Origin of the sequence: Flavobacterium sp. LHD-80 (assembly GCF_030929605.1) — a bacterium.
GTDB lineage: Bacteria > Bacteroidota > Bacteroidia > Flavobacteriales > Flavobacteriaceae > Flavobacterium.
Map to the genome: position 1 here is coordinate 173,015 of NZ_JAVFVS010000012.1, position 57,671 is coordinate 230,685.

Below are 57,671 nucleotides of genomic sequence, written 5' to 3' on the forward strand. Positions count from 1 at the left end.
GTTTATTGGTAAAACCATCTCCAAATTTGCCAAACGATCAATCTATAAACCTATACGCGAGTTTATGCCTTTTTGAAGGAACCAATGTTAGCGTAGGACGCGGAACTGAAACACAATTTCAAATTTATGGTTCTCCTTACTTAACAAAAACCAATTTCAGCTTTACGCCAAAGCCAAATTTTGGAGCCAAAGATCCGCTTTATAACGGAAAAGAATGTTTTGGTGAAGATTTAACTTCTTATCCTAAACTAACCAAATTAGAATTAAAATGGCTTATAAAAGCCTATCAAAATACCAGCGACAAAACGAAGTTTTTTAATGCTTTTTTCACCAAACTTGCCGGAACAAAAAAACTGCAACAACAAATTGAATCTGGAGTTTCGGAAAAAGACATTCGAGAAAGCTGGAAAAAAGATTTAGAGGCTTTTAAAATCAAGAGAAAGCCCTATTTACTCTACTAAATAAAACTGTTTTTCAACCCCCAAATTGACTATTTTTTATCAAAATAGAGACCCCTTATACAAATAATCGAAAGCAAAAAATATCAAAATCTGCTGTTTCAACAACCAAAAAAAGAAAAGAAAAATGAACAATAAAAATCCTGAAACTGAACAAGAATCTTTGTACAAAGATTTGGATCAAATGAGCGTGAAACAACTTCTTATCAACATCAATACAGAAGATAAAAAGGTACCACAGATTATCGAAGAACAGATTCCTAAAATTGAGAAACTGGTTAAAGCAATCGTAAAAAAAATGCAGTTGGGTGGACGATTATTTTATATTGGAGCGGGAACTTCTGGAAGAATCGGAATTTTAGATGCTTCAGAATGCCCTCCTACTTTTGGCGTACCGCATGATATGATTATCGGAATTATTGCTGGAGGCGATACTGCCATTAGAAAAGCAGTTGAAAATGCTGAAGATGACACGGAACAAGCTTGGAAAGATCTAGCCAAATTTGAAATTTCAAGTTTAGACATGATAATCGGAATTGCTGCTTCTGGAAACACACCTTATGTTTTGGGCGCTTTGAAAAAAGCTAAAGAACACAATATCAAAACGGGAAGTATTTCCTGCATCAGCAACGGTCTTATTGCTCAAGAAGCAGATTATCCAATTGAACTTATTGTAGGGCCAGAATTCTTAACAGGAAGTACGAGAATGAAAGCAGGAACGGCTCAAAAACTAACTTTAAACATGATCTCTACTTCGGTAATGATTAAGCTTGGAAAAGTAAAGGGCAACAAAATGGTCGACATGCAACTGTCTAACGAAAAACTAGTAAAACGAGCAATCAAAATGATTATCGAAGAACTTGGAATTGAATATGATTTAGCCGAAGAATTACTTCATAAACACAAAAGCGTAAGAGCGGTTTTACAGGCTCAAAACAAAAATCTGTAAATCTAAAAACCACACATTAAAATCTTTTTATAGATTTATACAAATCAAAAACTGCATTTTTTCAATTTTTGAGTTTTAACGGCGGCCTAACAAGCTTTAAAATTTGTTAGGCCTATTAAAATGAAATGCATTTTGCTTGAGTAATTTACAAAAAGACAAACCATCAAAACTATAAAATGACACCAAGTACCATCCTTCTCCTTATTATTGTTTATTTCGGAACATTATTTTATATCTCGCATAGAGTGAGCAGAAAAGACAGCGGAAATGATGCTTTTTTTACTGCCAATAAAAACTCAAAATGGTATTTAGTTGCTTTTGGTATGATTGGAACTGCTCTTTCTGGAGTAACTTTTATATCTGTTCCTGGAGAAGTTGGCGCACCAAGCGGTGAACAATTTAAATATTTTCAGTTTGTATTAGGGAATGCACTGGGATTTATCGTAATCACAAAACTTTTACTTCCGTTATATTACCGAATGAATCTGACCTCAATTTATGGTTATATTGAGCAAAGAATGGGGCTCTACAGCTACAAAACTGCCGCTTCGATTTTCTTAATCAGCAGAACCATAAGTTCGGCATTCAGGCTTTATTTAGTGGTGATTGTATTGCAGCGTTTTGTGTTCGATTTCTTTCATATTCCATTTGCCTTGACGGTATTAATCTCATTGCTTCTTATCTTCTCTTATACGTATAGAGGCGGACTAAAAACGATTATTATTACAGATACTTTACAAACTTTCTTTCTTGTAACATCGGTTTTTCTTACTATTTATTTCATTTGCGACCGTATGGATTTAAGTGCCGTTAGCGCATTCGAAGAAGTAAAAAACAGCAACTATTCTAAGATATTTTTCTTTGATGATTTCTTTGGAAGTAAATTCCATTTCATCAAACAAATTTTAGGGGGAATGTTCGTTACCATTGCTATGACAGGACTTGATCAGGATTTAATGCAAAAAAACCTGAGCTGTAAAAACATTGGCGAAGCACAAAAAAACATGTTCACTTTTACAGGAATCTTCGTTGTGATCAATATTTTCTTTTTAAGCGTTGGAGCCTTATTATACATCTATGCAAATAAAAACGGAATCGCAATTCCAACTGATTTCGTTACAGGCAAACCAAGAACCGATTTACTTTTCCCCGAAATTGCCCTAAATCATTTAGCCGTAGTTCCTGCCATTGTATTTTTACTTGGAATTATCGCAGCTACTTTTGCCACTACAGATTCGGCTTTAACAGCTTTAACCACTTCTTTCTGCGTTGATTTTTTAGGCATGGACAAAAGTGAAAATACAAGAAAAAATACGGTTAGAACGAGACATTTAGTACACATCAGTTTTTCGGTATTAATTTTCTTTGTGATTATAATTTTCAATACCATTAACGATAGCTCTGTTGTGGGAATGATTTTCAAAGTCGCTTCTTATACTTACGGACCATTGTTAGGATTATATGCTTTTGGATTGTTCCAAAAATCAAGAAATGTCAATGATAAATTGGTACCGCTAATGTGTTTGGTCGCTCCTTTCGTAACCTATTTGATAAATGAAAATTCGAAATTGTTATTTGCTGGATATGTTTTCGATAATGAGTTAATCGTTTTAAACGGATTAATTACCTATTTAGGATTATACCTTACAAGTTCACGCACAAGCGAAAAAATAAGTTTTTAAGCATCTTAAAAACACAAATAATCTACTAATCAATTGAAGGTTAAAAACTAATCTTCAATTGATTCAAAAAACAATATTATGAAAGATTACATCATAAAGATCAGCCTTTGCGCTTCATTTTTATTTTTAATCACCAATTGCGCTGTCAAAAAAAACAATGCAGTTACAGATTCAAAAAAAGACATTCCGTTAAAAGATACTGTTGTTTACAAAACTGATAAAGCAACGAAAAAAACTTTTTTCAAAGATTCAGATAAAGAAACCGCTTGGGTTGACAGCATTTACAGCAAAATGTCGATTCGTGAAAAAGTAGGACAGCTTTTTATGGTTTCGGCTTATTCAAATAAAGATTCGGTTCACGTTAATCAAATCAAAAATTTAATTGAAGAATATGAAGTAGGAAGCGTTATCTTTTTTCAGGGCGGTCCAGTTCGTCAAGCAAAATTAACCAACTTGTATCAGTCAAAAGCAAAAGTGCCTTTGTTCATCGGAATTGATGCTGAATGGGGATTAGCCATGCGTTTAGATTCTACGTATCGTTATCCTTGGAACATGACTTTGGGCGCGATTCAGGATTTAAATTTAATTGAAAAAGTAGGGCAAAATATGGCCAATGAAAACAAGCGAATTGGAATTCATTTCAACTTTGCTCCTGTTTTGGACATCAATACCAATCCTAAAAATCCAATTATCGGAAATCGTTCTTTTGGCGAAGATAAAGTTAATGTAGCCAACAAAGCAACTGCTTTAATGAAAGGTGTACAGAGTCAAGGCGTTTTCAGTACAGGAAAACATTTTCCTGGACATGGAGACACCTCAACCGATTCGCATCATGCATTGCCTTTAGTAAATTTTTCAAAAGAAAGAATCGACTTAGTTGAATTGTATCCTTATAAAAAATTATTTGACGAAGGCTTAGTTTCGGTTATGGTTGGGCATCTTAATATTCCGAGTTTAGAGCCAACTCCAAATTTGCCTTCTTCGGCTTCGTATAATGTAGTCACCAATCTTCTTCAAAAAGAATTAGGCTTTGAAGGTTTGATTTTTACAGATGGTCTAGCGATGAAAGGCGCCAGCAATTTTAAAGGCCCCGGAGAATTAGAAATTGCTGTTCTTTTGGCCGGAAATGACATTTTATTGTGTCCAGAAAATGTACCAGTAGCAGTTGTAAAATTAGAAGAAGCTTATGCAAATAATATCATAACTGAAGAACGTTTAGCGCATTCGGTTAAAAAAATTCTGCATTATAAATTCAAAGCAGGATTAAATCATTACAAGCCTATCGATATGGCGAATATTTACAATGATCTTAATCCGTCGCAAAATGATGCTTTGCATTATAAATTATATGAAAATGCGGTTACCGTTTTAAAAAATGAAAAGGAAATACTTCCGATAAAAGAACTGAATCAGAAAATTGCTTACATAAAATTGGGCGATGATACCAATAGTGCTTTTGTTTCTACTTTAAAAAAATACACGGAAATTACAGAAGTGAAAGACAACAATCTTGACAGTTTAAATCAAGAATTGAAAAAGTTTGACAAGGTTATTATCAGCTTTCATAAAGTAAATAAACCTTGGGAAAAACAAGAATTTACTTTAGCAGAAATGCTTTGGCTGAAAGAAATCGCGAAACACAACAAAGTAATTTTAGATGTTTTTGCAAAACCTTATTCATTATTGTCAATTACAGATTTTGAAGATATTGAAGGATTAGTAGTTTCTTACCAAAATTCAGATATCAGTCAGGTGGTTTCTGCTGAATTGCTTTTTGGAGCTATTGAAGCCAAAGGAAAACTGCCGGTTTCGATCAATAACTTTTTCAAAGTAAACGACGGATTGCCGACTCAAAAATTAAATCGTCTGGCTTTTAATGCTCCGGAAAATGTCAATATGAATCCAGCCATTCTATCAAAAATTGATGCGGTAGCGCAAAAAGCAATTGATGGAAAAATGACTCCGGGAATGCAGGTTTTGGTTGCCAGAAAAGGAAATGTGATTTTTCAGAAATCATACGGATCGCAAACCTACGATAACGGAAAAAAAGTAACTAATACTGATTTGTATGATGTCGCTTCGATTTCAAAAATGATTTCGACATTGCCAAATGTGATGCAATTGTATGATAAAAATAAAGTTACTTTAGACACCAAATTGAAAGATATGGTGCCTTTTTTCGCCAATACGAATAAAGAAAATATCATTTTCAAGGATTTGCTAAATCATTATGCAGGACTTCAGGCTTGGATTCCGTTTTACAAAGCAACTTTAGACAGCAAAACGAATCCTTCTGAAAAATACTATCGAAAAATTGCCGAAGCAGGTTTTACAACAAAAGTTTCAGACAGTCTTTATTTAAGAAATGATTATCATGATACAATTATGAAAATCATTGCTAAAAGCCCGATTTCTCCAAAAATTGAATACAAATACAGCGATTTTACTTTCATCATTCTGAAAGAATATTTAGAAAGAAAAACACATGAAAAATTAGAAGATCTAAGTAAAGAGAATTTCTACAACACGCTGGGAATGAATTATACGCTTTATAATCCGTTAAATAAATTTGAAAAAATCAACATTGCTCCTACTGAAATTGATAATTATTTCAGACATCAAACTATTCAAGGTTATGTTCATGATATGGCGGCGGCAATGGAAGGTGGCGTTGCTGGCCACGCTGGAATTTTTTCGAATGCAATGGATGTTGCCAAAATGATGCAGTTGTTTTTACAAAAAGGAAATTACGGCGGTATTCAATATTTTTCACCTCAAACTTTTGATGCCTTTAATACTTGTTATTACAAAGACAAAGGCGTTCAAAGAGGTTTAGGTTTTGACAAAAGAATTGGTAAAGGCGGACCAACTTGCGGTTGCGTTTCTGAAGCTAGTTTTGGCCACACAGGATTTACCGGAAACATGGCTTGGGTTGATCCTCAAACCGAAATTGTTTATGTTTTTCTATCCAACAGAACCTATCCAGAAGTTATTAATGACGAAAATAAATTAGCAAAAGGAAAAATCAGAGAAGAAATTCAGCAGATTATTCAAGACGCAATCATAAAATAATTTAAGGCAAAAGTCTTGCTTCTTGCCTCTTTCTTCTAAAATCTATTATCTAAAAAAACAAACCAATGACAAAAGAACGTTTAACCTCGCTGGATGTATTTAGAGGATTTACTATTTTATTGATGACGATAGTAAATAATCCGGGAAGCTGGGACTCTATTTATGCTCCATTAGAACACGCCGAATGGCACGGCTGTACGCCAACTGATTTAGTATTTCCATTTTTTGTTTTTATAATGGGAACTGCAATACCTTTTGCAATGCCGGTAAAACATTTTGACGGAGCTGTTTTTAATAAAATCTTGGTTCGTTCACTACGAATTTTCTGTTTAGGATTGTTTTTAAGCGTTTTCAGCAGAATTCATCTATTTGGTTTAGAAGGAATTCCTTTGTTAGCAGTACGATTGGTCATTGCATTTGCAGTAGCTTATGCCCTTTTAGGAAACTTTTCAATGAAAGTCAAAACCATTCTTGCGGTAGGAATTTTTGTAATACTAATTTCTTTAGCATTTAGTGGTCTGGAACATTTTGAAGACACCAGAATCCCAGGTGTTTTACAGCGAATTGCAATTGTTTATTTCTTTACTTCTATTCTGTACCTAAAATCAAATTTAAAAACACAACTTATTGTTTTAGCAACGCTTTTAATTGGGTATTGGCTTTTAATGGCTTTTGTTCCCGTTCCTGGATTTGGCCCAGCCAATTTTGAGAAAGGTACAAATCTTGCCGCTTGGTTAGACGATACGCTTTTAAACGGACATTTATGGATCGCGTCTAAAACTTGGGATCCAGAAGGAATTTTGAGCACATTACCAGCTATTGGAACAGGAATTCTTGGAATGTATATTGGTCAAATACTGAACTCTCAAGCAACTAAAACTGAAATTCTAAAAAAGACTGCAATTTCTGGAGTAGTTTTAGTAATTGGAGGTTTGCTTTGGAATATAATTTTCCCAATAAATAAATCACTTTGGACAAGCTCTTATGTTTTATACACTGCCGGAATAGGTACTTTATGTTTAACGATTTTGTATTACATAATCGACGTTCAAGGATATAAAAAATGGACTAAATTCTTTTTAATTTGGGGCGTAAATCCAATGATTGTGTTTTTCTTTTCGGGTGTAATTCCGAGAGTTCTTAGCGCTATTAAGCTTCAAAATCCAGAAATTGGCGGGGAAGAAATTAGTCTTCAATCTGCAATTTACAAACATGGAATTGTGCCTTGCTTTGAAAATCCCCTGAATTCATCATTGGCTTATGCTTTAGCATATGCGGCTTTCTGGTCAATTATACTTTGGATTTTCTATAAAAAGAAATTGATATTTAAAGTTTAGTTTTACTATTTTTTTCCGCCACAAATTACACGAATTTTCACGAATGTTTTTTTTGTTAGTTATAAAATCAATTAGTACAAATTAGTGTAATTCGTGGCTATTTTTTTAAATACGTTGCGTAGACGCACTGCTGTGTGTCTCTACAGTTACTTCCAGACAAATCATGTTTGAATATTCATTGTTAAAATAAAACGCATGTTTTATCCGTTCTTTAATCATCATTATTCTCGGACAGAAATATGCTGTAATTAAAGATTTTAAAAATTGAGACTTATTTTTAATATGATAATAAAACATCGCTCTAAATTGTTTTTTATTTTGTTACTGACTTTTCAGACTATTTTTTCCCAAGAAAAACTGGATGACGTAATTGTTAATTCAAATTTTAAAAGCAAGCAGGAACTTTCTTTTTTTGAAAAACTCAATAGTTTTGAAACCAACTTTTCTTGGAACAATAAAGCCGCAACTTACATTCCAAAAGGCAGTGAAAACAAAGAAATAAAAAAACTTTTATTTAGCGTTTCTGATTGTCATGGCGTCAAAAATTTAAAATACCTACCTTTCAAAGTAAACTTATATACTGTTGACAGTTTAAAAATGCCCGGTAAACCAATTTTAGAACAAGATATTTTAGTAAAAAAAGATGATAATGAATATTGGACAAAAGTTGATATTTCAAAATTTAAAATAACAATTCCTGAAGAGGGCATTTTTATTGTTTTTATAATTTTAGAAGAAAAAGAATATCCTACAGATTTTATTTATTCGAAAATAGGTTTAATATCTGCCGTTCCGGCTTTAAAAGCATACAAATACAGTAAAACTTATATCAGAAAATCATATCGTTACAGTCAATATCATACCCCAGATAAACGCGATATGTGGTTGCCCACAAAATATCATTATATAATGGATGTTGAATATTAAGTTAAGTTTGTATTTTGAAAAACTAAAAAAAACGCACTTCAGAACAACCTGCAGTGCGTTTTTTTATTTCAATTATCTAAAACTAATTAAACTGTAAAAGTTTATTTAGTCCTTCTTTTTCAAATAAAATTCGGCCGACTTTAATATCTGACCAGCCTTTTTTTAATTTATAAGTAAATGTCGGGATATTGTCAATTAATTCGCAATCCAAATAATACGTTGAAACTGTTTCATTTGTCAAATCTTTTAATTCTTGAATATGTGTCGAAATTAAAAAATAAGAGTTAGAATAGGCTCCTACTCCATTTATAGTTCGGGTACAAATTTCTAAAGCATCTTCAACATTTGTTCCGCTAAAAAGCTCATCAAAAACAACAAAGCATCTTTTTCCGTCGGCTGCTTTTAAAACCACATCTTTAAGATTTACGACTTCGGTCATAAAATGGCTGTAACCGTTCAAAATATCATCACGCTTGTTAATTCCGATGGAAAAATCGGTACAAAAAGGAATTTCTGCTCCACCTGCCGGAATTCCCAATCCAAGATTTCCTAAATAAATACACAAACTAACTGATTTAAGAAAGGTCGATTTTCCTGACATATTCGGCCCATTTAAAACAATTACATTATTAAATGCCGTAAAACTATTTTTGATTGGACTGTCAATTAATGGGTGATAAAAATCATTAATAACCAGACTTTTATCTGTTATATCAGGAAAAATAAATTCGCGATCAATAATGCTTTTGCTGATCGATAAATACGATTCAAACAAAAACAAATCATCCCAAAATGTTCCAATTTTACTTTCCTCTTGCAAAGTCGAAATTTTAGTCACTATTTTCTTTAGATGCTTGCTTTTCAGCTGTTTTTCTCTAATTATATATTCATATTTTCTCAGTTCAAAAACAGAAAGAAAAGACAATATTCTGTTCAAATCTTTTCTATAAGACTCCGGAAAATGCACCAAATTAAGTCTTGAAAAACAAGTCGACTCTAATCGATAAAAAAACATTATAAGCTGATGTATTTTATTGTGTGTCAGAATTTCATCGGCAGTTGGACCAAAAAACAAGAAACGCTTCCAGTTTAGATTTTCTTCCTTAAAATTGTTCAAGAAATAATGAACTTCATTCAAATGTAAAACAGTGTAGGAGTAATTTTTTAAAACTTCATTATTTAAGACAAATCCTTTCAGGATATTTTGTCTTTCACTAATTTGGCTTTTAGTTTTTAAAGGCGTTTCTAATATATTTAGGATTTTTTTCTTCGTGAAGCTATTCAAAGAAAAGTCAAAAATAGGCAACACTTCTTCTTTTATATTTAGATCTTGAATATTGTTCATAGTTACTATTTACGTGTTATCCTTACTATATTTTGGGCCGATATTTAATAATTGTTTAAGCTAAAGTAATAAAATTATATATCAACCTTTACAATTAAAACCTATAAAATTTAAAAAATAATATTATTTTAACAAATAAAACACATCAACTTCATTAAAAATCGATTAAATGCATTTCTAAAAGAATTATAGCGTAAAAACCAATTCAAAAACGCAAAAACAACAAACATTAAACAAAATTCATCAAAACCAACACGTATTTCAAATTGTGAATATCTATTTGCAAATTTGAAGCGTATTTTATCAGTAAAATCTATCTTTGGCATCCTTAAAAATTACAAGAAAATGAGCGCAACTTGGTACGAATGCAAAGTAAAATATAGAAAAACTGATGAAACGGGCGGACAAAAAGTTTTAACCGAACCCTATTTAGTTGATGCTCTGTCTTATACAGAAGCTGAAAAAAGAATGACTGAAGAAATGGCCGCTTACACTAGTGAAGAATTCAAAATCACGGCTATTAAAGTGGCAAATTATGCCGAAATTCATCCTTTTGAAAATGCTGACAGATGGTTTAAATCTAAAATCACTTTAATTGCTTATGATGAAGAAAGTGGCAAGGAAAGAAAAACAAGCATGTATATGCTGGTTCAGGCAAATGATGTTCGCGAAGCTTTTGACAACACACTTCACGTAATGAAAAATACAATGGGTGAATATTCTATTCCGGCTATTACTGAAACAGCAATTATGGATGTTTTTCCATATTTCAGCGGTGAAGAAGGCGAAACAGAAATGCTGGAGCGTTTTAACACACTGAAAGCTTCTAAACCTGTAACTGCTGAAGTTCAGGATACAATGGAATTTGACACTGCCTATTTAGAGGAAAACGCTTAAATTCTAATAAAATTGAAAACAAAAAAAGCAAAATAGAATACTATTTTGCTTTTTTTGTTTTACACCATTTTAATAAAGCATTTTTGCCAATGGTGTCACCGCCGAAGCTGATTTTGGCAATAACGATGTAAGTGCATCAAATTGCGTTGGACTTATATTTTTTTTCATTTTGGCTATAAAAGACTCTCTATTGGCAGTCATTTTAGAGGTATAGCCTGCCTTGTCAGTAGCCATTGTTGGCAAAATATTTTTCTTTTTATTTAGAGTTTCATTTACCAATGTATTTACTGCCGGTTTTTGAGCGTCGGTTAATTTCAATTTTGGAGACAATACACCCATAACCTGATTCGAGAGACTGGCTACATCAAAAGCAGGAACCGCCGCCGTTGACGCCTTACTTGCCGCTTTTGTAAGATCTCCTACACTTTGCGCATTTGCAAATGAAATTGCCCCTAAAAGGACAGCTACAATCAATAATTTCTTTTTCATGGTATTTTCTTTTAAAGTTATTGCTGGATATTAAAGATAATAAAAATATCAATTCAACCAACATCTAAAAAACATAAACACCTAAACAACTGCATTTTACAATATTTATTTTGGTATTTTCAAAATCTTCCAAAATCAAAATAAATCCTATCTTAGCTATAGAATTGCACATTGATTCAAAACCACTTACAGCAAAAATCCAAAAGAACCTAAGAAACCAAGATCTACATGACTAAAAAAACATTTATTCTAATTGGGTTTATCATTTTAAAATTTGCACTTCAATATATTTTGCTGAGTCCGGAATATGATTTGCAACGTGACGAATATTTGCATCTTGATCAGGCACATCATTTGGCTTGGGGATATTTATCAGTTCCTCCCGTAACTTCCTGGTTTTCGTATATTATTTATCTGCTCGGAAATTCGGTATTTTGGGTGAAGTTCTTCCCTGCCCTTTTTGGCGTTTTGACACTTTTAGTGGTCTGGAAAACAATCGAGGTTTTAAAAGGAAGTTTATTTGCATTGGTTTTAGGTGCAACTTGCATTTTACTATCATCGCTTTTACGACTAAACATGCTTTTTCAGCCAAATTCTTTAGATATTTTATGCTGGACAGCTTTTTATTTTACAGTGATTCAATACATCAAAACCGAAAAGACAAAATGGCTTTACTCAGGCGCCATTCTTTTTGCTTTTGGATTTCTGAACAAATACAATATTCTTTTTCTTTTAATCGGACTTTTGCCAGCGCTTTTGCTTTCAAAACAAAGAAAAATTGTTGCTGAAAAAAATCTTTATTTCGCATTGATTTTAGGATTGCTTTTAATTCTTCCAAATTTATTATGGCAATACAACAATCATTTCCCGATTGTGCATCACATGAAAGAATTGGCCGAAACACAACTGGTAAATGTTGATCGAGTTGGATTTTTAAAAGAACAATTGCTGTTTTTTATAGGTGGCTTTATTGTTATTCTTTGTTCTTTTTATGCGTTGCTTTTTTACAAACCTTTTGCAAATTATAGATTCTTTTTTGCTTCAATTGTTTTCACACTTTTTGTTTTTATTTATTTCAAAGCCAAAGCGTATTATGCTATTGGTCTTTACCCAATTTACATTGCTTTTGGTTCGGTTTTTTTAGGCGAAATTTTAAAAACAGGATGGAAACGATTTTTACAGCCCGTGTTAATTTTGATTCCGATTTTGTTTTTTATTCCAATTTACAAAGTAGCGTTTCCGAATAAAACGCCAGAGGAAATAATTGCAAAACCCGAACCATACAAAAAATTGGGAATGCTACGCTGGGAAGACGGAAAAGATCATGAACTCCCGCAGGATTTTGCCGATATGCTGGGATGGAAAGAACTTGCGCGCAAAACTGATTCGGTTTATGCATTGTTTCCAAAATCTGAAAATACATTAGTGCTTTGCGACAACTACGGTCAAGCCGGAGCTATAAATTATTATACAAAAAAAGGCATCAAAGCTGTTTCTTTTAATGCCGATTATGTCAACTGGTTCAATTTAAATATCTATTACAAGAACCTAATTAGAATAAAAGAATTTGAAGAAAACAGCACTGAATTTGCAGAAACAAGTCCGTTTTTTCAAAAGGCGACAATTGGCGGCGAAATAACAAACAAATTTGCTCGTGAATACAAAACCACCATTTTTGTTTTTACCAAAGCCAAAATAAACATCAATCAAAGATTAGCTCAAGAAATTAAAGAAGAGAAAAATTACGACAAATAAAATGTTTGATTTAAGTACAATTGACTATTTAAAATCTGGAAATGAAAGACAAATTCTGGCTTATGAAACTTTGACTAAAAATAAGATTTTAGAAGTTTTAGTGGCATTTGACCCAATTCTTGTTGGCACAATTCCAATAAATATTGACATTGAAAACAGTGATCTCGATATTATTTGTTATTGGCAAAACAAAAGTCATTTTATTGAAAAAGTCACTTCTCTTTTCAAAAACAAACCTGATTTTAAAATCTTGAAAACTATTATAAATCAGCAAGAATCTGTAGTTGGAAGTTTCAAATTAGATGATTTTGAAATTGAAATTTTCGGGCAAAATGTTCCTACTAAAAATCAAAACGGCTACCGACACATGATTATCGAACACCAAATTCTGGAATCACGAGACGAAAGCTTTCGACAAGAAATCATAAAACTCAAGAAAAACGGCTACAAAACCGAACCTGCTTTTGCCAAATTATTAGGTTTGAAAAATGATCCATATTCAGAATTATTGAATTATAAAATTTGATTTCAGAACCACAAACGCACAACTCACTTGACAACAACAAGTTATATATCAATTTATTTAAATAAAAATATTTCACTAATTCCTTTGTAAAACTGTATTTAGTGCTTATCTTTGCACCCGAAACATCGCGGGATAGAGCAGTAGGCAGCTCGTCGGGCTCATAACCCGAAGGTCACAGGTTCGAGTCCTGTTCCCGCTACTAAGAGAAAAGCTTCAGAGAAATCTGAAGCTTTTTTTATTTACATACCTTTGTGATTCTCTTTGCGGGCACAGATTGCAAATCTGCGCTATCGTTGTCTACATATCGGAGCAATCGGGACAAATACCAGAAGAACAACCTTGCAATTAAAGATTATGAAAAAACTATTATTTATATTCGGTGTATCACAATTTCTTTTTGGCTGTTCAATAAATAAAGACAAAAACTCCCCTATTAATGATTATATTCTAAGTTTGAATTTAAAAGGTTCAGACAAAATTATGATTATCCAAGAAAAAATCAATAACAATACAACAATTGACATCTTTAAAGGGAAAACATTTTATTATAGTGGCGTTAATAAATATGTGAAAATTGAAGGAGTTGAAGAACCTTTATATGAGGAAGAAAGCTGGCAAAAAATGAAAAATAAATATGCTAATAAAGATACAATAGACCAATGGGTAAAAGATGATTATTGGTCTTTAAAAAATTTTAAGCATCAAAATATTGTTTTTATAAAACTGAAAGACTTTCCTAATCCTGGCAAATATGAAAAATTTGATTTTGAGGAGAACTACAAGGTTTTTTCATTCTCAGATCCAATATACTACAAACACAATAAGTACGCAGTATTTACTATAAAATCAACAACAACGGATTATAAAGATATGGATACAACTTCCATACTAATTTTAACAAAAATTAAAGGCAAGTGGACTCTTACTGAAAAAGTGGGAGACGGAATATACAGATAATGAAATACTCAGAAAGCATTAGAATTCAATATTAAAGTGATTACTTTTTAAATTTGTCTTGATACCAAATAAATCTTTTCTCATTGCTAAAGCTAAATCATTTAATCTTTCTGTATTATGGCTGTGGATGAATCTTTTTAATTCTATCAAAACTTTGTCAGAAGCAAATAACGACATATTTATGAACTCTGCATAAAGTTCATTTTTTAATCTTTCAAATGAATTTATATCAGGACGATTAATAACAAGAGTTGTTTTTTCCTTATCATAATTAACCAAAGCATAACAAAGTAAGATTATAGCTTTGTATCTGATTTCTTTCATTGTCTGCTTAGCATCTTGTTTGGCTTTTCGGGTAGCAACCAAAAAATCGAAAGAAGTTTTAAGAATCCCACCGAATCCAACTAAACCTACTACTGATATTATTTGCTCTGCTGTCATAAATTTTAGATTTTGAATCACGCTAATATAGCTATTTGAATGTAAGAAAGCCAATACGTTATGGAATGCTATTTAAAATTATTTGCTATTTTTTATTTATTCGATATTGCCTACGTCAAAACCATCATAATGATTAATCCAATCGCGCAGGTCTAACCTCAATCGTAAGCGCAGATTTGCAATCTGTGCCCACAAAGATTGTAAATAATCCATTTTTATATAATAAATACAATAACTTGTATTTAATAAAATAATCCATTTGCTTCACTGTGCGGGCACAGATTGCAAATCTGCGCTAACGAATTACAAATCTACGCTAACGTTGCCTATATTACCTTTTACCTTAGCGTAAATATCAAGACTTATAAACTTGCCATTTTTAATTTCACAGTCTTTCATAGTTCCTTCATTCTGAAAGTCAAGTTTAGCCATTACGCTTTTACAATTCTCATTTTCCGACTCAACAAATCCTTCAATTCTGTTAAGTTCTAAATCGTAAAATCCATAATTACAAATTAATGGAATTGCTTCTTTTATAATTCCATGTCCCCAAAAACTTGGAATTAACCAAAAACCTATTTCTGCTTTTTTATGTTCTTTACTTAAATTATTTAATCCACCCGCGCCGTAGAATGTTCCGTTATCAGCCGAGCAAATAGCAAACCAAATTCCTGTATCATTTTTTTCAAGGTCAGCAAAAAAAGACATTTGTTCTTTAGTTGCTTCCAATGTTTGAAAACTCACTCCATAATATTTAATAACCTCTGGATGCGAAAGTCCTTTGAAAACATTTTCAAGATCACTATCTGCAAATTGTCGGAGTAAAAGTTTTTCAGTTTTTATGGTTGGGAATTCTTTCTTCATGATTTGTGTTAGTTTTTGATTAACCGTTTTCTTCGTCAAGGACTGACCGATATTATTAATGATTTGTAATCTTTTTTGGTTACTTTTGAAAATGTACACCAATACAATTCATATGGAACTTTGTTTAGTTACTACGAAAATAAAACAAGACAAATCTAATAACGTCCTCAAAATTTATCGAATAAAAACTGCAGATTTTCTTCAAAAAATTGATCCACAGCAACTATATGCGAGAATTAATATAAATAAATAATGATAGAATCAAACCAACTGCTTTTCTTTTTTAGTGCTTTGGGGGCTTTTAATGGTTTCTTGCTTTCCTTGTATTTTGCCATAAATGCTAAAAATAAAAAATTTACAAACTATTTTTTATCCCTGTTGCTTTTAGTTTTAAGTATCAGAATTGTCAAATCGGTTTTTTTCTATTTTAATCCGCACTTATCCAATATTTTTATTCAGATTGGGCTTTCTGCATGCGTTCTAATTGGTCCTTTTCTTTTTTTATATCTCAAATCTGTGATGGAAAACGAAAAACCGAATTGGAAAATACATGTAATCCCCTCTTTGGTCGTAATAACAATTATTGGATATTTTTATCCTTATGTTGAACATCGCGAAATTTGGAGTAGATGGATTGTAAATGCAATATACTTTCAATGGTTCATTTATATTGCTTTATCATTAAAATATCTCCGACCAATTATTCTCAAACTCAAAAGGAAAGAGCGTTTACAGAAAATGGATTTTTGGCTTTTAAGTATTTATTTAGGTGTTGCATTTATCTGGTTAGCTTACAGTTTTGCATTATATACATCTTATATAGTTGGAGCTTTGTCATTTACATTTATTCTATATCTCATTGTCTTGCTTTTAATTTTTAGAAAAAGTAGCGAATCGACTTTTTTTCATGAAAAGGAAAAATATAAAAACAAAGAAATTGACAAAAAGATGCTGGATGAAATAGGCCAAAAACTATCCATTTTAATTGAAAAAGAAATGTTTCTTAACTCAAATTTTACGCTCGAAGGAGCTGCAAATGAACTGAAAATAACGAAACATTTATTATCTCAATATGTAAATGAAATATTAGGAAAATCTTTCTCAAATCTCATTAAAGAATATCGAATTGAAAAAGCAAAAAAGCTGTTAGAAACTGAGAAAAACTATAAAATCGAAAGTTTAGGTTACGATTGCGGTTTCAGTTCAAAATCCTCCTTCTTTACTGCATTTAAAAAAATCACAGGACTAACCCCTGCAGAATATCAAAAATCTTCCCTGAAATGAGTTCAATATTATAGAATTGAACTCCTATCCTATAACTTAAAACCTCGAAACAATCTGCATTCGGGATATTTGCGCTTATTATTAATATTCTTAAAAATGATAAAAGCGCCGAAAGTTATAACCCAAAACATTTTCATCTTCCTTCTTCTCACAACTTCAAAAACTATTTTGCATCATGAAGCTAAATGGTCTATGGTACATTTTCGATAAAATTTTAACTAACATCATTAAATCAATATAAAATATCACATCGATGAAGTACCTATTTTTCTTAGCCACATTAATACAGCTGTTTTCGTTAACTGATTTATCCGCCCAAAATTTAAGGAATAACGAAATTGACAAATACATAACAGAAGTTCAGCAACAATATAATATTCCTGGATTAGCCTTAGCAGTTATAAAAGATGGCAAATTGATTCACAAGATGAATTACGGACTTGCCAACATCGAAATGGAAATTCCTGTAACAGACAAAATTTTATTTCCATTGTTTTCAACTACTAAAGTAATGTCGATTATTGCCGTTTATCAATTAATTCAAGAAAACAAGATAGCTCTGGACACTCCTATTTCTTATTTTTTAGATGACTTGCCGATTACCTGGAAAAAGGTGCAAATAAAAAATCTCATAACACATTCATCTGGCTTACCTGATATTGTAAATTACACCAATGAAAATGAAGAAAATGCAAAACAAAAGGTATATAATGACAGCATAAAATTTTCACCAGGAAACCAATTTGATTATAATCAAACTAATTATTGGTTGCTTAACAGAATCTTTCAAAAAGTTGTCAATAAAACACTGAGTCAGTTTATTATTGATACTCAATTCCAGTCGGCATTAGGATCAGTTGTCTTTGAAGGAAATAATCTAAAAGTAGTTAACAATTTAAGTTACGGATATGTGAATACGGCAGGAACAGCTATGTTTCTAAAAAGAAACTGGAATTTTCCTGAGTACGAATATGGTGCTGCCGCACTTAACATGACATTAGATGCTTTCATTGAATGGAATACAAAGTTTGACAATGGCTTTTTTATATCTGATAAAATGAAAAAACAATTATTGACTCCGTTTAATTATGAAATCAAAAGAGATTTTACATATGGATTGGATCTGATAAAACAGAATGATAATGTTTCTTATGGTTTTTCAGGAGGACTCGCAACTGCCTTTAGAAAATTTCCTGATAAAAAACTAACCATAATTCTTTTGGCAAACGGAATGTTTATCCCTACTGATAAACAGCACGGAATAAATGAAGTCGTAAATACGATTGCCTCTATTGCTAAAAAAAAGTAAGGATGTAATAAAATCCCAAACCCACTGTAGTACTAAAACGTTATGTGCTATTTAACCAATTAATCAGAAAATCAAACTATAAATTACCACAATGAAATATTTAATCACTATTTTATTTTTTACATTACTTGCTTGCAAAAGTGTTCATCAAACCAATAAACAAAGTGTTGAAAATGCGATTACAAATAACGCTGTTCAGTTATTAGCGGACAAAAGATTTCATTCTGTTTCCGTTGTAGTTTACAAAGATGGAGAAGCCACAATAAAACATTTTGGCGAATTAACTATCGGAGAAGGAAACAAGCCAAACGATTCTACACTTTATGAATTGGCTTCTGTAACTAAAACTTTTACAGGGTATATAGCTGCTAAAGCCGTACTTGATAAAAAAATAAATTTAGATGATGATATTAGAATCTACCTTAATGAACCTTATCCAAATTTAGAATTTAAAGGTGAGCCTATAAAAATTAGACACCTCATCACACACACAAGCGGATTTCCTAATTTCCCAATAAAAAGCGAAAATAAAACAGCTTTTTTTGAGGGATTAAAACTAATCAAAATTGAAACGAAACCTGGAGAAACATACTTCTATTCAAACACGGCTCCAGAATTGACAGCGTATATTCTTGAAAAAGTGTACCAAAAACCTTATGAAGAATTGGTAATTGAATTTATTTTGGAACCAAATAAAATGAACCAAACCAAGTTTACACTAAATGAAAATGACAGAACGAGATTGGTAAAAGGTTATAACGATAAAAACCAGTTAATGCCTAACTTCAATAGAACTTTATGGGGTGGAATTTCGGGATTGCATTCAACGACCACGGATTTAGTGAAATATATGAAACTGCAACTAGACAAGTCTAATCCTATTGTAAACGAATCTCATAAAAAATTATACAAAGAAGGTTCTGATTTCTGGGAAGGCTACCATTGGTACATCATAGAAAATGATAATAAATTAATTTATAGACATCACGGAGGCATATACGGAATGCAGAATTGGTTTGTGATTTATCCTAAACAAAATATGGGGATATCGATATTGACAAACACAAGCTTTAATGAAACAGGAGAAATTTTAGAAAAAGTAGTTGATCAATTGTATGATGATTTAAATAAATAGATCATTAAATGCTTTCGCTACTAAATACAGCTTCAGAGAAATCTGGAGCTTTTTTATTTGTGTTAAATTGCTGGTTTTTAAACCCAAAATATATGGCCAATAAAAATATTTAAAAAAAACTTCTTTTTTGAGGTAACAATTAAACTAGTGCTGCATCAAAAGGTAAACTTTAAAAAATTAAATCTTATGAAAACGAAATCTATTTTAATTATTGCCTTTATCCTACTTTTCTCAAAATCTGTTTTTTCTCAAACTGCTTTCAAAGTAGAGGTAAAAGGAAAAGGAACTCCTGTTTTGTTATTTCCTGGTTTTGGTTGCACCGGAGAGTTATGGAATGAAACAGTATCTGAACTTTCTAAAAATCACGAATGCCACATTTTTACTTTTGCAGGATTTGGTAATGTTCCCCCAATTGAAAGGCCTTGGTTATCTACCATAAATGATCAAGTCATTTCGTATGTAAAAACCAAAAAAATAAAAAATGCGGTATTGATTGGTCATAGTCTCGGTGGGACTTTAAGTTTGTGGTTAGCATCTGAAGAACCTAATTTATTCAAAAAGTTAATTCTAGTTGACGCTTTACCTTCCAGTGCCGCTTTAATGATTCCTAATTACAAAGGCGACACGATTCCTTATGATAATCCGCAGAGTAAAATGATGTTGGCTATGGATCAAAATGCTTTTAATGCAATGAATTCACAAATGACTTCTTACATGTGCCTGAATAAAGAAAAACAAAAAACAATTAATGACTGGATGAATATGGCCGATAGAAAAACTTATGTTTATGGTTATATTGATATGCTTAATTTAGACCTAAGAAAAGAAATTTCTAAAATTAAAATTCCAGTGGTAATTTTAGCTGCGACAAATCCAGATCTTGCTACGGTACAAAACACATATAAAGCGCAGTATGAAAATCTGCCATCTGCTAAAATTCTTTATGCATCAAAAGCAGCGCATTTTGTAATGTATGATCAACCGGAGTGGTTTATAGAAAATGTAAAATCAGAAATAAAATAAAGTGGCCGAAAAAGAACAATTCAACGAGATCTACTCCAAGCATTACAATAAAGTGTTTCGCTTGTGCAAAGGTTATTTTTGCGGCGATACTGCATTAGCCTCTGATGCGACTCAGGAAATCTTCATTAAAGTCTGGGAGAAATTGGACACCTTCAGAAATGATTCCAGCATTAGCACTTGGGTATATAGGATTGCCGTAAACACCTGTCTTCTTTATTTAAGAAAATCATCTTCAAGAAAAGAAATTAGGACCGAAATCCTGCCTCAAACTGTTGCAGAAACCTATTCGAGCGAAAAAGACGAACAGCTTCAACAAATGTATCAATGTATACAAAAGCTTGAAGAAACAAATAAAATGATAATCCTGATGACTTTAGACGGTGTCGAATATCAGGAAATATCAGAAGTAATTGGGATAACCGAAGAAACACTTCGCGTTAGAATCCACCGAATCAAAAAAAGTTTAACTCAATGTGTACAAAATGAAAACATTTGAAGAATTACAAAATATTTGGGAGCAGCAGACAGAATCTGATACAAAACCAACAGCAACTGAAATCATTAAAAAAGCCGAAGCAAATACTAAGAAAATTAAGCGTAGTCATTTTTGGACCAAAGTAATTTTAAGTCTGACATCATTAATCTTAATCGCATATTATATTTGGGTAGGCGCTTATAAACAAACACTTTTTAGTTTTGGATTATGCATTATGATTACAATGCTTATTGCACGTATCGCCTTAGAATGGAGCAGCGCGAAAAAACTAGAGAACTTAAAGACCGATGTTAACTTAATTGAATACAGCAAACTGGCTCATCAATTTTATGACTGGAGAAAAAAAATACATTACATTTTCACACCAATCATTTACATAACTTATATCGTTGGTTTTACATTGCTTCTACCTGTTTTTAAAGACAATTTTTCAAGAGGTTTTTATCTCTATATCCTCATAAGTGGTTATGCTTTTTTATTAATCTTTGGATTTTTTATGATCAGAATAATCAAAAAGGAAATAAAGCTTTTGAATTTCTTAAAAGACATCTCTTGAAAAGGAAAAAGCTTTTCCAACTGAGGTAAAGCGATTTTATATAAAATTTCTATAACGAATTAGCTATCTAAATAGTACCATTAAAAAAACACCACTTCAACAAGTGGTGTTTTTTTTTTATTGCCAAATTTTCATTTAACGACGAATATTGCATTTAGATTTCTTATCCAAATAAGCTAATAATTAGAAAACCCCAAAACCGCACAATTATGTGACAGTAATGAGGCCCGCTAAAATTATATTGTAGTCGATTCAAATTGCTTAAGATCTCTAGTGTTCTTTTGCACAGCAAGAGCAGAAAAGAGTCCTAATACAAATGACATTCCGAAAAATCCCTTTTCACTGAGTAATAAATCTGCATTCCAAAGGCCTATTATCAATAATACTACAGAAGCAATAGTACTAAACCAGCTTAGGCCATAATACAAATCGGTTACTGGTATATCTTCCAGTCTATCTCGAACACTTTTTTGCACTGATATTACGGAGAAAAGACCAAAAAGGAGAATTGTAAAATAGTATCCTTTTTCATTGTAAGCCATATCCGAATTGTAAAGACCAATGCAATAGGAAGCAATTCCTATAAGCAATGTCATCCAGGATGCGCCGACAAAAGCGGCGCTAGGCTTTAAAGGGCTATTTCCATTATTAAATTTTACATTTTTTGATTCTGAACTGTTGTTAGATTCATTTGATTTTAGCGGTTCCATAATTTTATGTTTTTTATAATTATGAGACAAATTTCAGAAGGAATCAGAATTTATAAAAATCAATTTATCGATAAAACTGATGATTTAAAAATGCATTTTAGTATTTTTATCCTCATAAAACCATACTTATGAATGCACTCCATGAAATATCAAACATGATGAATGAATCAGATAAAAAAGCATTCATACAACATCTATCAAAAAAGAACAAACGCAAAGACGTTGGAAATATAGAATTATTCAATTCTTTAAAAACTGATGATATAAAATATAAAAAAAATATTCTAGAGAATAAAAAAAGTGCCGATGCTTATCATGCTCTAAGAAAAAGACTTTACGACAACATGATTGATTTCATGGCTAATCGAAGTTTTGAAAATGATACTTCTCAAGAAAATACAATACGTCGTCTTATTGTTGTAAGCCGTTTGTTTTTTGAACATAAACTTATCAAAACGGCCTTTAAATGTCTGGCAAAGGCGGAAGTTATTGCAATTAGCATTGACCATTTTAGTCTTCTCAATGAAATCTACCTCACTCAGCTTCAATTTGCGCATTTCAATCTTTCAGAACCAATCGAAAAAATGATCGAGAAGTTTAACGCAAACAAAAAACAACTTGAATATGAGGAACAACTTAATTTAGGCTATGCTGTTTTGCGTCGTGAACTTACTGCTATTTATCACGAAGGCCGAATAGTAGATTTTCAAGCACTTATTCAAAATACTATTCAAACACATGGAATATCATTAAAAAAAGGATTAACCTTTAAATCACTATATCAAATATTATTTATTGCCAACGAATATGCTTCTATAAACAATAATTACGCACTTATAGAGCCTTTTGTTGTTAGAAGTTACAGGTTTATCAGCAAAAAAACAGATCAGGCAGATAGACATTTATATTATCATATTTACATCTTGTACTTTATAGCAAATTTCTACTTTCGCAATGGACAGTTTATTGAGTCTTTGCAATATCTTAATTTGATGTCTACAGAACTTGAAAAACAATCTGGCAAATATTATCAGCGTTTTTGTCTGAGATATTCATTGTTATTAGCTTTCAATGAAAATTATCTTGGTCGTCCCCAAAAAGCAATTGAAATTGCCGAAAAAGCCCTTTCTTCAAACAAAAAAGCAGATCCTAATGACAGCAACGACATTCATCTTATGCTCATTGTTTTTTATGTACAGCAAAATGCCGGACGCAATGCTCTAAAAGAAGCAGCAAAATTAAACCATACTGACAGTTGGTATGAAAAAAAAATGGGCATGGACTGGACGATAAAAAAATGTCTTGTCGAAATCCTCCTGCATGCACAACAAGAAAACACAGAACTGGCTTTATCCCGAATAAAAAGTTTTAAACGTCGTTATAAAAAATACCTTTTAACGGTAAATGAAGAACGCGTTATTCACTATCTTTTGTTCGTAGAGCAATATGCAATGAAACCCGAAATTATAAAAACTCAAAAATTTCAAAAAGCAATTGAAGATTTCATTATTGCTTCACAAAACGGACCAAAAGACATTTTAATCATGAGTTTTTTATCCTGGTTACTTGCAAAAGTGAGACGAAAAACGACCTACGAGACAACTTTAAATCTCTTAGCAACATATTTCCCAACGACCTCTTATACTCTTTGATTAAATGAAGATTTTAAAGAGATGGATAATACTACTTAACAAATCCACTTTTTAAAAAAAATCCTTACTTTTAACAAGATTTCATTTAACATTTTAACTACCTAACCACTATAAAATGAAAAAAAGCTTGTTTGCATTGCTAATTGTCGTTTTCTACTCTTTCACAACTTCTGAAGAAACAATAACCATTTCAGGTAAAATAATCAATACCGAAAATGGAACAATTAAAATTAAAGGAGAATTAGTTGATAAAGAAATCAAGCTAAAACCAGATGGTAGTTTTTCAGAAAACCTGAAATTAAATTATGATGGTATCTATAAAATTGAAACTTCTAAAAACAGCATTCCTATATATTTAGCCAAAGATTCAAAATTGACAATAGCTGCTGACGATGCAAACTTAGCTTCAACTTTAAAATTTACAGGAAAAGGAAGTATAGAAAATCAATACCTTGCTAAAAAACAGCTTTTAAATTCGGTAATTCCAGATGAGGAACTTTATAAACTTGACGAAAATGAATTCCTGAAAAAACTTCAAGAAATAAAAACTTCAGTCAACGCTTTATATCTTAAAACAAAATTTACTGATGCTGATTTCAAAGCAAAAGAAGTCAGAAGCATTCATTATTTGGAACAAAAACATTTAATTTATTATAAAAACCTTCATAATTTATATGCTCGATTAAATGGTTTTCAAGTTTCTAAAACATACCCAAAACTTGATGAAAAGATCGATTTCGACAATGAGTTTGAATTTTTATTTTCAAATGAATATCAAGACCTTGCGGTATACAAATTCTATGAAAACATGCACGGAGATGGCTCACTTCCGGCTAAAAATCGAATAACTGAAATTAAATTTTTAAAAAGTCAAAGCTTAAAAAATCACTTAATCCAAAATTCAACAAACGACATTAATATAGAAAATCCTGATTTTGAAAAAACATATCAGGACTACTTATCGATTACAAACGATCCAATCATTAAACAAGCACTGACGGCCAATTACAACGGAATAAAGGTAATACAACCTGGAAATCCGTCTCCAAAATTTAATTACGAAAATCAAAAAGGAGGAAAAACCAGTTTAGAAGATCTGAAAGGAAAATATATCTACATCGATCTTTGGGCAACTTGGTGTGGTCCATGCCGTGAACAGTTTCCATTTCTTCAGAAAGTCGAAGAACAGTATAAAGGAAAAAATATTGAATTTGTTGCTATTTCCTTAGATGCGACAAAAGATCAATCAAAATGGAGCAAGTTTGTTTCAGAAAAACAATTAGGCGGGATTCAATTATTGGCTGATAATGAAATGAAATCAAAATTCATAAAGGATTATGGTGTTTATGAAATTCCAACATTTATCCTTCTTGACCCTAATGGCAATATTGTTACTGCACGCGCACCACAGCCATCTGACCCTAAACTTATTGATTTATTGAATAGCTTAAAAATATGACCTTAAATTTCTCAACAATAAAAAAACTGCACAGTCCTAAAAGCTTTTTAGGATTGCGCAGTTTTTAACTTTACCATTTCTGGAAGAAGAACTACAATGCTTTTCTAGATTCCAGCAAAAGTTTTGAAGCCGTTTCAAAAACATCATGAATCTCTTTATTTTTCTTGAATTCAGTAATCTTATTTTCATACAAATATTTGCCCTCTGGAGTTAATATATATATTTTCATCTGATTCTGCTCTGGCGCAGTTCTTTCGGTTGTAGGTGTAAATAAAGACAATGCTTTTTCAGCTTTTTCTATCAATGAAATCGAAAGAGCATTAAAAGGTTGCGGATTCTTTTCAAATTGCATATCAATACCATTAAGAAGAAAACTGGCTTCACCAGATTTAAAAGCAACAATTGAAGTTTTATTGTTATTCAAAGCCCAATCGACAATTACAGCATAGATCTCTTTATTTTTCGGAATCGAATCTTTACTATAGATTTCACTTGGTTTTAATTCAAAAGCTTCTGCAGCAGTAATTTGATTTAATAACTTTGGCGCTGTTGGTTCTGCAACAACCGGAATTTCCGCAGAAGCACCATTTTCCACAACTACAGGAGCATCATTTTGTGTTTCATTTTTACAGCCAATCGCCATTAATAGAATAGAAATCAAAAGTAATCTTGAGGCATTTCTCATTTTAGTTTTTGTTTAATTGGTTAGTATTTTTCAATATTTATATTTGAAATAACATTATAGACTTGAAATCCCAATTTGGGCCATCAGGCATAAAGCCAATAAAATTGGAAATCTTAATTTTAACCGCAAATTACACTAATTTTCACAAATTCATTTATGTGAATTTGTGTAATTTGTGGTTAAGAAATTTTATCTAAACTGAAGCCGAAATCTTTCTCAACAGATTTTTTTTCTATCTTCCCAAAATAAAATTTTCCAAGATGAACCAATTGTCTTCAATAAAAAAAGCTTTTTTCTGCATTGTCATTCTGCTTACAAGCTTTTTCCTGTTTTCTTTCTATCAAAAAAACACAGAAGAAATAACTTCTGCTAAAATCAAAAAAGTGCTGATTTTTTCTAAAACTAACGGTTTCAGACATGAAAGCATAACGGCCGGAATTGCAGCTATAAAAAAACTGGGACAAGAAAATAATTTTCTGGTCGATGCTACTGAAGATTCTCTGGCTATTAATTCAAAAAACTTAAAACAATATCAAGCTGTTATATTTTTAAGCGCCTCGGGTCATGTTTTGGGTGAAAATCAAAAATTAGCTTTGCAAAAATTTATACAAAAAGGAAATGGTTTTGTAGGCATTCATTCGGCTACAAACTGCGAACCAGACTGGCCTTGGTACACAAAAATGATTGGTGGTATTTTTGACGGACATCCAGAACCGCAAAATGCAAAACTTATAGTTGTCAATCACGAACATCCGTCTACAAAAAATCTTCCAGAAATTTGGGAAAGAAAAGACGAATTGTACAATTTTAAATCTTTAAATCCAGATGTAAATGTGCTTATAAAAGTTGATGAATCTTCATATAAAGGCGGGAAACATGGCGACAATCACCCTTTAGCATGGTATCACGAGTATGATGGCGGAAGAGCTTTTTACACCGCCTTAGGACATTTTCCTGAAAATTACAGCGATCCCCTTTTCACTCAACATTTACTTGGCGGAATTACTTATGCAATGGGCAAATAAAATTTAGAAGTAATGATATTTAAACAAAAAAGACCGTTCTTTTGAACGGTCTTTATATTTTGTATCTGGCTCAAATTAAGCTCTAAACAAAGCATATTTATTATAATTGAACAAAACTCTGTCGTAAGCAACATACAAGGAAACAATTTTCTCTGAAGACTCATTGAATGTAATTCCGTGGTGTTTTCTAAACAAATAAATTTCTTTTAAACAATTTGAAAGACTTTGATGAATTTCAGTTGTAAAAGTTGGCAATTTTTTATCGCCTACTAAAAGATCAATTTGATAATTTGAACTGCTTTTTGATAAGTTATTACCAATGATTCTTAGTGTAAATGTTGTTGGCTTTCCGTATTCTTCGCCTTGATATTGCAGTGTCATAATTTTACATTAAAAGGTTAATTGCTTTTCTCCATCCGGCTTTAACCTAAAGACCGAATCTAATTTTAAAGTTAAAGAAAAAAATAAAATTTTCAAAAATATTTCAGCAAATTTAAAATAATAAATCACAAAAACCAGAAACAAAAAAAACCGTAACGAGTTACGGTTTTCGGCAATTAACTAAATATATTTAATCAACTTTTTTCAGAGTAAAATTCATTCCATAAGCACGATTAATTTTCGGTAATATTTTTTTGTCGTTCAGCATTTATTTCTAATAAAAACGGATTCCCATTTTCATCAAACATTGTCATATTTAAAGCATCTAATAATGCCATTTTTCTTGAAACTCCACCTTTAAATTTATTATAAGAAAGGTTCATTTCAGAAAGATTGTGAAGCTTTCCAAGTCCTTCGGGAATTTCTCCTTCAAAACTGTTGTCAAATAAACTCAGGTTTTGCAAAGCGCCAAAATTTACAATTTCCTTGCTCAAATTCCCTGATAATTTATTGCCGTTTAAAAGCAGTACTTTTAGGGTCGAGATCTTATAAATTGAACTTGGCAATGCTCCTCCAATTTCGTTATTAAAAACCGAAAGTACTTCTAATCGATTTAATTTTCCAAGATCAGCAGGTAATTCACCTGATATTTTATTTTTAAAAAGCTCCAGATCTTTCAGTTTATGCAATTCACAGATTTGCACCGGAATTGTTCCTGAAAATTTATTGTCAGAAACATTTAAAACCTCAAGTTCTTTTAGGTTATGGATGTTGTTTGGTAAATTTCCTTCGAGTTTATTCTTTTGAAAATTCACTTCAACTAAATTCACCAAATCAAAAAATTCCGAAGGCAATTCTCCCTGCAGATTATTATTTGATAAATCTAGAGCCACTACTTTTTCATTTTCAGCACGAACTCCATACCAGGTTGCCACAGAAAGGGATAAATCCCACTTTATTTTCCACTGCGAACCATTTGTGGCGTGATATAATTTAATCAGAGCTTCTTTCTCTTTATCTGAAACAGTATCTGCAAAAGAATTCAGAGAAAAAGCAAATGCTAAAAAAAAAGTAATTAAGCTTTTCATAACAGATTTGGGGTTTGTTACGATTGCAAAACTATGAATTCTCTAGATATAATGCACTAAATGTCGATAAAGTGTTAATAAGTAAATAATTAACAGTCTTAATACTACTTTTAAAAAAATGTTAAATAAGCGCTTTTTTTGTTTAAATTTGATTCAACTAACATAAAAACCTCATATTATGGAAATTAACTTTATTGCGCTATTTTTAGCTGCTGTAGTGACATTGTTTACTGGTTTCATTTGGTATCATCCAAAAGTTTTTGGAACAATCTGGATGAAAGAAAACAATTTTACAGAAGAGCAGCTTAAAACAGGAAATATGCTTAAAATCTTCGGATTTACGTATGTTTTTTCGTTGATGATTACGATGATTTTAATGGCTTTGACTATTCATCAATCTGGTGCGGTTGGAATGGTTGGCGGACCGCCGATGCTGGCAAACGCAAAACCATCATTTGCCGCATTTATGGCCGATTATGGAACTGCTTACAGAACTTTTAAACACGGAGCACTTCACGGCTTTATGGCGGGATTATTTTTTGCTTTACCAATTGTTGGAATTAATGGTTTATTCGAAAGAAAATCTTGGAAATATATTTTCATCCACGCAGGTTATTGGATGCTCACACTTATGTTAATGGGAGGCATTATCTGTGCTTTTGCATAAATTAAAATTTATAGAACCCGTTTGAAATCAAAACTCAAACGGGTTTTTCTTAATAATAACTTAAAGAAAGTCAGTTATTATAAATATTACCTAATTTTGAAGAAATTAGCGCACTCTTTTGAATACAACTTATTCTTTTCAAATTTACAATAGTACGGCGTCACTTCCTTTAGAATGGAATTCGCTTGCTGCAGAAAACATCTTTTTGACGCGGGAATATCTCGAAGTACTGGAAAATTCTTGTCCGGTAAATATGATTTGTCATTTTATTGGAATTTTTGAAGAAGAAAAACTTTCAGGAATTGCTTTGACTCAATTTTTATTTGCCGAAAAACTAGAATCTTTTGGTGAACGCGATCAGTGCTTAAAAACTTCGGTTCGTAATTTTGCTTTTAAAAACTTTGCTTCTCATGTATTATTTGTTGGAAACAATATGCTTACGGGACAAAATGCATTTGCTTTTGCAGAAAACATTCAACTGCCAAAAGCAATCAAAACACTTCATAAAGCAATAAATCAGCTTAAAAAAGATCTAAAAGCTTCGGGCAAAAAAGTTCACATTACAAGTATAAAAGATTTTACTTCAGAAGAAATAAAACCGCTTCAGGCTGAATTTAAAAACAATTATACTTTTTCGACACAACCCAATATGATTTTCGAAATCAATAAAAATTGGAAAACCGAACAAGATTATATCGACGCTTTATCAAAAAAATACAGAGATCAGTACAAGCGCGCCCGCAAAAAAACAGATGGGATTGTAAAACGAAAAATGTCTTTGTCTGATATTAAACAATATGAAGACGTTATTTATGATTTATATTTTCACGTGGCAAAAAATGCGCCTTTCAACACTTTTTTTCTAGCCCGAAACCATTTTAGTTTTTTCAAAGAAATCATGAAAGACAACTTTTTGTTTTACGGTTATTTTTTAGATGAAAAACTTATTGGCTTCAATACGCTCATTAAAAATGGTTTTGTGATGGATACGTATTTTTTGGGTTACGATGAAAATCTCCAACGCGAAAAAATGCTGTATCTAAATATGTTGTATGACATGATTGCATACTCTATCAATCAAGGTTTTTCAACAATTGTATTTGCCAGAACCGCACTTGAAATTAAAAGTTCTGTAGGTGCAAAACCATTAAAAATGTACGGTTTGATAACACACAGCAACACTTTGATTAATCATAACATTGCAAAATTATTTCAGTACTTAGAGCCAAAAACAGAATGGCAGGAACGGAATCCGTTTAAATGATTTGGCTGTTTTTTTTAGATTTATTTTCTGTTTTTTTCGAGATATAAATACTTTGGAAATATAGAATCTCTAGTAATGCTGTTTATTTCTTTTGCCCATTCTTCAAAATTGTATTTCACATGAATAACCGAATCATTTACTAACTCATATTCACAAAATTTATCTCCTGCTTTAGGAGGTTTATTTTTTGTATTTGAAGCAGTGAAAATACTCTTTTCTGGCAAACAATCTTTTTTATAAGACCAAATGAGTTCAATTTTATCTGTTCCGGTATAATAATGATTCGTGAAAAAATAATACAAACATTGTCTGTTAAACTCATATACAGCAAACTCTTTTTGAAAAACTATTTTCACATCACTACTTAGCGAATCTTCTTGTTTTATACCCCAAGTAAAATCTTCAGTATCTGACATAAAATCGCCAATTTTTCTAGATTTTACATCCTTTTTATTAATTGCCTCTTCTTTCATTTTTAAATCCGACTTTTTGTGGTCGTCTTTATTTTTACAACTAAAAAAAAGCAATAGCAATAGCGTCAATAAAATTTTCTTATACATAATCAATTAAATTTCAAAGATCTGACTATCAAGGGACTGCCATTTTCATTTGTTTGTGCAGAATGTGAATTTCTAAATCGGTTTGTGCCCCACAATATTCGCCATCGATCTGAAAATTCACAGGATAATCTGTTTTTATAGTCGCTTTATCTGTCGAAATAATCACAACATCATCGGAATCAATCGGCATATTTCCAGTAATAATTTTTCCAATCAGCAACAAATCAAGACTTTTTAAGATCACCAATTCAAATTTGCCATCGTTCATAGCTCCATTTGGGTTAATCACAACTCCTGTTCCATATTTCTGTGAATTGGCGATAACAATCATTCGCGCTTCATGTTCAACCGTTTTATTATTAGCCGAAATTGTAGCCATAAATGGTTCTTCAGACTCGGTTAAAGTTGTAAAAGCCTGCAATGCATATCCCCAAAAACCGCGAACATCACTCTGCTCGTAGTTTTTTACCAAATTAGCATTTAAGCCCAAATCGCTCAAATGAATACTTTTTTTGCCGTTGATGCAAATCATATCGATTTCGATATAATGGTTCAAAAAGGCTACTTTTAAATTTTCTTCTATTCCAGCTGGCAAATTCAAATCGACCGACAAACCGTTTGCCGATCCGGCTGGCAAAATACCAATGATGATATCGTATTCTTCCATGGCTTCGGCTACCATCTTGATGGTTCCGTCACCGCCGGCAACAATAATTCGCTCCGGAAGAAATTCATTATAAAGTGCCTTGATTTTATTTAAATCGTTTTTCCCTGTGGTTTCAAACACTTCCAGAGTAATATGATTGACAGTTGCAAATTCCTCCACAATCTCGATTAATTCACTTTTATCAAGGTCGCCAGAAATGGGATTTACAACAAATATGATGTTCTTTTTCAAAATTTTCTCTTTAAAATCAATTAAATTAAGTAATTTACAGTTACATAAATATACGTAATAAATGAAACCAATCTTACAATTATATCGAGGTTATGCCAACGAAGAAGAATTAATTGTAATGGGACATGTTTTTAAAAGAACGTACGACTATGATTTTCAGAAGAAAAATTTAAAAAATGCAAAATCCATAATTAATCAGTTTCGAATAAAAACAATCCAAAATTTTGACGTTTATTTGAAATATGGCAATCAGGAAATTCACACCAAAACATTAGACGACGGTCATTTTAAATTTTGTATTCCGTTTGAAAAAGATACTCATTTTGGGTGGATGAACTACGAAGTCAGTATTAAGTATAACTCTCAAATTATTACTTCAAAAGGAAGTTTTATACATCCACATACCGGAAAATTAGGCATCATTTCAGATATTGATGATACATTTTTAATCTCCCACACTAATAACATTTTCAGAAAAATATACATTTTGCTTTTTAAAAATGTAAATGACCGAAAAGTTTTTAAAGATGTTGTAGCACATTATCAAGCGTTGAGTTCGGCTGGAAGAAAAAACAAGGAAGAAGTAAATGCGTTTTTCTATATTTCGAGCAGTGAATGGAATTTATACCGCTTTATCGTTCAGTTTACCAAAATACATCATTTGCCAAGAGCGGTGATTTTGCTAAAAGATATTAAAAGAGGCATTACCGATTTTTTCATGAGCGGACGCGGGAATCACAATCACAAATTTGAAAAAATAAAACATGTTTTGGAGTTTTATCCCAACCTGAAATATGTTCTTTTAGGAGATGATTCACAGCACGATCCTATTTTATATGAGCAGATCTGCAAAATATTTCCGGTCACCGTAATTGCGGTTTACATTAGACAAACCGGAAAAACGCAGAAAGAAGAGGTGAAAAAAATCATGAAAAATCTAGAATCCCTTGATGTTGCGGTCTGCTATTTTAAAGAAAGCAGCAAAGCAATTGAGCATTCTAAATCTATTGGAATTATTTGATTTTGTTTCAGGTTTTAGGTTTTGAACTGAATGGATATTTAACCGCAAAGCGCGCAAAGTTTTTTTAATCTGGTAAGTTTTATAAAACGCAAAGTTCGCAAAGCTTTGTAAAAAAAAACTTTGCGAACCTTGCGTAATCCTTTGCGTGCTTTGCGGTTAAACTCTAAGCAAAATATTCAACTCGAAACTTGGAATAAAAAAATCTTAAGCATTAAAATTGTCAATCTCTTCCTGAACAATTTCCCAGTCTAATAAAAGCTGTTCCAGATCTTCTTTCTTTTTGTTGTATGCAGTAAAAAAAGACGCATCTTCGATATGTTTGTCATAATTTGATTCCAACATTTTATCGTCGTGCTGAATGTCTTTTTCTAATTGTTTGATTTGACTTTCAACTTTGCTTAATCTATTTTGAAGTGCTTTTCCTTTTTTCTGATCTTCGTATGACGTTTTATTACTTTCTTTTGGAGCTGCAGTTTTAGCAACATCTTTTTTCTCTACTTCACGCATATTTTCAAGATTGCGCTGCTCTAAGAAGAAATTAATGTCTCCAAGATATTCTTTTATTTTTTGATCTTTGAATTCGTAAACAATATTCGACATTCCCTGAAGAAAATCCCTGTCGTGAGAAACCAATAATAAAGTTCCGCCAAATTTTTGAAGTGCCGCTTTCAAAACGTTTTTAGATTTAATATCCAAGTGGTTCGTAGGCTCATCCATCAGCAAAACGTTGATTGGCTGTAATAATAATTTACAAAGCGCCAAACGGTTACGTTCACCTCCAGAAAGTACTTTTACTTTTTTCTCAACGTCGTCACCACGGAACAAAAATGAACCCAACATATCGCGAACTTTTGATCGGTTCGTATCTGTTGCTGCATCTTCCATAGTTTGCAACAAAGTGATTTCTCCATCTAAATATTCGGCTTGATTTTGAGCAAAATATCCTAATTGAACATTGTGTCCTAATTTGATGTTTCCTTCGTATTCAAACTCATTTACAAGCGCTTTGATAAAAGTAGATTTTCCTTGTCCGTTTTGTCCAACAAAAGCAATTTTACTCCCTCTTTCAACAAGCAGACTTATATCCTTTAAGATCGTTTTATCTCCGTACGATTTCGTTACATCTTCAGCTTCAATAACTACTTTTCCTGGTTCTTTTGAAACTGGAAATGAAATATTCATTACAGAATTGTCGTCTTCATCAACTTCAATTCTTTCAACTTTATCTAATTTTTTAATCAACGATTGCGCCATAGAAGCCTTTGAAGCTTTTGCACGGAATTTCTCGATTAATTTTTCGGTTTCTTCAATTTTTTTCTGCTGATTCTTTTGCGTCGCTAATTGTTTTTCACGAATTTCATGACGCAATTCTAAATACTGAGAATATGGTTTATTGAAATCGTATGCTTTTCCTAAAGAGATTTCGATAGTTCTGTTCGTAACATTGTCCAAAAACATTTTATCGTGCGATACGATTACCACAACGCCCGGATAATTGCGAAGGAAATTCTCTAACCAAATGATACTTTCGATATCTAAGTGGTTGGTCGGCTCATCCAGAAGCAATACATCGTTTGACTGCAATAATAATTTTGCAAGTTCGATACGCATTCTCCATCCGCCCGAAAATGTTTCAGTCTGATTATTGAAAACTTCTCTTTTGAAACCAAGACCTAAAAGAATTTTCTCTGTATCTCCCACATAATTATAACCTCCAAGAAGATCAAAACGGTGTGTGTAATCAGATAAATCTTCAATGATTTGTCCGTATTCTTCACTCTCATAATCGGTTCTGGTAACCAATTGATGATTGATTTCTTCTAGTTTCTTCTCTACAACTTTAATTTCAGTAAAAGCTTCATATGCTTCTTCTAATACCGTTCTTCCGTGCTCAAAATCAATATCCTGACGTAAAAAGCCCATTTTGATATCTTTTTCTTGAGAAATAACTCCAGAATCTGGTTTAAAATCTCCTGCAAGCATTTTAAGCATTGTCGATTTACCTGCTCCGTTTTTACCCACAAGACCTACGCGGTCGCCGGCGCCTAAACGAAAAGTAACTTCTTCAAATAAATATGTTCCACCAAAAGAAACTGAAAGATTGTGTATATTAAGCATAATGTATTGCTGAAAAATCTAGAATTAAAAACACTGCAAACGGCGCATTGCCACCTACAATTTTGAAAGTGCAAAAGTATAACTTTTAATTGAAAGTTTTGGAGCTGAAAAGGATTGCTTAACCAATATTTCTGAATTTCAGTTATTTTGGTCCCTGTCATCGAAAATCGGCTTAAAAAAACAGAATATATAAACTTCTAATTCAAGTCTTTTTCAACAGTAAAATCTTATATTTGCAGTAGAACTTCTTCAAGAAAGACAGTTCTAATAGCAATCAATTTCTTTGATTACAGAATTAAAAAACTACGCAAAAAAATGTTTAAAAGAGGTTCTAAAATAAACAGTATTTTTACCGGAAGCTGTCCAAGATGTCAAAAAGAAAGCATGTATGAAGACAAGAATCCGCTTCATTTGACTAAAGTTCTAAAAATGAATGAAAATTGCAGTCACTGCGGTTTAAAATATCAAATCGAACCTTCTTTTTTTTATGGTGCAATGTATGTGAGCTACGGACTGAATGTAGCTGTTGGAATTGCTGCGTTTATTGTTTCGTTCGTCTTTTTTGAAACTACAATCGAACAATCGTTCATTGCAATTGTAATTACATTGATCCTTTTATTTCCTTTTGTTTTAAGACTTTCTAGAAATTTATATATCAATATGTTTATTTCTTACGACCCGAAGGCTGGTCAGAAATAAGACTTTTCAAATATCTTTTATGGAATCGCTTAATATCGGCTTCTTGCGGTATCGGAATTTGATTTTCGATATGATCGTATAAAGCTTGCGCCAAAGCTGGCCCCAACATAACACCGCGTGTTCCTAGTCCGTTTAGAATATGCAGTGATTTATAAACTTCATGAGTTCCCAACAAAGGTCTTCGGTCTGCCACCGTAGGACGAACACCGCCAAAGTGTTTTACAATCTCGAAATCGCAGGTAATAATTTCTTTTATTCGGTCTAAAAGTTCTTGTTTACCTTCTTCTGTAGGTGCGTCTGTTTTGTCGTGCCAATTATAGGTTGCTCCCACTTTGAATAGACTATCTCCCATTGGCAAAATAAAGACGCTGGTATTAACAATCAAATCCAGATTCAAATCGGGTGCTTTTATAATAAACAATTCGCCCTTTGTTCCATCTAAAGGTAAATAATTAAAAAACGGATTTTTATGCATCCCGAAGCCTTCGGCAAAAATAATATGACGAGCTTGAATGTTCTTATATTGAATTCCAGAATCTAAAAACTCAATATCTTTACTATCAAAAGCTTCTTCAAGAAGCAAATTGTTCTCAAGTAAATACTGCTCATATTTCTCTAACAATAATGCAGTATTGACATATCCTGTATGAAGTACTTCTCCATAATCATACGGAGAATCAATACTTGTATATTTCTTCGTAATTAATTTAGTAGATAAAAATGGCTCTAAATTTATTTTATCCGAAGCCGCAAACCAATTATTTTGTTCTTCGATTGAGAAAAACTTTCGCAAGATTGGCATTTTAAAGTTGAATTTCACTTGTAATTTATCTTCAACACGATCATAAAAATCATTCATTAAAACCAATTGCTCTTTCGCATTCCACACTTCACTGAAACGTTTCAAAATTACCGGATTATACAAACCTCCAGCTACTCTAGAAGAATGCTGTGATTTATTATCGATTAACAAAATAGATTTATTGTTCTTAATGGCCACTTCGGCGAAAGAGATTCCGGCCAATCCAGATCCGACAATTAAATAGTCAAGCATTTTTGCAGTGTATAGGTAAAATAAAAAACTCTTACAAAGATAGTAAGAGTTTATCTCATAACTTTATTTGTGAACTTAGTAATTCCACATATTCTCTTCAAAATTGCGAATCTTCTCTTTTACCCTTTCTGATTCCAGCAATTGGCTCTGCGCATCATCTTTAATATAGTCTTTAATTTCACGATCACCGTACACATTTTCTTCTTTGTAAATTATTGCATTAAACCGTCGCGAATTCAATATCTGATCAAATGAAATTGAAGCTGCAGAATTCACATCGTTAAACGCTTTTGCTTCGTGAAGTACAGTCCGCGCATTGGGGAAGAAAACCCAAAACAATTCGATATAATCTTTTTCATCACTATTCATTGTATAAACATCAGGAGTGACAGGACAAATACCAATTAAACGATACTTTAATTCACTTTGTCGCTTGTCAAAATACCAATATCCTTTTATTTTGTATTGCGAAACATCCTGAGCGGTCAAATCTTGCTTCAAGATATATTCTGCGGGAACAGTTCTTGTTGGGCCAACTGTCTGGTCAACATAACTCACAGATTTCTTTTTGCCAGTACCAGTCACAACCTTTTTCTTAACCACACGCTCCCTATAGTCATCAGGATTCTGATTAATAAGCTCTCGTCCAGCATCGGTAGTATCAACACGAGACAAAGAAGCTTCAATGTCCTTCATAGTTTTCTTGGTATTGAAATAACTGTCTGTATATACTTCAGTTATTCTACCGCTTCTTATTGCCTTTGTCAGAACATCATAGAGAGAACGTCTGTCAGAACCAATATTCGCAGTATCAACTGGATAATAAAGTGGAAAATTGATTTTTTCATTCAAATCAATAATTTCCCAAGTAGTTTTTCCCATTAAAATATCTCGATCTTCAACATAACCATATTCTAATGGTTTATCATTGTCTGAGATAAGCTGCGCAGGTGTTTTAACACCAATCTGATCAACAGTTTTAGCGTTAAGTAAATTAGACTGCGCATTAGAACTAAAAGTCCAAGCAACAGAAAACAGAACGATTAAAAAATTTCTTACTTTACTCATAATTAATAGCAATAAGAAATTAAACGAAATATAATTCTAAATATTGTATTTTTCCTACAAAATAAAATCGTGAGATTTATTTATCCGTCATAAAAAGTCCTTTTCAAAAAAAAACTCTTACTACAAAGGTAGTAAGAGTTTTTATTATAATGTTACATAGCTACTTAGTAGTTCCACATATCTTGTTCAAAGTTACGAATCTTCTCTTTTACTCTTTCAGATTCTAACAATTGATTTTGAGCATTATCTTTCATATAGTCGCTGATTGCTCTGTCTCCATAAAGGTTTTCCTCTTTGTAAACAACCGCATTAAAACGTCTAGAGTTTAAGATCTGATCAAATGAAATTGGCAATGCTGAGTTGTTATCGTTGAACGCTTTTGCTTCATGCAAAGCTTCTCTTGAATTTGGGAAAAATACCCAAAATAACTCAATATAATCCTTTTCATCACTGTTCATTGTATAAACGTCTGGAGTTACAGGACAAATTCCAAGTAAACGATATTTCAATTCACTTTGACGTTTGTCAAAATACCAGTATCCTTTGATTTTGTATTGTGTAACATCCTGAGCAGTCAAATCTTGCTTTAAGATATACTCTGCAGGTACAGATCTTGAAGGAGGTACCGTTTCATCAACATAACTAACTGATTTCTTTTTACCAGTTCCAGTAACCACTTTTTTCTTCACAACACGTGTTTTATAGTCGTCTGGGTTTTGGTTGATAAGCTCTCTACCAGCATCAGTTGTATCAATACGAGATAATGATCCTTCGATGTCTTTCATAGATTTTTTAGTATTAAAATAACTATCTGTGTAAACTTCAGTTATCTTACCTTTTTTGATAGCTTTGGTCAAAACGTCGTAAAGAGAACGTCTATCAGCACCAATGTTAGCTGTATCTACAGGAAAATATAATGGAAAATTGATTTTTTCATTCAAATCAATAATTTCCCAAGTTGTTTTTCCCATCAAAATATCTCTATCATCAACATAACCGTAAGCTAAAGGCTTATCATTATCTGAGATAAGTTGCGCAGGAGTTTTAAGTCCTATTTGAGCAGGTGTTTTCGCATTAAGCAAATTAGATTGCGCGTGTGAAGCGAAACCTCCAGCGATAGAAACAATAGCTATTAAAAAATTTCTTACTTTCATCATGATATCATTATAAGATATTGAACGTAGTTTTATCTACATTTATTATTGTATTTCGAAAATTACTGGAGCAGTTCTTGGCAATAAATAGCTTCCAGCTCCAACAAGTTTAGTTTTAATTTCAGAAATAGTAACTTGATCTCCTCTACCAGCTCTTGCAAGTACTTGTTTACATTGTGCATTTAATTTATTACCAGTAACAACAACAGTAGGCTGTCCAGCAATTTTTAAGTTAAATCCAACAACATCTAAACCAACTTCGAAATCAAAATCCATTAATTTCGCGCCAATTGTCGCAACTTCTAAATTAGATTTTGGCCCTTTAACAACACCATAATCACCTCTAATTGTACCAGTTGGACCAGGAATACCTTTAATTCTGAATGTTTTCTTATCTGAAACTTTGTCTCCATTTGGTAATGTACCAGTAACTGAAATTGTAGTCTCAGTTCCTGCACCTGGGCTCATGTTGTATTTACCTGCCTTACCAGCTGAACTTAATCCAGGAGCACTAGCAACTACTTTATTGTCAGCAACACCAGCGAATGATACAGAGATTGGGTTAACAACACCTCTATAAACTACATTCATTTTGTCTGCAGAAATTGTAGCAGAGTTTGGTCTTGGAACTACAACATACTTTCCAGCGAATTTAAGTGGAATGTTTTTTCCATCTTCTAAGAAAGTAAATTGTCCATTAATATTTTGTTCTCCAACACCACCAGCAGTTAATGAGATAACAGCTTGTCCGTTTACGATTTGTCCAGGACCTTGGAATGAAGTTGGTTTAGTGTTTTCGTCATAACGACCTAAAACTACTTTACCAGTAACTTTTTCACCTTGGAAGTAAGCATTTTTGTCTAAAACAACAATTGCTTGATAATTGCTGTAAGATGCAGCAGCAACTGCAGCTTTACCTAAAGCACTATTGTAAACATCAGTTTCTGCTTTTTGAACGTCATTTTGCCAAGCTGAAAGTTTAGCTAATGAAGCAACCGCTGGGAAACCTTTAAAATGGTAAGCTAAATATTTATCTTTTAAACCTTCTTTATTAGCTACATCAGAAATATCAAATTTCTTTTCAACCTCAGCTAAAATTGTAGCGTATTTTTTATCTGATAATGCAGATTTCATAGCTGCTTTATATTTTTCAATATTAGCTATAATCTCATTTCCTTTAGCAGTATACCCTTCTCCTGTAAACCAGTTGTCAATATTATCACCTTTGTCCATAGACTCGTAAGGCAATTTTCCTGTTTCTTTATCTGTTTCAAATCCGTGCAAAACATCACCTTTCAAAGAACCGATATATGCGTAGAATTCTTTTGAAGCTGATTCAACTTTATGAGCTGTAACTGCTGCAGTTGCGAATTCTCCTTTTGCCTCAGAAGCTTTTTGATCTAAAGACATCAATAATCCTGCATTCGATGTTTCTGAAGACGTATTAGCGCTTTCAAATTTTTCATTCATTAATCCAAAAGCAGATAAAACTTCTTTGGACATGTTCATTGCTAACATTGCGATGAAAACCAGATACATCAGGTTAATCATCTTCTGTCTAGGGGTTAATTTTCCTCCTGCCATTTTTTTCTAATTAGTTCTTATTAATAAATTTAATATAATAGTTAAAAACTAATTATCCTTTGTTACTCATTGCAGAAAGCATACCACCGTAAACGCTGTTTAAAGAAGCAATATTAGCAGTCATAGATTGCATTTGCTCTTTCAATTTAGCAGCATTGTCAGCGATTTCGCTATTAGCTTGTGCATTTCTTGAAGCACTTTCTAATTGAACTTTGTATAAACTGTTTAATGATTCCATTTGTGCAGCTGCCATAGACATTTCTTCAGCATATTTCTTTTGTCCTGCAATTGAATCAACTGTTGGAGAAATTGCTTTTGCAGCTCCTTCAAAGTTTTTGATTGAATTTCCTAAGCTTGACATTAATTCTCCATCAATTTTAGCCTCTTTCAATAATGAGTCTAATTTTTGAGAAAGCAATCCTTGAGCATCAGTTGGAGTTTCAACTTTATCCGCTTTTTTTCTAGCTTGTCCGTTTGCTAATTCTGGATAAACAAGAGTCCAATCTAACTCTTCATCAACTGGTTCGAAAGCAGAAAGCGCAAAGATTAACGCTTCTGTAACTAATCCTACAGAAAGCATTAATGTTCCTGTTAATGGCCCAATCTCAAAGTGAGTAATTTTGAATAATGCTCCAATAATTACTACTGCCGCTCCCATACCATAAGCGAAATTCATTGCTTTTTTACTTAATAATGCCATAATACTTTTTTTTTAGGTTTTAAAATAGATTTGTTGGTTATTGAATTTAATTATAAATTACTTTTTTTTGCTGCTTCCAGTTACTTGAGTTCCCATGTAATCTTGTACAGTTCTGAAACCAATGTAACTTCTTGCTGAATCAGCATATTCGTGATCACGAGTACTTACTTGTAGGAAGTAAGCAACATCTTTCCAAGATCCTCCGCGAACCACTTTTCTTTGGTTGTTTCCATCAATTACGTTAGGGTTCATTGTAGAAACATACTCATATGCATTTGGGTTGTATGCTGAGTCAGTCCACTCTGAAACGTTTCCTGCCATATTGTATAGACCGTAACCATTTACTTCATAAGATTTAGCTTCAACAGTGTATAAAGCCTCGTCAGCAGCATAATCTCCTCTACTTGGTTTGAAGTTTGCCATGAAACAACCTCTATCACTCTTAGTATAAGGACCTCCCCATGGGTAAGTTGCAGACTCCAGACCTCCTCTTGCAGCATACTCCCATTCTGCCTCTGTTGGCAATCTGAAAGCATTTACTAAATCGCGTCCTTTTTTCTTAGATTTGATATAACTGTTTTTGTTTAAAGTTCTCCAAGCACAGAAAGCTTTTGCTTGTTTCCAAGTAACACCAACTACAGGATAATCTCCATAAGCTTTGTGCCAGAAATAATCATTGTGCATTGGCTCATTATATGAATAAGCGAAATCTTTAATCCAAACAGTAGTATCAGGATAAACACTTACTTGTTCTGTTTTAACGAAGTCTTTTCTTTTTCCAACTTTAGCTTTAGCTGCAGCTTGAATATCCATCCAAGAATAACGGAATTTCAATTTATTTACATCAATAGTTCTTAAACCATTGTATGACTCTTCTATTGGAAGATACATCGAATCCATAACTTCAGCATAATACTCGTCTGGATAAGCTTTTGTATCTTTAATAAGTTTCACTTTTTTGTTTAATTTTCTACCAGCATACGGATCATCTTTAGTTCCTACACTATAGTAGTTATCATACATATATTTATCATAAGCCGTCATTTTATCTGGCTCAGAATCATTAAATGCATAATCAGCAATACTGCCACCTTTTTTTCCTTTAGCGTCACCAGTAGCTTTTTGACCAGTTTCATCAGCCAAAATCGCTAAACGAACTCTCATTGTAGAGTCTTTTACCCACTCCACAAACTGACGATACTCACTATTAGTAATCTCAGTTTCATCCATATAGAATGAACGAACTGTGACTGTTTTAGTTGGAGCATCTTCTACATTTGCTAAGTCAGCATCAGCTTTACCCATAATAAAAGATCCACCTGGAACCAAAGTCATACCATATGGCTTTTCAGGATGCCATTTCCCTCCTGTAACACCAACTAACTCACCTTTGTCACCTGATTTACCACAGCCAATTACCAGTGTTAAAATTGCTGTAAATGCAATAAACTTCTTCATATAAATTTGGGATTATCTATTCATTATTATAAGTCCGTAAACGTATTTATTATTTATCTAAAAAACAATACTACTCGCGAATTTTATTTTACCGTTCAAAAATAATGTTAAATAAAATAAAAAAAAAATATTTTATCGACAAACTAACATAAAAAATCGACGTAAAACACAAAATTTTATTATATATAAATTATTTCCTACTAATATTTAGCTCTTAATTTTTTAAAATTCTAAAAAATTAAGATTTTTATTAAAATTTTCTTCTACAAAGCATTTTTTCGCTGTGCTTTCCACCATCTTTCTGGCAATTCTTGATTGCAGGCGCATAAATATTCGTCATACGAACACGGTAATAACGTATTTCTTTTCAATTTATTGCTACCTTCAGAAACAAATGGAATTTCGATCCACCAACGATCTGTTTTATCGCTTTTATAAAAGATAAGCTCCTCATCCTCTAGAGGAACAATATATTTTAAATAATTCGTTCTGCTTCCAAATGGATATTCTTTAGAACGATAATGGTATCCTTCAATAAAATACCAAACAATTTGAGCAATTAGAGCCGCTTCATGCACTGTACTGTTGTGATTAAAGATTCCAAATGCCGAAACTTTATCACTTATTCCAGAATATCTAGCCAGAGAACAAATCTCTTTTCCATTGAAACCATTTGGCTCAAACGTAACCAAATTTCCTGAAGCAGAAGACTTTACAGAATTCAAATCAACACTAACCAAATCTGCATCTCTGAAAACAGGTTCTGCTAATGCAATATTTGTTGAAATTTCTCCTAGTCGATACGCATCAAAAAACAATTTTTCGATCAAATCAATTTCTTCTTGACTATTATAATAAGTCTGATATCCAATATTACAATAGTTAAACAGGTTATTTGGCTCATCTATAATGATTTTTGTCAGATATGAATTAGCCGAAACTGTTTCATTTTCCTTACCAAAATCAAATCGATTATCTACAGAAACCAAGTTAACCATCTGCTCCAAATCGTCATAAGCACGATACAAAGCATAGGTCAAATCCTGAGAACCTCCTAGGACTATAGGAATAACTTTGTTTTTAATTAAAGAAGCCACAACCTTTTTAAGTGCAAAATAAGTATCATCTACAGAGTCGCCAGCCAAGATATCACCAAGATCAGCGATCGAAGCATCCCAATTACCTGGAAACATACCATAAAGCTTCTTGCGAATTGCAGTCAGATTTACTTCATTTACCATATTAATGTTTCTTCTGTCTTCTAAAACACCAATAATGGCAATATTTACTTTGCTTATATCTGGAAATTGATCATGGGTATGCAATACTATTTTACTGCCCAATTCTTGAGAAGACAACGAATTGATATAATTTACAATTCCGTCGTTAACTGGTTCTAGAAAATCAAATTCCATTTATTGTGCTTGTATTATTTCTTTTTAGCTGCTGCTTTTTTAGCTGGAGCTTTCTTTGCTGTTGTTGTCTTTTTTGCTGGAGTTTTTTTAGCTGGTGTTTTAGCCGCAATCATCTCCTGAACTTGAGCCAATGTCAATTTTGTTGCATCAACATCTTTACTTAATTCAATTTTGATTTTGCCTTTTGTAATAACAGAGCGGCCCCAACGTGCTTTTTCAACTAAAATTCCTTCTTCTTCCCAATTGTGAAGCACTTTATCAATGTTCTTCTGCAATTTATCTTCAATCAATTCCTCAACATCAGCCTGAGATAAATTATCAAAATTGTATTTTTTGCTCACATTAACAAAAAGACCATTCCATTTGATAAACGGACCAAAACGTCCCACACCTTTTTGAACAGCTTCTCCTTTATAAATAGCAATTGGCGCATCAGCAAGTGCTTTTTCGTCAATTAACTCCTGAGCTCTTTCTTTTGAAACACCTAAAGGATCTTCTCCTCTTGGCAATGAAATAAAGACGCTTCCATGACGTACGTAAGGACCATAACGGCCATTACTTACTTCAACTTCTTCTCCTTTATATTCACCTAAACTTTTAGGAAGCAAGAACAAATTCAAAGCTTCTTCAAGTGTAATATTTCCAATATTTTGATCAGCCATCAAGCTGGCAAACTTTTTATCTTCATCGTCTGCTTCTCCAATTTGAGCCATTGGGCCAAATTTTCCTAAACGAACAGAAACCTGTCTTCCGTCAGCATCTTTTCCAAGAATTCTTTCACCGCTTTCGCGTTCAGCATTCGCTTCAACTTCTTTTACATTTGGGTGAAATTGATTGTAGAAATCCTGCATCATTTTTGCCCAGTCAATATTCCCTTCGGCAATTTCGTCGAAATCCTGCTCTACTTTTGCAGTAAAGTTGTAATCAAGAATGTTTCCGAAGTTTTTAACTAAGAAATCTGTTACGATTGTTCCGATATCTGTTGGAACTAATTTTCCTTTATCAGAACCTGTATTCTCTTTTAAAACTTTCTCTGCAACCTTGTTATTTTGCAAAGTAAGCTGTGTATAATTACGTTCGTGACCTTCAAGCGTTCCTTTTTCAACATAATTTCTATTGATAATAGTTGAAATAGTTGGCGCATAAGTTGAAGGACGTCCAATGCCAAGTTCTTCTAATTTTTTAACTAAAGAAGCCTCAGTATAACGAGCTGGTGGTCTTGAATATCGTTCTGTAGCTGTAACATAGTTATTAATCAGCTTTTCGTTTACTTTTAATGCCGGAAGCATACCTTCTTGTTCTTCCTCATCATCATCATGTCCTTCCAAATACACTTTTAAGAAACCTTCAAAAAGCAAAACTTCTCCAGAAGCAGTAAAAATTTCGCTATGATTATCTGCTTCAATTTTTACGTTTGTTCTTTCTAACTGCGCGTCGCTCATTTGCGAAGCCAAAGTTCTTTTCCAGATCAAATCGTATAAACGAGCTTGGTCACGATCGATATTTACGCTATGGCGCGACATATCAGTCGGACGAATTGCCTCGTGCGCTTCTTGTGCTCCTTTGCTTTTGTTTGCAAAAGTTCTCGGTTTCGAGAATTCTTTTCCGTATGATTTTATGATTTCTGCTTCAGCAGCGTCCATTGCATCTTTTGAAAGATTCACCGAGTCCGTTCTCATATAAGTAATAAGTCCGGCTTCGTACAAACGCTGTGCTAACTGCATTGTGATTCCAACTGGCAAATACAATTTTCTTGCTGCTTCCTGTTGAAGCGTTGAAGTTGTAAAAGGTGCTGTTGGAGATTTTTTGGTAGGTTTAGTTTCTAAATCGGCTACCTTATATTTAGAACCGATGTTTTTGTTTAAGAAATCTTCGGCTTCTTTTTTAGTATTGAAGTTTTTTGGAAGTTTTGCCTTGAAAGCTTTTCCGGCTTCGTTTACAAATTCAGCAACAATTGAATAAGTTGCTACTGCATTAAAATTCTGAATTTCGCGTTCTCTTTCCACAATCAAACGAACCGAAACAGATTGTACACGACCAGCAGAAAGTCCGCCTTTGATTTTCCTCCATAAAACCGGAGATAATTCGTAACCCACTAAACGGTCTAAAACACGACGTGCCTGTTGTGCATTTACTAAATTATAATCAATTTCTCTTGGATTATCGATTGCTTTAAGAATCGCAGTTTTTGTAATCTCGTGAAAAACAATTCGTTTAGTTTTTTTTGTATCCAATTTCAATTCTTCCGCCAAGTGCCATGAAATAGCCTCTCCCTCGCGGTCCTCATCGGATGCCAACCAAACCATTTCGGCATTCTTAGATAGTGTTTTCAGTTTGCTTACCAAGGCTTTTTTATCCGGAGAAACTTCATACTTAGGTTTAAAACCATTCTCTACATCTACTCCTATTTCCTTTGATGGTAAGTCGGCTATGTGACCATAACTTGACTCCACCTGAAAATCGTTTCCAAGAAATTTCTCGATCGTTTTCGCCTTTGCAGGTGACTCCACTATTACTAAATTCTTTGCCATTGCTCTTATTTTCTGCAACAAAAGTATTTATTTTTTTTAAATATTAACCTTATGAATGAATTTTTGAGTTATTTTAATATTATGTTTCACAAAATTGCAGATTTATCTGTAATCCTACCTATTATATATATAGGTGTAACTTTTAAAGGATTATGACCGAGAATTGTTCTTTTGAAACCGATTGCCCTAGCCCAGATTGAAGTGAAAAGCCCGGAGTAAAAAAAGCAAAAGTTTCTTGTTTTAAAAAAGCGACCAACGGAAGCTCTTTTTAAAACATTAGAAACTTTGCTTTTTTTATGAGGACTTGTAGCGGAAAGCTGGAATAGCTTCTTATAATTATTAATTGTAAATTGTGAGTTGTAAATTTTCACTTAACTATTTTCTAGATTAAAGTCTGCAATTGAGTAATCTATCAAAAATTCGAAAAACATTGTTAATTCTTTCCCTGACATCTTGTCATCTTTATACCTTTTCCCCTATCTTTGCACTTTGAAATTTTACAATGGAAAAGATTATTGAAGAAAGCAAACAGGGTGAAAGTCTTGTTTTAGAGAATAAACCTGAGAATACTAAAAAACTATTTATAGAAAGTTACGGCTGTGCGATGAATTTTTCGGACAGTGAAGTCGTAGCTTCCATTTTATCTGATGGAGGATATAACACTACTTCGGTTTTAGAAGAAGCCGATTTGGTTTTGGTGAACACTTGTTCTATTCGAGACAAAGCCGAACAAACGATTCGCAAACGTCTTGAAAAATACAACGCAGTAAAACGTACCAATCCGAAAATGAAAGTGGGCGTTTTGGGCTGTATGGCGGAACGTTTGAAAAGTCAGTTTCTTGAAGAAGAAAAAATAGTTGATCTTGTTGTTGGTCCTGATGCTTACAAAGATCTTCCAAATTTATTGGCAGAAGTTGAAGAAGGACGTGATGCTATCAATGTAATTTTATCGAAAGAAGAAACATACGGAGATATTTCGCCAGTTCGTTTGATGAGTAATGGAATTACTGCTTTGGTTTCAATCACTCGTGGATGCGACAATATGTGTACGTTTTGCGTTGTGCCTTTTACACGCGGGCGCGAACGTAGCCGTGAGCCACAAAGTATCATGAATGAAATTCAGGATTTGTGGGATAAAGGCTTTAAGGAAATTACACTTTTAGGACAAAACGTTGACAGTTACCTTTGGTATGGTGGCGGATTGAAGAAAGATTTTGTAAACGCTTCTGAAATGCAAAAAGCAACGGCGGTTGATTTTGATCAATTGTTAGAAATGGTTGCTATTGGTTTTCCTAAAATGAGAATTCGATTTTCGACTTCTAATCCGCAAGATATGCACGAAAGCATTTTGCATGTTATTGCGAAATATCCAAATATCTGTAAACACATACACTTGCCGGTTCAGTCTGGAAGCAATAGAATTTTAAAAGAAATGAATCGTTTGCATTCTCGCGAAGAATATATGGCTTTGATTGATAAAATAAGAGCGATTATTCCAGATGCTTCGATTTCACAAGATATGATTGCTGGTTTCCCAACTGAAACTGAAGAAGATCACCAAGACACAATGAGCTTGATGGAATACGTGAAATATAATTTTGGCTATATGTATTCGTATTCTGAACGCCCAGGGACTTTGGCAGGAAGAAAAATGAAAGATGATGTTGAGGAAGAAACCAAAGCTAGAAGACTTCAAGAAATTGTCGATTTACAACAAAAACATGCTTGGTTTAGAAGCGAGGAATTTGTTGGAAAAACAGTTGAAGTTTTAGTTGAGAAGGTTTCTAAAAAATCTAAAGACGAATTTTCTGGAAGAAACTCTCAAAGTATAACAGTAGTTTTCCCGAAGGAGAATTATAAAATTGGAGATTTTGTAAACGTAAAAATTACAAGCTGTACTTCAGGAACATTGAAAGGTGAAGCAGTGGGATTGAGTGAAATGAATTAATTTTTAACCGCAAATTACACAAATTTCCGCAAATTATTTTTTATGATTGATGCCAACGAATATTACTACAAGAAAGATCAAAATTATCAAATTGTAGGCATATGCATGGAAGTACATAGATTATTAGGGCCTGGATTACTTGAAATTGTATATAAAGATGCATTAGAAATTGAATTTAAAAATAACAACATTCCGTATCATCGAGAAAAGGAATTTTCAATAGAATACAAAGGAGTTGTTTTGCCTCATAAATTTTACGCCGATTTCATAGTTTATGAAGATATAATATTAGAGGTAAAATCAGTTAGAGAAATCAGCAATGACCATCTTGCTCAAACATTAAATTACATGAAGCTTGCGGATACTCCTGTTGGAATAATTGCAAACTTTCAAAACAAATCATTAGTACACAAAAGATTGATAAATTCATAAACAGAATTTGCGCTAATTTGTGTAATTTGTGGTTAATTTTAAAATCACTTCTAAAAAACAAACTATCAGTCTGATTTAGAATATTTTACAATAATTCGTGTAAAAAAATATAAGCCAAAGTTTAAGTGTGCAAGGCAAAAGTTCAAACTTGAAACCTGAAACAAATAAAAAACTTGAAACAAAATCTATATGGAAACAGTTCAAGCAATAAAACAACGATTTGAGATTATTGGAAATGATCCAAAATTAAATCGTGCCATCGAAAAAGCCATTCAGGTTGCTCCTACTGATATTTCGGTTATGGTAACTGGGGAAAGTGGTGTTGGTAAAGAAAATATTCCTAGAATTATACATTCGCTTTCGCACAGAAAGCACGGAAAATATATTGCCGTAAACTGCGGAGCGATTCCGGAAGGAACAATTGACAGTGAACTTTTTGGTCACGAAAAAGGAGCTTTTACAGGCGCTACAAGCACGCGTGAAGGCTATTTTGAAGTAGCTGATGGCGGAACTATTTTCCTTGATGAAGTTGGTGAATTGCCTTTGACAACTCAAGTCCGTTTGCTTCGTGTTTTAGAAAATGGCGAATTCATAAAAGTAGGTTCGTCTCAAGTTCAGAAAACGAATGTGAGAATTGTTGCTGCAACCAATGTGAATTTATTCAATGCCATCGAAAAAGGGAAATTCCGTGAGGATTTGTACTATCGTTTAACAACAGTCGAAATTACATTGCCTCCTTTGCGAGAAAGAAATGAAGATATTCATCTATTGTTTAGAAAGTTTGTTGCCGATTTTGCTCATAAATACAAAATGCCTCCTTTAAAACTGGATGATGATGCTGTACAGCTTCTTCAGAAATTTAGATGGAGCGGAAATATTCGTCAACTTCGAAATGTGGCTGAACAAATCTCTGTTTTAGAAACAAACCGCGATATTACATTGGCAACACTTCAGTCGTATTTGCCTGCTGAAGGAAGCAATTTGCCTTCAGTAATTAGCGACAAGAAAAAGGAAAGCGATTTCAGTACAGAAAGAGACATATTATATAAGGTACTTTTTGATATGAAAAGTGACTTGAATGATTTGAAAAAACTGACTTTGGAATTGATGAAAAATGGCGGTTCTTCAAAAATGCAGGATATAAATCCAAATTTAATTCAGAAAATATATGGAAATCAAGAAAGCGACAGCGAAATTGATTTTGAAGAAGAGCCAAGAACAGCTGTTATGACGCCAGCAAGCCGAGAAGATAATTACCAAATTCAGGACGACAATTATTTGTTTGCCGAAACTATTGAGGAAGAAGAAATTTTACGTTTAGAACAGAAAGAAATCGAAATGATCAAAAAATCATTAGAAAAAAACAAAGGAAAACGCAAAGCAGCGGCCGATGAACTTGGTATTTCTGAAAGAACTTTATATAGAAAAATCAAACAATTTGATTTGTAATTTTTGACATAAAGACACAAAATGTTTTTTAAACGAAAATGAATATCTTTGAACCAAGCGTCAGCAAACTGGCAAAGCAACTCTTAAAATTAGAAATGAAAAACTTAAAATATATTTTAATTCTGGTAATCGCAACTACTTTCAGCGGATGCAACGTTTACAACTTTACAGGAACAGGAACTATTGATGCCAAAACGTTTCAGGTTAACTTTTTCCAGAATAATGCAGATTTGATTGAACCTGGAATCGACAGACAATTTACATTAGCGCTTCAGGATTTGATTATGAATCAAACCAACCTGAATTTAGTTAGCAACAGTGGCGATTTAGTTTATGAAGGCGAAATTGTAGATTACAGAATAAGCCCGATGACAGCAACAGCTGCAGACGCAAGTGGTAATTTGGGAGCAGCACAAAACCGTTTGACTATTCGTGTAAATGTAAGATTCTCAAACAGAAAAAAAGAAACGGATGACTTTGAGAAACAATTTGAATTCTATAATGACTTTGCAGGAACAGACCTTCCAACTGGCACAGTTTTAAATAATGCAATTCAAACTATTTTCGAAAGAATTACTCAGGATATTTTCAATGAGTCATTGGCAAAATGGTAATTTCTTGTTTAATTGGTTAACCGTTTAATCGTTTAATCGATTCAACAGTTAAATGATTAAACGATTAAACAATAAAAAACGATTAAACAACAAACATGAACGTAACCGATTATACATACCTAATAAACAAACCTGATACCGTTACAGAAAAACAGGCCGAAACATTAGGAAATGTTTTGAATGAATTTCCATATTTTCAAAGTGCACGCGCATTGCGACTAAAAGGGCTTTACAAACAAAACAGCTTTAAGTATAATTATGCTTTAAAAGTTACGGCCGCGCATACTACAGATCGCTCGGTTTTGTTTGATTTTATTACCTCAGAAGAGTTCACTGCTATTCAGGGCGACTATTATAATCGCAAACTGAACGACCTTTTAAATATCACTGTTTTTGATGTCGAAATTGTTTCGGCAGAAGAAAAAAAGAAACTTGCCGAAGTTCGAATCGATCCAATCGAAAAATCAATTCTAGATTCTATTAAAGAAGCAACATCTTCAACTTTTGAAGAGCCCGCAAAAATTGAAGAAAATCCGATTGAAGAAGTAATCGAAGAACCAATTGCTATTTCTGTTTTAGAAGAAACACCAATTGAATCTGTGATTGAAGAACCAATTATGCTATCTGTTGTAAAGGATGAACCGATTGAATCAATAATTGAAGAACCTGCTGTACTTTCTATTACAGAAGAAACACCAATTATTAAGGAACCAAGCCGTACTTTTCTAGAAGACAGATTAGACGATGAAATTCTGGATATCAGAATAGATCCAATTGAAAAATCGGTTTTTAATGCTATCAAGGAAGCAGAAACTGTAGTTTTTGAAGAAGCTAAAACTGTTGAAGAACCAATCGTTGATGAAGTTCCAGAACCAGTAAATACTTCTGAAAAAATTCCAACACTAGAAGAGTTTATAGAAATTCCAAAAACAGAAACTGTTGAAGAAACTATAACTATTCAAAATTCTGAGGAAATTGAAGTTCCTGAAGCTACAATCCCGGTTTCAGAAACTGAAACACTTCCTGAACCAGAAAAAAACGAAATTGCAGAAGCAGTAAAAATTGCAGAAGAAAAACTGGAAATTGGAAAACCTTTAGATTTTTCTGCGAAAGAGAAACATTCGTTCCAAGAATGGCTACAATTAGCACGAACAGAACCTATTGACAGAACAATAGAAGCCCCGACAGAACAAAATCTGCCGGAAAATACAATTGAAAAAGCAGAACAAACATTCGGAACGGTCGCTGAAGAAGAAAAAACAGAAGAAGAAAAAAAGAAAAAAGCAGAAATTATTGATCGTTTTATAGAAGCCAACCCAAAAATTTCTCCAATAAAACAGACGGCGATAACAGCATCGGTTCAGCTTGAGATCAATAAAGACGAGAGTTCTTATTTAATGACAGAGACTTTAGCCAGAGTATATTTGGAACAAAAAAAATATACAAAAGCAATTCAAGCATATGAAATATTAATTTTGAAATATCCAGAAAAAATTACTTTCTTTGCAGACCGCATATCGGATATAAAGATTTTACAACAAAATAACAATAACAATAATTAAGTAATGAGCACATTTTCAATTTTTTTAGTTTTAATCACAATAGTTTGTTTTCTATTGATCGTAGTAATCATGGTTCAAAACCCTAAAGGAGGAGGATTATCTTCTACTATCAGCGGAACACAAATGTTAGGCGGTGTACAAAAAACAACTGACTTTTTAGATAAAAGTACTTGGACATTAGCTACTATTTTGATCGTTTTAATTTTACTTTCAAGCTTAAGCTTTACAGGTTCATTAAACGATACTGGATCTAAAATTATTGAGAAGACAGAAGCTCCTGCAACTACACCAGCAGCTCCTGCTCAAGGAACTCCTGCACCTGCAGCTCCAGCAAAATAATTATAGCTTGATATAAAATCTAATGCCAGCCTGTCAAAGCTGGCATTTTTTTTAAGAAAAAATGTCAGTTTATGGAGCATGGCATAATTTCTGAAATCCAATAGAACATAAAAAACGTATAACTTATAATAAATATAAAATATAAAATCATGGCTTTAAACATTAAACCGCTTTCAGATCGCGTACTTATTGAGCCTGTTGCAGCTGAAACTAAAACTGCCTCAGGTATTTTTATTCCAGATACTGCTAAAGAAAAACCTCAAAAAGGAACTGTAGTTGCAGTAGGAAACGGATCTAAAGATCATACTATGACTGTAAAAGTTGGCGATACTGTTCTTTATGGCAAATATGCAGGAACAGAATTAAAATTAGAAGGAACTGATTATTTGATTATGCGTGAGGACGACATCTTAGCGATAATCTAAAGATTGCTGTAAGCCGTAAGCTTTAAGCTATAAGCTTCCCAAAAAAGCCTATAGCCTACTGCCTAAAGCATAAAGCTTCAAAAAAATGAGAGATTTAAGAAATATGATATTTGGCAACTAAGCCACTCTTTTACTTTAGAAACCTATAAAATGACTTCTTTATTTCCAAAAGAAGAATTATACGGATTAACAAGTCAAATAAGAAGGGCTTCTTCATCAATACCAACTAATATTAGTGAAGGATGTGGAAGAAACAGTGACAAAGAATTTAATCAATTTCTCAATATTGCTTTGGGTTCTGCAAATGAGACAGAATATCTTTTGATTTTAGCTAAAGATTTACAATATCTAAATATGGAAATTGCTCAAAATCAAATAGAAAAAATCAACAGTATAAAAAGCAAAATTTATAAATTAAAACAATTACTAGTTTCGCAATAGGCTGTAAGCCGTAAGCTGTAAGCTTCTAAACAAAGCGTAAAGCCTACCGCCTAAAGCTTAAAGCAAATAAAAAACAAATACTAATTCAGCAGTAGAAAAGCCTAAAGCTTATAGCCTACTGCCTAAAGCAATATAAAAATGGCAAAAGATATAAAATTTGATATTGAAGCACGTGACGGATTAAAACGTGGTGTTGATGCATTAGCAAACGCTGTAAAAGTAACTCTTGGACCAAAAGGTCGTAACGTAATCATCGGGAAATCATTTGGTGGACCAACTGTTACTAAAGATGGTGTTTCTGTTGCAAAAGAAATCGAATTAAAAGACGCATTAGAAAATATGGGTGCGCAAATGGTGAAAGAAGTTGCTTCTAAAACCAATGATTTAGCGGGTGACGGAACTACAACTGCTACAGTTTTAGCTCAAGCAATCGTAAAAGAAGGTCTTAAAAACGTTGCTGCAGGTGCAAATCCAATGGATTTAAAACGCGGTATCGACAAAGCAGTTGAAACTATCGTTGCTGACTTAGCAAAACAAGCTAAAGTAGTTGGAAGCGATTCTGATAAAATCAAACAAATTGCTTCTATCTCTGCTAACAATGACGAAGTTATTGGTGAATTAATCGCTACTGCTTTCGCTAAAGTTGGAAAAGAAGGTGTTATCACTGTTGAAGAGGCTAAAGGAACTGATACTTTCGTTGACGTTGTTGAAGGAATGCAGTTTGACAGAGGATATCTTTCTCCTTACTTCGTAACAAATCCAGAGAAAATGGAAGTTGAATTAGACTCTCCATACATCTTATTATACGACAAAAAAGTATCTTCTTTAAAAGAATTACTTCCAGTCTTAGAGCCAGTTGCGCAATCAGGAAAACCATTATTGATTATTGCTGAAGATGTTGACGGAGAAGCTCTTTCTACATTAGTAGTAAACAAATTAAGAGGTGCTCTTAAAATTGCTGCAGTAAAAGCTCCAGGTTTTGGCGACAGAAGAAAAGCAATGTTAGAAGATATCGCAATCTTGACTGGTGGAACTGTAATTTCTGAAGAAAGAGGTTATACATTAGAAAACACAACTATCGAAATGTTAGGAAACGCAAAAAGAGTTTCTATCGATAAAGACAACACTACAATTGTAAGTGGTGCTGGTGAAGCTGATATTATCAAAAACAGAGTAAACCAAATTAAAGGTCAGATGGAAACTACTACATCTGATTATGATAAAGAAAAATTGCAAGAGCGTTTGGCTAAATTAGCTGGTGGTGTTGCTGTTCTTTATGTTGGTGCTGCTTCTGAAGTTGAAATGAAAGAGAAAAAAGACAGAGTTGACGATGCTTTACACGCAACTCGTGCTGCTGTTGAAGAAGGAATTGTTGCTGGTGGTGGTGTTGCTTTATTAAGAGCAAAACTTGCTTTAGCTGACTTAAAAGCTGACAACGCTGACGAAGCAACTGGAATCCAAATTGTTTCTCGTGCAGTTGAATCTCCATTAAGAACTATCGTTGAAAACGCTGGTCTTGAAGGTTCTGTTGTTGTGGCTAAAGTAGCTGAAGGTTCTGGTGATTTTGGATACAATGCAAAAACTGACGAATATGTAGATATGCTTAAAGCTGGAATTATCGATCCTAAAAAAGTAACTCGTGTAGCTCTTGAAAATGCTGCATCTGTTTCTGGAATGATCCTTACTACAGAATGTGCATTAATTGATATTAAAGAAGAAAGCGCTGGCGGAATGCCAATGGGTGGCGGTATGCCAGGAATGATGTAATTCATTCTCTTCTTAAAACTTAAAGCGCCAGATGAATGTCTGGCGCTTTTTTTTACCACAAATTGCACGAATTTCCACGAATTGTTTTGCGTAAAATAAGGTTTGCCGCAGATTATAATCTTTTTAATCCTTTAATCTGTGGCAAAAAAACATTTTTAAAGATTAGAAAAAATAATTTGCGGAAATTCGTGTAATTACTTCGTCAGTTCGCTATCGCTCGGGTCGTGGCTAACTTTTTTATTTAACATTCTCTTTTTCTTTAAAAAATCTGTTATCTCTACCTTTGCTCTTCTATTTAAAATTGCAAAATGAGAAAATTCACAACTTACCTTTTATCTTTCACATTCTTACTACTTACTACTTTTTTACAAGCCCAAGCTAATAAAGATACTTACGTCGTTTTAGTTTCTATGGATGGATTTCGCTGGGATTTTCAAAAACAGTTTAATCTTCCAAATTTGAAGCAGATTGAAAAAGAAGGCGTTCATGCTAAATCAATGAAACCTTCTTATCCAACAAAAACTTTCCCAAATCATTATTCTATTGTCACAGGACTTTATCCAGATCACCACGGAATTATAAACAATGTTTTTTATGATGCTTCTCTGAATCAATCTTTTTCATTGTCAAGCGATGCAAAAAATGATTCGAGATTTTACGGTGGAAGCCCAATTTGGAATTTAGCTGAACAACAAGGTGTAAAAACAGCTTCGTTCTTCTGGCCGGGTTCTGATATTGACCAAAAAAATCCAAGTATTTACAAAAAATACGATAATAAGATTCCATACGGAGCGCGAATTGATACGGTTTTAAAATGGTTACAGCTTCCTGAAAAACAGCGTCCGCATTTGGTTACTTTATATTTTGATGAGCCTGATCATACGGGACATAATTTTGGTCCGCTTTCACCAGAAAATAAAAAAATGGTCATCAAAATGGATTCTATTATGGGCGAATTATCCAGAAGATTAGATCAGCTTTCTATTGGAAAAAAAATCAATTTGATTATTGTTTCTGATCACGGAATGGCAAATATCAGCGATGATAAAAAAGTAGCCATTTTAGATTATTTAAAACCAGAATGGCTGGGTTACAAAGATGTAATTAACCCAATTATGAGTCTCCAGGCAAAAGCAGGTTATAAAGATTCTATTGCAAATGCTTTGAAAAAAGTACCTCATATTCATTTTTGGAAATCAACTGAAGTTCCAAAAAGATTGCATTACGGAACCAACCCGCGAGTTCATGATTTTGTGATTGAAGCTGATAAAGGTTGGAGTTTAGTTGCTAAAAAATCTCAGAACATAAAAGGCGGCACGCATGGTTACGACAACAACGAAAAAGATATGCACGCCATTTTTTATGCGAAAGGTCCAAATTTTAAAGTTGATAAAAGAATCAAAACATTTCAAAATGTTTCGGTTTATCCTTTAATTGCACATATTTTAGGCTTACAAATTGGTGACATTGACGGAAAATTAAGTGATGCAAAATCAGCTTTAGCCAATTAGAAAATGTGTCAATTTGAAAATTAGATAATTATTTCAACAGCGTTTATTGTAAAGGCGCACAGCAGTGCGTCTACGTTACGCAAATCAGACATTCTGGTTACGTTGTGTAGACGCACTACTGTGCGTCTCTACGGAAAATTGGAGCGTTAATTCTCAATTAATAATTCACAATTAACCATTATTAAGACACCACTTTATAAGTCGGATCCTCGATAACATTTACCTTAATAACAGCATCTGCATTTTTCAATAATTGTCTGCAGTCTTCGCTTAAATGTTTTAACTCAACTATTTTATTTTGTTGATTGTATTTTTGGGTCAAATTGTTCAGTGCTTCGATTGCCGACATATCAGAAATACGGCTTTCTTTAAAATCAATTATTACTTGATTTGGATCATTTTGAATATCAAATTTCTCCATAAAAGCAGTAACAGACCCAAAAAATAACGGCCCGTAAATTTCGTAATTTTTTACGCCGTTTTCATCAAT

The 57,671-nt window shown here is 32.8% G+C and carries 53 protein-coding genes and 1 tRNA gene (2 of these 54 running past the window's edge); 34 read left to right on the top strand and 20 right to left on the bottom strand.

Annotation, left to right across the window (positions count from 1 at the left end; all coding sequences use genetic code 11):
* The 6 genes from RB619_RS17675 to RB619_RS17700 form a co-directional block, all read left to right on the top strand.
* A protein-coding gene (locus RB619_RS17675) for a DUF1343 domain-containing protein (RefSeq protein WP_308099913.1) crosses the window boundary here: on the top strand, window positions 1-461 show its 3' end. 739 nt of this gene lie to the left of the window's left edge; only the last 461 of its 1,200 coding nucleotides appear in the window; the start codon falls outside the window, past its left edge; the stop codon is at window positions 459-461.
* Window positions 462-585: 124 nt separating this feature from the next.
* Window positions 586-1,407, top strand: coding sequence for an N-acetylmuramic acid 6-phosphate etherase (gene murQ, locus RB619_RS17680; protein ID WP_308099915.1), 822 nt, complete (start codon window positions 586-588; stop codon window positions 1,405-1,407).
* Window positions 1,408-1,583: 176 nt separating this feature from the next.
* On the top strand, window positions 1,584-3,089 hold the full coding sequence (locus RB619_RS17685) for a sodium:solute symporter (protein WP_308099917.1): 1,506 nt from the start codon (window positions 1,584-1,586) through the stop codon (window positions 3,087-3,089).
* A 78-nt stretch (window positions 3,090-3,167) separates the two neighbouring features.
* Window positions 3,168-6,161 carry a glycoside hydrolase family 3 N-terminal domain-containing protein gene (locus tag RB619_RS17690; RefSeq protein WP_308099919.1) on the top strand — a complete coding sequence of 998 codons (2,994 nt, stop codon included), beginning with the start codon at window positions 3,168-3,170 and terminating at the stop codon, window positions 6,159-6,161.
* Window positions 6,162-6,226: 65 nt separating this feature from the next.
* Window positions 6,227-7,498: a DUF5009 domain-containing protein gene (locus RB619_RS17695; RefSeq protein WP_308099924.1), complete on the top strand. Its 1,272-nt coding sequence runs from the start codon at window positions 6,227-6,229 to the stop codon at window positions 7,496-7,498.
* Window positions 7,499-7,816: 318 nt separating this feature from the next.
* Complete coding sequence (locus RB619_RS17700) at window positions 7,817-8,425, top strand: hypothetical protein (RefSeq protein WP_308099927.1); 609 nt, start codon at window positions 7,817-7,819, stop codon at window positions 8,423-8,425.
* Window positions 8,426-8,507: 82 nt separating this feature from the next.
* On the opposite strand, the gene RB619_RS17705 is transcribed toward RB619_RS17700, so the two are convergent.
* The gene (locus RB619_RS17705) at window positions 8,508-9,770 is read right to left on the bottom strand and encodes a hypothetical protein (RefSeq protein WP_308099929.1); all 1,263 of its coding nucleotides are present in this window, start codon (window positions 9,768-9,770) and stop codon (window positions 8,508-8,510) included.
* Between the two features lie 345 nt (window positions 9,771-10,115).
* Here RB619_RS17705 and RB619_RS17710 point away from each other — a divergent pair, with 345 nt between their 5' ends.
* Window positions 10,116-10,667: a DUF4494 domain-containing protein gene (locus RB619_RS17710; RefSeq protein WP_308099931.1), complete on the top strand. Its 552-nt coding sequence runs from the start codon at window positions 10,116-10,118 to the stop codon at window positions 10,665-10,667.
* Window positions 10,668-10,736: 69 nt separating this feature from the next.
* Here the strand turns inward: RB619_RS17710 and RB619_RS17715 are convergent, their stop codons facing one another.
* Entirely contained in the window at window positions 10,737-11,156 is a 420-nt protein-coding gene (locus RB619_RS17715; RefSeq protein ID WP_308099933.1) for a hypothetical protein, read from the bottom strand.
* A gap of 228 nt (window positions 11,157-11,384) precedes the next feature.
* Between RB619_RS17715 and RB619_RS17720 the strand changes: the two genes are divergently transcribed.
* From RB619_RS17720 to RB619_RS17735, 4 genes are all read left to right on the top strand, one after another.
* On the top strand, window positions 11,385-12,911 hold the full coding sequence (locus RB619_RS17720) for a glycosyltransferase family 39 protein (RefSeq protein WP_308099935.1): 1,527 nt from the start codon (window positions 11,385-11,387) through the stop codon (window positions 12,909-12,911).
* A gap of 1 nt (window position 12,912) precedes the next feature.
* Window positions 12,913-13,437 carry a DUF4269 domain-containing protein gene (locus RB619_RS17725; protein WP_308099937.1) on the top strand — a complete coding sequence of 175 codons (525 nt, stop codon included), beginning with the start codon at window positions 12,913-12,915 and terminating at the stop codon, window positions 13,435-13,437.
* 126 nt (window positions 13,438-13,563) lie between these two features.
* Window positions 13,564-13,636, top strand: a tRNA-Met gene (locus RB619_RS17730).
* 155 nt (window positions 13,637-13,791) lie between these two features.
* A complete protein-coding gene (locus RB619_RS17735; RefSeq protein WP_308099939.1) occupies window positions 13,792-14,394 on the top strand; it encodes a hypothetical protein in 603 nt (200 codons plus the stop codon).
* An 18-nt stretch (window positions 14,395-14,412) separates the two neighbouring features.
* Here the strand turns inward: RB619_RS17735 and RB619_RS17740 are convergent, their stop codons facing one another.
* Window positions 14,413-14,835: a hypothetical protein gene (locus RB619_RS17740; protein WP_308099941.1), complete on the bottom strand. Its 423-nt coding sequence runs from the start codon at window positions 14,833-14,835 to the stop codon at window positions 14,413-14,415.
* 303 nt (window positions 14,836-15,138) lie between these two features.
* Window positions 15,139-15,699, bottom strand: a complete 561-nt coding sequence (locus tag RB619_RS17745) for a GNAT family N-acetyltransferase (protein ID WP_308099943.1) — start codon at window positions 15,697-15,699, stop codon at window positions 15,139-15,141.
* 252 nt (window positions 15,700-15,951) lie between these two features.
* Between RB619_RS17745 and RB619_RS17750 the strand changes: the two genes are divergently transcribed.
* The 6 genes from RB619_RS17750 to RB619_RS17775 all read left to right on the top strand — a co-directional run bounded on the left by RB619_RS17750 (window position 15,952) and on the right by RB619_RS17775 (window position 21,502).
* Window positions 15,952-16,983, top strand: coding sequence for a helix-turn-helix domain-containing protein (locus RB619_RS17750; RefSeq protein ID WP_308099945.1), 1,032 nt, complete (start codon window positions 15,952-15,954; stop codon window positions 16,981-16,983).
* A gap of 253 nt (window positions 16,984-17,236) precedes the next feature.
* On the top strand, window positions 17,237-18,292 hold the full coding sequence (locus tag RB619_RS17755; protein ID WP_308099947.1) for a serine hydrolase domain-containing protein: 1,056 nt from the start codon (window positions 17,237-17,239) through the stop codon (window positions 18,290-18,292).
* 91 nt (window positions 18,293-18,383) lie between these two features.
* Window positions 18,384-19,427: a serine hydrolase domain-containing protein gene (locus RB619_RS17760; RefSeq protein WP_308099949.1), complete on the top strand. Its 1,044-nt coding sequence runs from the start codon at window positions 18,384-18,386 to the stop codon at window positions 19,425-19,427.
* Between the two features lie 186 nt (window positions 19,428-19,613).
* Window positions 19,614-20,450 (top strand): alpha/beta hydrolase, encoded by an 837-nt coding sequence (locus RB619_RS17765; protein WP_308099951.1) that lies wholly within the window; start codon window positions 19,614-19,616, stop codon window positions 20,448-20,450.
* A 1-nt stretch (window position 20,451) separates the two neighbouring features.
* Window positions 20,452-20,946, top strand: a complete 495-nt coding sequence (locus tag RB619_RS17770; RefSeq protein ID WP_308099953.1) for an RNA polymerase sigma factor — start codon at window positions 20,452-20,454, stop codon at window positions 20,944-20,946.
* Window positions 20,933-21,502 carry a hypothetical protein gene (locus tag RB619_RS17775; protein WP_308099955.1) on the top strand — a complete coding sequence of 190 codons (570 nt, stop codon included), beginning with the start codon at window positions 20,933-20,935 and terminating at the stop codon, window positions 21,500-21,502. Before RB619_RS17770 ends, RB619_RS17775 begins: the two co-directional genes overlap by 14 nt.
* Window positions 21,503-21,738: 236 nt before the next feature.
* On the opposite strand, the gene yiaA is transcribed toward RB619_RS17775, so the two are convergent.
* On the bottom strand, window positions 21,739-22,212 hold the full coding sequence (yiaA, locus tag RB619_RS17780) for an inner membrane protein YiaA (protein WP_308099956.1): 474 nt from the start codon (window positions 22,210-22,212) through the stop codon (window positions 21,739-21,741).
* A gap of 128 nt (window positions 22,213-22,340) precedes the next feature.
* Between yiaA and RB619_RS17785 the strand changes: the two genes are divergently transcribed.
* Window positions 22,341-23,864 carry a hypothetical protein gene (locus RB619_RS17785; protein ID WP_308099958.1) on the top strand — a complete coding sequence of 508 codons (1,524 nt, stop codon included), beginning with the start codon at window positions 22,341-22,343 and terminating at the stop codon, window positions 23,862-23,864.
* A gap of 115 nt (window positions 23,865-23,979) precedes the next feature.
* On the top strand, window positions 23,980-25,323 hold the full coding sequence (locus RB619_RS17790) for a TlpA disulfide reductase family protein (protein WP_308099960.1): 1,344 nt from the start codon (window positions 23,980-23,982) through the stop codon (window positions 25,321-25,323).
* A 91-nt stretch (window positions 25,324-25,414) separates the two neighbouring features.
* Here RB619_RS17790 and RB619_RS17795 read toward each other — a convergent pair whose 3' ends face one another.
* Entirely contained in the window at window positions 25,415-26,008 is a 594-nt protein-coding gene (locus tag RB619_RS17795; RefSeq protein WP_308099962.1) for a hypothetical protein, read from the bottom strand.
* 260 nt (window positions 26,009-26,268) lie between these two features.
* Here RB619_RS17795 and RB619_RS17800 point away from each other — a divergent pair, with 260 nt between their 5' ends.
* Window positions 26,269-27,033 carry a ThuA domain-containing protein gene (locus tag RB619_RS17800; RefSeq protein WP_308099964.1) on the top strand — a complete coding sequence of 255 codons (765 nt, stop codon included), beginning with the start codon at window positions 26,269-26,271 and terminating at the stop codon, window positions 27,031-27,033.
* Window positions 27,034-27,108: 75 nt separating this feature from the next.
* Here RB619_RS17800 and RB619_RS17805 read toward each other — a convergent pair whose 3' ends face one another.
* Together RB619_RS17805 and RB619_RS17810 are read right to left on the bottom strand one after the other, a co-directional pair.
* Complete coding sequence (locus RB619_RS17805) at window positions 27,109-27,414, bottom strand: hypothetical protein (protein WP_308099966.1); 306 nt, start codon at window positions 27,412-27,414, stop codon at window positions 27,109-27,111.
* A gap of 233 nt (window positions 27,415-27,647) precedes the next feature.
* The gene (locus tag RB619_RS17810; protein WP_308099968.1) at window positions 27,648-28,502 is read right to left on the bottom strand and encodes a Two component regulator three Y domain protein; all 855 of its coding nucleotides are present in this window, start codon (window positions 28,500-28,502) and stop codon (window positions 27,648-27,650) included.
* Window positions 28,503-28,680: 178 nt separating this feature from the next.
* Here RB619_RS17810 and RB619_RS17815 point away from each other — a divergent pair, with 178 nt between their 5' ends.
* Window positions 28,681-29,169, top strand: coding sequence for a DUF1761 domain-containing protein (locus RB619_RS17815; RefSeq protein WP_308099971.1), 489 nt, complete (start codon window positions 28,681-28,683; stop codon window positions 29,167-29,169).
* A 118-nt stretch (window positions 29,170-29,287) separates the two neighbouring features.
* Window positions 29,288-30,433: a peptidogalycan biosysnthesis protein gene (locus RB619_RS17820; RefSeq protein ID WP_308099973.1), complete on the top strand. Its 1,146-nt coding sequence runs from the start codon at window positions 29,288-29,290 to the stop codon at window positions 30,431-30,433.
* A 20-nt stretch (window positions 30,434-30,453) separates the two neighbouring features.
* Here RB619_RS17820 and RB619_RS17825 read toward each other — a convergent pair whose 3' ends face one another.
* A complete protein-coding gene (locus RB619_RS17825; RefSeq protein WP_308099975.1) occupies window positions 30,454-30,906 on the bottom strand; it encodes a hypothetical protein in 453 nt (150 codons plus the stop codon).
* Between the two features lie 115 nt (window positions 30,907-31,021).
* The gene (locus tag RB619_RS17830; protein WP_308099977.1) at window positions 31,022-31,891 is read right to left on the bottom strand and encodes a diacylglycerol kinase family protein; all 870 of its coding nucleotides are present in this window, start codon (window positions 31,889-31,891) and stop codon (window positions 31,022-31,024) included.
* A gap of 61 nt (window positions 31,892-31,952) precedes the next feature.
* Here RB619_RS17830 and RB619_RS17835 point away from each other — a divergent pair, with 61 nt between their 5' ends.
* The gene (locus tag RB619_RS17835; RefSeq protein WP_308099979.1) at window positions 31,953-32,912 is read left to right on the top strand and encodes an App1 family protein; all 960 of its coding nucleotides are present in this window, start codon (window positions 31,953-31,955) and stop codon (window positions 32,910-32,912) included.
* 204 nt (window positions 32,913-33,116) lie between these two features.
* On the opposite strand, the gene RB619_RS17840 is transcribed toward RB619_RS17835, so the two are convergent.
* Complete coding sequence (locus RB619_RS17840) at window positions 33,117-35,030, bottom strand: ABC-F family ATP-binding cassette domain-containing protein (protein WP_308099981.1); 1,914 nt, start codon at window positions 35,028-35,030, stop codon at window positions 33,117-33,119.
* Window positions 35,031-35,345: 315 nt separating this feature from the next.
* Here RB619_RS17840 and RB619_RS17845 point away from each other — a divergent pair, with 315 nt between their 5' ends.
* A complete protein-coding gene (locus RB619_RS17845) occupies window positions 35,346-35,729 on the top strand; it encodes a DUF983 domain-containing protein (protein ID WP_308099983.1) in 384 nt (127 codons plus the stop codon).
* Here RB619_RS17845 and RB619_RS17850 read toward each other — a convergent pair.
* The 8 genes from RB619_RS17850 to topA form a co-directional block, all read right to left on the bottom strand.
* On the bottom strand, window positions 35,695-36,783 hold the full coding sequence (locus RB619_RS17850) for an FAD-dependent oxidoreductase (RefSeq protein ID WP_308099985.1): 1,089 nt from the start codon (window positions 36,781-36,783) through the stop codon (window positions 35,695-35,697). The genes RB619_RS17845 and RB619_RS17850 overlap by 35 nt on opposite strands.
* Window positions 36,784-36,858: 75 nt before the next feature.
* Window positions 36,859-37,851, bottom strand: a complete 993-nt coding sequence (gene gldN / locus RB619_RS17855; RefSeq protein WP_308099987.1) for a gliding motility protein GldN — start codon at window positions 37,849-37,851, stop codon at window positions 36,859-36,861.
* A 164-nt stretch (window positions 37,852-38,015) separates the two neighbouring features.
* A complete protein-coding gene (gldN, locus tag RB619_RS17860; RefSeq protein ID WP_308100414.1) occupies window positions 38,016-39,005 on the bottom strand; it encodes a gliding motility protein GldN in 990 nt (329 codons plus the stop codon).
* 45 nt (window positions 39,006-39,050) lie between these two features.
* Window positions 39,051-40,589, bottom strand: a complete 1,539-nt coding sequence (gldM, locus tag RB619_RS17865; protein WP_308099989.1) for a gliding motility protein GldM — start codon at window positions 40,587-40,589, stop codon at window positions 39,051-39,053.
* Between the two features lie 52 nt (window positions 40,590-40,641).
* Complete coding sequence (gene gldL / locus RB619_RS17870; RefSeq protein WP_133526739.1) at window positions 40,642-41,289, bottom strand: gliding motility protein GldL; 648 nt, start codon at window positions 41,287-41,289, stop codon at window positions 40,642-40,644.
* Window positions 41,290-41,346: 57 nt separating this feature from the next.
* Window positions 41,347-42,747, bottom strand: a complete 1,401-nt coding sequence (gene gldK, locus RB619_RS17875) for a gliding motility lipoprotein GldK (protein WP_308099994.1) — start codon at window positions 42,745-42,747, stop codon at window positions 41,347-41,349.
* Between the two features lie 263 nt (window positions 42,748-43,010).
* Entirely contained in the window at window positions 43,011-44,162 is a 1,152-nt protein-coding gene (locus tag RB619_RS17880) for a formimidoylglutamase (protein WP_308099995.1), read from the bottom strand.
* A 14-nt stretch (window positions 44,163-44,176) separates the two neighbouring features.
* The gene (gene topA / locus RB619_RS17885) at window positions 44,177-46,693 is read right to left on the bottom strand and encodes a type I DNA topoisomerase (RefSeq protein WP_308099997.1); all 2,517 of its coding nucleotides are present in this window, start codon (window positions 46,691-46,693) and stop codon (window positions 44,177-44,179) included.
* 502 nt (window positions 46,694-47,195) lie between these two features.
* On the opposite strand from topA, the gene miaB reads away from it, so the two are divergent.
* From miaB to RB619_RS17935, 10 genes are all read left to right on the top strand, one after another.
* Window positions 47,196-48,641: a tRNA (N6-isopentenyl adenosine(37)-C2)-methylthiotransferase MiaB gene (gene miaB / locus RB619_RS17890; RefSeq protein WP_308099999.1), complete on the top strand. Its 1,446-nt coding sequence runs from the start codon at window positions 47,196-47,198 to the stop codon at window positions 48,639-48,641.
* Window positions 48,642-48,683: 42 nt separating this feature from the next.
* Entirely contained in the window at window positions 48,684-49,073 is a 390-nt protein-coding gene (locus RB619_RS17895; protein WP_308100001.1) for a GxxExxY protein, read from the top strand.
* A 189-nt stretch (window positions 49,074-49,262) separates the two neighbouring features.
* Window positions 49,263-50,522: a sigma-54 dependent transcriptional regulator gene (locus RB619_RS17900; protein ID WP_308100003.1), complete on the top strand. Its 1,260-nt coding sequence runs from the start codon at window positions 49,263-49,265 to the stop codon at window positions 50,520-50,522.
* 95 nt (window positions 50,523-50,617) lie between these two features.
* The gene (locus RB619_RS17905; RefSeq protein ID WP_308100004.1) at window positions 50,618-51,136 is read left to right on the top strand and encodes an LptE family protein; all 519 of its coding nucleotides are present in this window, start codon (window positions 50,618-50,620) and stop codon (window positions 51,134-51,136) included.
* Window positions 51,137-51,231: 95 nt separating this feature from the next.
* Complete coding sequence (locus RB619_RS17910; RefSeq protein WP_308100006.1) at window positions 51,232-52,698, top strand: hypothetical protein; 1,467 nt, start codon at window positions 51,232-51,234, stop codon at window positions 52,696-52,698.
* Between the two features lie 3 nt (window positions 52,699-52,701).
* The gene (gene secG, locus RB619_RS17915) at window positions 52,702-53,037 is read left to right on the top strand and encodes a preprotein translocase subunit SecG (RefSeq protein WP_308100008.1); all 336 of its coding nucleotides are present in this window, start codon (window positions 52,702-52,704) and stop codon (window positions 53,035-53,037) included.
* 149 nt (window positions 53,038-53,186) lie between these two features.
* Entirely contained in the window at window positions 53,187-53,462 is a 276-nt protein-coding gene (gene groES, locus RB619_RS17920) for a co-chaperone GroES (protein WP_012023920.1), read from the top strand.
* Between the two features lie 150 nt (window positions 53,463-53,612).
* Window positions 53,613-53,903 (top strand): four helix bundle protein, encoded by a 291-nt coding sequence (locus RB619_RS17925; protein WP_374119731.1) that lies wholly within the window; start codon window positions 53,613-53,615, stop codon window positions 53,901-53,903.
* A gap of 138 nt (window positions 53,904-54,041) precedes the next feature.
* A complete protein-coding gene (gene groL, locus RB619_RS17930) occupies window positions 54,042-55,670 on the top strand; it encodes a chaperonin GroEL (protein WP_308100021.1) in 1,629 nt (542 codons plus the stop codon).
* 308 nt (window positions 55,671-55,978) lie between these two features.
* Window positions 55,979-57,181, top strand: coding sequence for an ectonucleotide pyrophosphatase/phosphodiesterase (locus RB619_RS17935; RefSeq protein WP_308100023.1), 1,203 nt, complete (start codon window positions 55,979-55,981; stop codon window positions 57,179-57,181).
* Between the two features lie 181 nt (window positions 57,182-57,362).
* Here the strand turns inward: RB619_RS17935 and RB619_RS17940 are convergent, their stop codons facing one another.
* Window positions 57,363-57,671 carry the final stretch of a SulP family inorganic anion transporter gene (locus tag RB619_RS17940; protein ID WP_308100025.1) on the bottom strand. The gene runs 1,221 nt beyond the window's last position, so only the last 309 of its 1,530 coding nucleotides appear in the window; its start codon lies beyond the right edge, outside the window; the stop codon is at window positions 57,363-57,365.

Excerpts from the sequence above, each read along its gene's own strand:
- murQ (WP_308099915.1), top strand. The coding sequence starts at position 586 with ATGAACAATAAAAATCCTGAAACTGAACAAGAATCTTTGTACAAAGAT.
- RB619_RS17685 (WP_308099917.1), top strand. The coding sequence starts at position 1,584 with ATGACACCAAGTACCATCCTTCTCCTTATTATTGTTTATTTCGGAACA.
- RB619_RS17690 (WP_308099919.1), top strand. The coding sequence starts at position 3,168 with ATGAAAGATTACATCATAAAGATCAGCCTTTGCGCTTCATTTTTATTT.
- RB619_RS17695 (WP_308099924.1), top strand. The coding sequence starts at position 6,227 with ATGACAAAAGAACGTTTAACCTCGCTGGATGTATTTAGAGGATTTACT.
- RB619_RS17705 (WP_308099929.1), bottom strand. The coding sequence starts at position 9,770 with ATGAACAATATTCAAGATCTAAATATAAAAGAAGAAGTGTTGCCTATT.
- RB619_RS17710 (WP_308099931.1), top strand. The coding sequence starts at position 10,116 with ATGAGCGCAACTTGGTACGAATGCAAAGTAAAATATAGAAAAACTGAT.
- RB619_RS17715 (WP_308099933.1), bottom strand. The coding sequence starts at position 11,156 with ATGAAAAAGAAATTATTGATTGTAGCTGTCCTTTTAGGGGCAATTTCA.
- RB619_RS17720 (WP_308099935.1), top strand. The coding sequence starts at position 11,385 with ATGACTAAAAAAACATTTATTCTAATTGGGTTTATCATTTTAAAATTT.
- RB619_RS17725 (WP_308099937.1), top strand. The coding sequence starts at position 12,913 with ATGTTTGATTTAAGTACAATTGACTATTTAAAATCTGGAAATGAAAGA.
- RB619_RS17735 (WP_308099939.1), top strand. The coding sequence starts at position 13,792 with ATGAAAAAACTATTATTTATATTCGGTGTATCACAATTTCTTTTTGGC.
- RB619_RS17740 (WP_308099941.1), bottom strand. The coding sequence starts at position 14,835 with ATGACAGCAGAGCAAATAATATCAGTAGTAGGTTTAGTTGGATTCGGT.
- RB619_RS17745 (WP_308099943.1), bottom strand. The coding sequence starts at position 15,699 with ATGAAGAAAGAATTCCCAACCATAAAAACTGAAAAACTTTTACTCCGA.
- RB619_RS17750 (WP_308099945.1), top strand. The coding sequence starts at position 15,952 with ATGATAGAATCAAACCAACTGCTTTTCTTTTTTAGTGCTTTGGGGGCT.
- RB619_RS17755 (WP_308099947.1), top strand. The coding sequence starts at position 17,237 with ATGAAGTACCTATTTTTCTTAGCCACATTAATACAGCTGTTTTCGTTA.
- RB619_RS17760 (WP_308099949.1), top strand. The coding sequence starts at position 18,384 with ATGAAATATTTAATCACTATTTTATTTTTTACATTACTTGCTTGCAAA.
- RB619_RS17765 (WP_308099951.1), top strand. The coding sequence starts at position 19,614 with ATGAAAACGAAATCTATTTTAATTATTGCCTTTATCCTACTTTTCTCA.
- RB619_RS17775 (WP_308099955.1), top strand. The coding sequence starts at position 20,933 with ATGAAAACATTTGAAGAATTACAAAATATTTGGGAGCAGCAGACAGAA.
- yiaA (WP_308099956.1), bottom strand. The coding sequence starts at position 22,212 with ATGGAACCGCTAAAATCAAATGAATCTAACAACAGTTCAGAATCAAAA.
- RB619_RS17785 (WP_308099958.1), top strand. The coding sequence starts at position 22,341 with ATGAATGCACTCCATGAAATATCAAACATGATGAATGAATCAGATAAA.
- RB619_RS17790 (WP_308099960.1), top strand. The coding sequence starts at position 23,980 with ATGAAAAAAAGCTTGTTTGCATTGCTAATTGTCGTTTTCTACTCTTTC.
- RB619_RS17795 (WP_308099962.1), bottom strand. The coding sequence starts at position 26,008 with ATGAGAAATGCCTCAAGATTACTTTTGATTTCTATTCTATTAATGGCG.
- RB619_RS17800 (WP_308099964.1), top strand. The coding sequence starts at position 26,269 with ATGAACCAATTGTCTTCAATAAAAAAAGCTTTTTTCTGCATTGTCATT.
- RB619_RS17805 (WP_308099966.1), bottom strand. The coding sequence starts at position 27,414 with ATGACACTGCAATATCAAGGCGAAGAATACGGAAAGCCAACAACATTT.
- RB619_RS17810 (WP_308099968.1), bottom strand. The coding sequence starts at position 28,502 with ATGAAAAGCTTAATTACTTTTTTTTTAGCATTTGCTTTTTCTCTGAAT.
- RB619_RS17815 (WP_308099971.1), top strand. The coding sequence starts at position 28,681 with ATGGAAATTAACTTTATTGCGCTATTTTTAGCTGCTGTAGTGACATTG.
- RB619_RS17825 (WP_308099975.1), bottom strand. The coding sequence starts at position 30,906 with ATGAAAGAAGAGGCAATTAATAAAAAGGATGTAAAATCTAGAAAAATT.
- RB619_RS17835 (WP_308099979.1), top strand. The coding sequence starts at position 31,953 with ATGAAACCAATCTTACAATTATATCGAGGTTATGCCAACGAAGAAGAA.
- RB619_RS17840 (WP_308099981.1), bottom strand. The coding sequence starts at position 35,030 with ATGCTTAATATACACAATCTTTCAGTTTCTTTTGGTGGAACATATTTA.
- RB619_RS17845 (WP_308099983.1), top strand. The coding sequence starts at position 35,346 with ATGTTTAAAAGAGGTTCTAAAATAAACAGTATTTTTACCGGAAGCTGT.
- RB619_RS17850 (WP_308099985.1), bottom strand. The coding sequence starts at position 36,783 with ATGCTTGACTATTTAATTGTCGGATCTGGATTGGCCGGAATCTCTTTC.
- gldN (WP_308099987.1), bottom strand. The coding sequence starts at position 37,851 with ATGAGTAAAGTAAGAAATTTTTTAATCGTTCTGTTTTCTGTTGCTTGG.
- gldN (WP_308100414.1), bottom strand. The coding sequence starts at position 39,005 with ATGAAAGTAAGAAATTTTTTAATAGCTATTGTTTCTATCGCTGGAGGT.
- gldM (WP_308099989.1), bottom strand. The coding sequence starts at position 40,589 with ATGGCAGGAGGAAAATTAACCCCTAGACAGAAGATGATTAACCTGATG.
- gldL (WP_133526739.1), bottom strand. The coding sequence starts at position 41,289 with ATGGCATTATTAAGTAAAAAAGCAATGAATTTCGCTTATGGTATGGGA.
- gldK (WP_308099994.1), bottom strand. The coding sequence starts at position 42,747 with ATGAAGAAGTTTATTGCATTTACAGCAATTTTAACACTGGTAATTGGC.
- RB619_RS17880 (WP_308099995.1), bottom strand. The coding sequence starts at position 44,162 with ATGGAATTTGATTTTCTAGAACCAGTTAACGACGGAATTGTAAATTAT.
- topA (WP_308099997.1), bottom strand. The coding sequence starts at position 46,693 with ATGGCAAAGAATTTAGTAATAGTGGAGTCACCTGCAAAGGCGAAAACG.
- miaB (WP_308099999.1), top strand. The coding sequence starts at position 47,196 with ATGGAAAAGATTATTGAAGAAAGCAAACAGGGTGAAAGTCTTGTTTTA.
- RB619_RS17895 (WP_308100001.1), top strand. The coding sequence starts at position 48,684 with ATGATTGATGCCAACGAATATTACTACAAGAAAGATCAAAATTATCAA.
- RB619_RS17900 (WP_308100003.1), top strand. The coding sequence starts at position 49,263 with ATGGAAACAGTTCAAGCAATAAAACAACGATTTGAGATTATTGGAAAT.
- RB619_RS17905 (WP_308100004.1), top strand. The coding sequence starts at position 50,618 with ATGAAAAACTTAAAATATATTTTAATTCTGGTAATCGCAACTACTTTC.
- RB619_RS17910 (WP_308100006.1), top strand. The coding sequence starts at position 51,232 with ATGAACGTAACCGATTATACATACCTAATAAACAAACCTGATACCGTT.
- secG (WP_308100008.1), top strand. The coding sequence starts at position 52,702 with ATGAGCACATTTTCAATTTTTTTAGTTTTAATCACAATAGTTTGTTTT.
- groES (WP_012023920.1), top strand. The coding sequence starts at position 53,187 with ATGGCTTTAAACATTAAACCGCTTTCAGATCGCGTACTTATTGAGCCT.
- RB619_RS17925 (WP_374119731.1), top strand. The coding sequence starts at position 53,613 with ATGACTTCTTTATTTCCAAAAGAAGAATTATACGGATTAACAAGTCAA.
- groL (WP_308100021.1), top strand. The coding sequence starts at position 54,042 with ATGGCAAAAGATATAAAATTTGATATTGAAGCACGTGACGGATTAAAA.
- RB619_RS17935 (WP_308100023.1), top strand. The coding sequence starts at position 55,979 with ATGAGAAAATTCACAACTTACCTTTTATCTTTCACATTCTTACTACTT.